Source organism: Pectobacterium brasiliense, from assembly GCF_016950255.1.
Taxonomy (GTDB): domain Bacteria; phylum Pseudomonadota; class Gammaproteobacteria; order Enterobacterales; family Enterobacteriaceae; genus Pectobacterium; species Pectobacterium brasiliense.
Genome location: NZ_JACGFN010000001.1, coordinates 1,955,984 through 2,013,654 on the forward strand (window position 1 = coordinate 1,955,984; position 57,671 = coordinate 2,013,654).

Below are 57,671 nucleotides of genomic sequence, written 5' to 3' on the forward strand. Positions count from 1 at the left end.
TTTCTCAATATTCAGAAAGCAGGCAGCATTACCGGTGGCGCAGCGGCGTCCAGCCTGACCGTGCAGGCCGCCAGTGAGCGAATCCGGGGTATGGAGGATGAGCTTGGCGTAGCGCTGCTACTGCGCTCAAAGGCGGGTGTCTCGCTCACCGACGCAGGATTTTCGCTGGCGCACCATGCCCACATTATCCTGCGTCAGGTAGACCATATGCGCAGCGAATTACACCAGTACAGCAAAGGGCTGCGCGGTCATATTCCGCTGCTGTGCAACTCTGCGGCGCTGAATGAATATTTGCCTGCCCTGCTGGGCCGCTACTTGGTGGTCTGTCCGCAGATATCCGTAGCGGTGAACGAAAAACTCAGTCGCGATATCGTCGATGCGATTCGCAATCAAACCGCCGACCTTGGCATTGTGGCCGATTCCGTGCCGCTCGACGGGCTGGAAACGCGCCCATTTCGTCAGGACGAACTGGTGGTTGTCGTTCCCCGTGACAGCATCTGGTCTGACGCACAACAGCTCACCTTTTCCGCCATTGCCGACGCCGAATTTATCGGGCTTAGCGAAGGCGCGGCTTTGCAGGAACACATCGACGAACATGCCAAAAGGCTAGGAAAACGCCTCAATTATCGCGTGCGTCTTGCCAGCTTCGACGCCGTCACGCAGGTGATTCACAGCGGTATCGGCATTGGTATTCTTCCGCGACATGCCGCACAGCGCATGATGGAACGGCTGGCGGTTCGTACGATCCCGCTGTCAGACGACTGGGCAACGCGTAATCTGGTGGTCTGCGCCCGCCAGTTTTCCGCACTGCCCGGCTATGTTCAGGATTTCGTGACGTTTATTACGACAGAGAACACAGCAGGTTAAAGCAGCCCGCGTGCGGCCATGTATCCGCCCAGTGCTATCAGCCCAATGAAGAAGCAGCGCCGGAAAACCGCTTCGCTAATCGCGTGGCGCAGGCGTTGCCCTATCATCATGCCCAGCAGCGCGGGAATCAGCGCTAGCATCGACTGCCAGAGATTGATGCCCTGTAGCCCCATCCCCTGCATCAGCTGTAGCGCCAACCCCAACGTGGAGACGGTAAACGCCAGCCCGAGCGCCTGCACCAGATCGTTTTTATTGAGCCGCAGGCATTGCAGGTAAGGCACGGCGGGAATGACGAAGACGCCCGTTGCCGCCGTGATAGCGCCAGTGATGTAGCCCACCAGCGGCGACAGCCAGACTTCGTGACGACCTGGCTGCGGCAACGTCGTCGCTACGATGCCCCACAGGCCATAAACCACTAAAATGCCGCCGAGTGCCGCGCTCGTCCATGACGATGATGAGGTTAGCGCCGGCAGACCGTTCCAGAACGTCCCAATAATGATCCCGGTAAACAGCGTCCAAAACCGTTTAATCAGGCTGAGAAAGGCGGGGCCGCACGCAAGTTGCCAGATGTTGGTTACCAGCGAAGGAACGATCAAGAGCCCCGCCGCGCTGGCCGCGGGCATCACCAATGTTAACAAGCCCATCGCGATGGTCGGCAATCCCAGACCAATCACGCCTTTCACCACGCCAGCCAGCAGAAACACCACCATCATCGTCGTCATTCATCGCCTCGGTTTGCAACGTCATAGTAGGAAGAACCCTACGCAGGAATAGTCCGATGAGGGCACTGCTGGTGTCTATGCGGATTGTATTGAGGGTGATTCAGGGAAAATTTGAGGCAAAAGGAGGATTAAGAGTCTTGGAGTCACATCTTTATGCCGGCTCAGAGACCGTTTCGTGCGCCACAATACCGCTATTCTCATTCTACCTCGTAGCACGCGCCCGACATAGGGGGCTACGCCAGCCCCCTATGAACCCCGGCTTTTGGCGGAAATTATGCCGCTAAAGCGGTGCCTTCGTCGGTATCAGGCTTAGAGGACCGCTTGCGACACGTTCCCGACGTGGCGCAAGCTTTCGCCGCATCCATGCGGCTCATCCTAAGCCTGCTATCTCCTCAGCATAATTTTTTACGCCAGATAACGGCCAACCCCACTTACGTCCCTGCATTAGGTAAGAGACAGACCCAGCGAATAGGGCTACCAACACCAAACAGCAGATATCTTAGTAATTCTGATTCTGTCGCACGCGGCCTACGGCCTCACCCAGTTGCCATACGGCCATCGCGTAATGCGTGCTGTGGTTGTAACGCGTGATGGTGTAGAAGTTCGGCAATCCATACCAGTATTGGTAACCCGTACCGATATCCAGCCGCAGCAGGCTGGCTTCACTGTATCCCGCCAACGAATGCTGTGGCGTTAATCCCGCGGCCTGAAGTTCCGTGAGCGAGTAGCGGGTATTGAAACCGTTCGGGAGCAGCGGAGCCTGACCGTTTGCCTGCACCGCCACAGGCGCGCCTTTCACCCACCCGTGCGCTTTGAAATAATTGGCTACGCTGCCAATCGCGTCCACCGGATCCCACAGGTTGGTATGTCCGTTACCGTCGAAATCTACCGCGTAGTTCTTGAAGGATGATGGCATAAACTGCCCATAGCCCATCGCGCCAGCGTAAGAGCCACGCAGACTGAGCGGATCGTTGCCTTCTTTACGCGCCATCAGCAGGAAGGTTTCCAGCTCGCCCGCAAAGTAATCGGCACGTCGTGGGTAATCAAACGCCAGCGTTGCCAGGGCATCAATGATGCGCGTTTTCCCCATGACCCTTCCCCAACGGGTTTCAACGCCAATAATGCCGACGATGATCTCAGGCGGGACGCCGTAAATGTTCTGAGCGCGCTGTAGCGCATCCTGATATTGATTCCAGAACGCCACGCCGTTCTGCACGTTGTCTGGCGTAATAAACTGATTGCGGTAACGGTTCCAGGCACCGTTCGGCCCCGAAGGTGGTCGCGATGTCGGGGCTTGTTTATCCATCAGACGGATCACCCAATCCAGACTTTTCGCCTGCACCAGCACATCATGCAGCTGCTGGCGGTTAAAACCGTGCTCCAGCACCATTTTATCGACAAACCGCGCGGTAGCCGGGTTAGTCGCAAAATCACCACCTAGTGGATGAACATTGTGTGCGGGTTCAAGCAGGAAGCCACCTTTAAAAGGATTACCTGAAGGCGCTTCTGCGGGAGGAGGGGCCGGCTGACTGCTACAGGCCGAGAGCAAAACGAGCAGAGGGAGAAAACGAGCCAAATGACGCATCAGATATCCGTATAGCCAGGTAAGAAATCAATACAGGCTATGGTAAAGGATTGTCTGATGTGAAAAAACCAGCCAGAGGTGAAAAAATGCCGCGCGCCGCTCAAATAGAAGACCGACGCGCGCATTATTACATCCGAATCAGTTTTTCTTCACAAACTCGGACTTCAGCTTCATCGGGCCGAAACCGTCGATTTTACAATCAATATTGTGATCGCCTTCGACCAGACGAATGCCCTTCACGCGGGTGCCGATTTTCAGCGGCGTTGAGCTGCCTTTGACTTTCAGGTCTTTAATGACCGTTACCGTATCGCCATCCGCCAGCAGATTACCGTTGGCATCTTTTACCACTAAAACGTCATCCTGCGCCGCCGCGTCGCCTGCTGCGGACCACTCATTTCCGCATTCAGGGCAGTTAAGCATTTCGCCCTCTTGCCAGGTGTATTCAGAACTGCATTTTGGACAATGAGGTAACTGTTGCATGATAAACTCCTGAAAAATTCACAATAAAAAAGTAATAAATATCATTAGGTAACTACCATATTTTCGACATTTTATCCTTTTATGCGTATTTTTGATAGTGAAGCCGCATTTATCGTGACTTTACGACGCATCCGACCCTGTTTCACCTTTTTCCGCCAGAAACGTAATCAATGCGTCTTGCGTTAGCGCTTTGGAATACAACCAGCCCTGCGCATAAGCGACGCCAAGGCTTTTCAGATAGGCTTCCTGAATCGGAGTCTCAATCCCTTCAGCAACAATATGCAGATTAAGGCAGTGTGCCATGCTGACAATATGAGACAGCACAATATCGGTCGGTGAATGGTCACTAATATTTCCAACAAAGGATTTGTCGATTTTAAGTTTATTGGCTTTTACCCGCTCAAGATACGACAGTCCGGAATAGCCGGTACCAAAATCATCAATGGCAACATCAATGCCTTGTTGTTGATACAGCTCCACCATCGGAGCCGCTTTCTGGGGTTCAATCATGGAGGACTCGGTTAATTCGACATTAACATTAGCACCATCAAGATCGTATACAGCAATCTGCTCCACGAGATAATTGAAAACGGACATATCTTCGAACTCTGCCGCCTCAAGATTGATAGAAACAAACATCTCAGGGTAACTATTTCTCAGCATGTTGGCCGTTTGTAGCGCCTCATTAATGACGAACAAAGTTAAATCTTTCATTAACCCAACCTGACGAATCATGGGAATAAAAGAGTCCGGCGTAATCAGGTGACCGTCCGAATGACGCCAGCGTATCAGCGCTTCACACCCCACGATCTGCGCGGTACCCAATTTAATAATCGGCTGGTAATGTAATTCAAACTCTTTTTGCCTCAGCGCATTATTTAATAGATGGTAAGGATTTTTAATTGCCTGCGCTGTTCTGGAGACAAGAACCGCGAGAAGTAGAGAAAGCACCATGAAAATGGGAATAAAATAGAGAAACAACATAAAAGCAAAACGATAGGATTTAGGTTCGTCAGCATTAACCACTAATAAAATATTACCATTTGGCATGGGTTTTAAAAGAAAATATTTATTGTCACTGTAAAATCGATTTGTAGCGGAAGATTCGCCAGAAAGAATTAAAGCGATATTAGAAATGTATACGTTCGATATAATTACCACGCCATTGTCTTTTTCAACAAAGGCATATTTTATATTATGGCTATAAGAGGGGATATTTATAAAGGAATTCGGATTGAGAACGATAAGATAATTTGACGATCCGACATAAATCATCTGGCGATATCTGTTAAGTGTATTATCGGCGTTATACCAGACCCGATACTTATTTTTATAGATAAGATCGGGCGAAAGCAGTGGAGAGCGGTTTATATTACTTAACATCAAAGAACAACGGGGCCGATTGTCCTCAATATAAATCACATCCTGTACATAATCATTGGAATAAGAGGTGCGCCTGAGTTGCTCCATATGTTCATTTGAACAAGAACGAAGCGTATTTTGATCAAACACATCCAGCACTCTGGTGGCTTGCGCCATTATTTCTTCTGCATGCCCGATAGCAACATCTGAAAAACTCACCACATCATGCTCAAACTGTTTTAACGTCACTGCCGCATATACCAGAAGCACCAGTGCACAGATGGCGGAAAAAAGACAAAAAAAAGCAGAAAAAATCAGGAAAAAACCGCGCTTAAAATAGAGCGTTTGAAAATAGGCTAGCAGGCTTTTTTTCATCGGAGTGACGTATCATCATTATGAGAAATCCAACATAGCACACAACCCCTATCGACAATGTATCGATATCTCAAATAATTCTTATTTTAAGATACCCGTAACCGTCGGACTCCGCAGCGACTCTCAGGCAAAGGCGACATGGCTATTTGCTTTTCTATTTTCCTTCCTATTTACCTTAAAAAACAGTCAGTTGCTTTCTATCACTTTTTTCTTATCGCTACCGCTCTGTGATTTAATTGTAATGAGAACCATTATCATATTAACATAGTACCCTATCATTGACCGTCGATACGTTTTTTCTATTTCTGCCCATGATATCTGACCACGCCACTCCCTCTGCTGAACTGACGCTTGAATCACTCTATGGTTCGCATCACGGCTGGCTGAAGCACTGGCTAACGGGCAAGCTCCAATCCTCTTTTGACGCCGATGATATTGCTCAGGACACCTTCCTGCGCGTGATGAACGGCGAGTCGCTGACCGCAATCCGCGATCCAAAATCCTTCCTGTGTACCGTCGCCAAGCGCGTGATGGTCGATCTCTTTCGCCGCAATGCGCTGGAGAAAGCCTATCTGGATAGGCTGGCGCAGTTGCCAGAGGCGCTTGCGCCCTCACCGGAGATCCAGCAACAGCAGCTTGAGACGCTCCAACAGGTGGATCTCATGCTCGATGGCCTGAAGCACAAAGCACGACAGGCGTTTTTACTTTCCCAGCTTGATGGCATGGCCTACGGCGAGATCGCCACACGGCTGAATGTCTCCGTCAGCTCCGTCAAAAAATACGTTGCCAAAGCTACGGAGCATTGCCTGCTGTTCCGTCTGGAGCACGGGCTGTGAGTCTCCCGCTGACCGATTCCCAGCGTCAGGCGCTGCGCGCTGCCTCACATTGGTACGCGGTACTAAGCGACGAACGCGTGAGCCCCCAGCAAACCGAGAAATGGCAGCAGTGGTATGAGCAAAATCGAGATCACCAGTGGGCCTGGTCGCAGGTAGAAACGCTGCGCAATCAGATGAACGTTGTGCCCGGCAACATCGCCCACCGCGCCCTTCAGGATACGCAGCTTGCACGCCGCCGAGTGATGAAAGGCCTTTTACTGCTGTTAGGCGTTGGTGGCGGGTGGCAGCTTTGGCGTTCCGACACAGGAACGGGCCTTCGCGCCGATTACACCACGGCGAAAGGGGCAATCCGTCAGCAGCGTCTGGAAGACGGAACGTTGCTTTCGCTGAACACCGACAGCGCCGTCGATGTTCGCTTCGATCTACAGCAGCGGCGTATTCACCTCTGGTACGGCGAAATCGCGATTACCACCGGGCAGGATGCCAGCAGTCGCCCTTTCTACGTGCAAACACGACACGGGCAATTGACCGCCCTCGGCACTGAATTTACGGTCCGTCAGGAAGCCGACAGCACGCTACTGAGCGTGCAACACCATGCGGTGAAAGTCGTACTGGCAAACGATCCGACCCAAGAGCGCATCGTGCGTCAGGGAGAAAGCCTGCGCTTCAGCGCGCGGTTTCTGGGTGAAATCCAATCCGCAGAGGAAGAAGACAGCCACTGGGCGCAGGGCATTCTCAGTTTCAGCAATAAGCCGCTCGGCGAGGTGATAGCGACGCTATCGCGCTATCGTCACGGCGTACTACGCTGTAGCCCAGAGGTCGTGACGCTGCGGTTAAGCGGCACCTTCCCGCTGAAAAATACCGATACGGTGTTACAGGTCATCGAGAAAACACTTCCTGTTAAAATTCAGTACATTACTCGCTACTGGGTCAATATCCTTCCCGCACACTAAACGATAACGAAAAAAATTATCATTCTTAATTGTCCTTTTTCTCCCTCTCATTCGACTTAGGTGTATAGAACAAAAATGATGATGGAGATGTTATGACGCTCTTACGCGCCTTTCATAAAGCAACCCCTTTAGCCATGGCGATACAGCTCAGCCTGCTGTCGACAGTCGGTCTCACGACAGGGATGGCCCACGCCGCGACAGTTCCCGCCACCGCACGCTACGATATTGCTGCTGGCGAGTTAGACAAAGCACTCAACCACTATGCCGCCCGCAGCGGGATTACGCTGTCGGTCGATGCCAGCCTGACGCAGGGTAAACGCAGCAACGGCCTGCACGGTGACTACACCATTGACGGCGGTCTAAAAGCCCTGCTAGCGGGTAGCGGTCTGCAACTGAAGGCGTTGGGCGATAACGCCTGGACGCTGGAACCGATCCCTGCGGCAGCGGAAGAAACGCTGACGGTCGTTGGCGACTGGTTGGGGGAGGCGCGTGAAAATGACGTCTTTGAACACGCCGGCGCACGCGATGTGATCCGTCGTGAGGACTTCGCCAAGACCGGTGCCACCACGATGCGCGATGTCTTAAACCGTATGCCAGGCGTGTATGCACCGGAAAATAACGGCACGGGCAGCCACGATCTAGCTATGAATTTTGGTATTCGCGGTCTCAGCCCGCGCCTTGCCAGCCGTTCCACCGTGCTGATGGACGGCATTCCGGTGCCGTTTGCCCCTTACGGTCAGCCACAGCTTTCCCTCGCGCCCATCTCGCTTGGCAATATGGACGCCATTGATGTCGTGCGCGGCGGCGGTGCCGTACGCTACGGGCCACAGAGCGTCGGCGGCGTCGTGAACTTCGTCACCCGGGCGATCCCAAAAGAATTTGGCATGAGCGCTGGCATAGAAGGTCAACACAGCCCGACGTCTTCACAGCACAACCCGAAAGAAACGCACAACCTGCTGGTTGGCGGCACGGCGGATAACGGTTTAGGTTCGGCGCTGCTCTATTCCGGCACCCGCGGCAGCGACTGGCGCGAACACAGCGCGACACGCATTGACGACGTGATGCTGAAAAGCCGCTACGCGCCAAACGACGTGCACACGTTTAACAGCCTGCTGCAATATTACGATGGCAGCGCCGATATGCCGGGCGGCCTGTCGCGTGCCGATTACAATGCGGACCGCTGGCAGTCAACGCGCCCGTACGATCGCTTCTGGGGGCGTCGTCAGCTTGCCAGTCTGGGCTATCAATACCAGCCGGATCAGCAGCACAAATTCAATATTCAGGGCTTCTACACGCGCACGCTGCGCAGTGGCTATCTGGAGCAGAATTCCATCATTACCCTGTCGCCACGCGAATATTGGGTACGTGGCATCGAACCGCGCTACAGCCAAAGTTTTACCCTCGGATCTTCCGCTCATGAAGTGGGCGTCGGCTATCGTTATGTCAGCGAATCCACCCATGAGGTGCGTTACTTCACCAGCACCGCCAGCAAGACGCTGCCAAGCGCCAGCAGCCCTATCGACCGCGAAACCCGTGCGGGTACAGAAGCGCACGCCTGGTACATCGACGACCGTGTTGATATCGGCAACTGGACGATTACGCCGGGAATGCGCTTTGAGCACATCAAATCTCATCAGGACAATACGCTGAAAGGCACGGGCGAAGCGGTCAGCTACAACGCACCGCTGCCTGCCTTGAACGTGCTCTACCACGTTAACGAGAGTTGGAATCTTTATGCAAACACCGAAGGATCATTCGGCACCGTACAGTACAGCCGAATTGGCAAGGCTGCTCAAAGCGGCAAAGTGGAACCAGAAAAAGCGCGCACCTGGGAAGTCGGTTCCCGCTACGACGACGGCGCGCTGACGGCAGAAATGGGCGTTTTTCTGGTTAACTTCAATAACCAGTATGACTCCAATCAGACCAACAACACCGTCACCACGCGGGGAAAAACCCGCCATTCCGGGCTGGAAACACAGGCACGCTATCACCTCGCCGAGCTGTCACCCCACTTAGACGCGGTGTCGGTTTATGCGCGCTATGCCTATGTGAATGCGGAAATTCGCGAAGCAGGTGATACCTACGGTAATCAGGTGCCCTTCTCTTCAAAACACCGGGGAGGATTTGGCGTCGATTATCAGCCGGGCAACTGGACGTTCAACCTGAACAGCGAGTTCCAATCCAGCCAGTTCGCCGATAACGCTAACACCGTTGCCGAAAGCGCCGATGGCAGCGCCGGACGACTCCCCGGCTTTATGCTGTGGGGCGCACGCGCAGCTTATGACTTTGGTCCGCAGTTCTCCGATCTCAATCTGGCCTTTGGTGTGAAAAACCTGTTCGACCACGATTACTACACTCGCTCGAACAGCGATGACAACAACAAAGGGATTTATGCCGGTCAGCCCCGCACCTTCTATATGCAGGGCTCACTGAAATTCTGATCGCCATACGCTCTCGCCGGGCAACTGCCCGGCCTGACTAACGATCATGACTTATTCGATCACGATAATGACCATTATGGGGTTACGCTATGTTTGCTCTAATTCGCGTTGCACTGATTACCACGCTTTGTCTGTTCGGACTGGGCCGCGCCAATGCGGTAACCGTACAGGATGAACAAGGTTCCTTTACGCTCGACACGCCGCCTCAGCGTATTGTGGTGCTGGAACTGTCTTTTGCCGATGCGCTGGCAGCGATAGACGTCAGCCCGGTCGGCATCGCCGATGACAACGATCCCGATCGGATTCTGGCAGAAGTCCGCGAACATCTTAGCCCTTGGCATTCCGTAGGCACGCGCGCGCAGCCGAGCCTGGAAGCCATCAGCGCATTGAAGCCGGATTTGATTATCGCCGACAGCAGCCGTCATAGCGGCATTTACACGGCGCTGAAAGCGATTGCACCGGTGCTGCTGCTGAAGTCGCGCAACGAAACCTATGAAGAGAACCTGCACTCAGCGGAGATCATCGGCAAGGTGTTGGGGAAAGACAGCGTGATGCAGGCTCGTCTGGCCCAGCATCGCGAGGTGATGAAAGCCTACGCAGCCCAGCTTCCCCAAGGCACCAATGTAGTCTTCGGCACCTCACGCGAGCAGCAGTTTAACCTGTACTCCAGCGATGCCTACACCGGCAGCGTGCTGGCCGCACTTGGCCTGAACGTCCCGAAACCGATTAACAATGCCCCGATGGCTTCCATCAATCTGGAACAGCTGCTGGCGATTAACCCACAGTGGCTGATCGTGACGCACTATCGCGAAGAAAGTATTGTGAAACGTTGGCAGCAGGATGCGCTCTGGAACCTGCTGGAAGCGCAGCAAAAACAGCAGATTGCCGCCGTTGACAGCAATGCCTGGGCGCGGATGCGCGGTATTTTTGCGGCGGAACGCATCGGCAGCGATACGGTGAAGATTTTTAAGCATCAGCCCGTTAGCGTCAGCAGCGAGCAATGAGGCAAAGTTTTCATCCATTCTGGCGTTGGGGATTGCCAATAGCGGCACTGCTGGGCGTGTTCTGGCTTAGCCTGTTCTGTTATTCCGCGATCCCCATCCCCGCCTTGAGTGCCCTCAAGGCGCTGGTAACGGGATCGTCCTCTTCGCTACCCGAGGCGCTGGTGCTCAACCTGCGCCTGCCACGCAGTCTGGTTGCCGTTCTGATCGGCACCAGTCTGGCATTGTCCGGTGCCCTGCTTCAGACCTTGACCCATAATCCTCTGGCTTCTCCTTCTCTGCTCGGCATCAACAGCGGCGCGGCGCTAGCGATGGCACTGACCAACGCATTCAGTTCTTCACTCTCCGGTTACCCAATCGCCTTTGTTGCCGCCTGCGGCGGCGGACTGTGCTGGCTGCTGGTGATGGCCGCAGGCGGCGGCTGGCGACAAACGCTCGATCGCAATCGACTGATTCTGGCAGGCGTCGCGCTTTCTGCGCTGTGCATGGCCTTAACGCGGATTACGCTTCTGCTGGCGGAAGATCACGCCTATGGCATTTTTTACTGGCTGGCGGGTGGCGTATCGCACGCGCGCTGGGTCGAATTCTGGCAACTCTTCCCGTTTGTTATCACCGTCACCCCGGTTGTCCTGCTGCTGTCTAACCAGCTTAATCTGCTGAACATCGGTGACGTGAGCGCCCATACGCTGGGCGTCAACTTAGGTCGTCTGCGCCTAATCCTCAATCTGGCCGTGCTGATTCTGGTGGGTGCCTGCGTGAGCGTCGCCGGTCCGGTCGCATTTATCGGTCTGTTAATACCGCATCTGGCGCGTTTCTGGATCGGTTACGACCAAAGAAAGCTGCTCCCCATGAGCATGCTGATGGGTGCGGCGTTTATGTTACTGGCCGATCTGCTTGCCCGTGCGCTCGCCTGGCCGGGCGAACTGCCTGCTGGTGCAGTACTGGCACTGATCGGCGCGCCCTGTTTCGTCTGGCTGGCAAGGAGGCGAGGATAATGCGCCCCATTATTGTGTTCATCTCGATTACGCTGCTGCTACTCGCCACCAGCATTCTGTCGCTGCGCATGGGCGCGATTCCGCTGCCGTGGTCGGCGTTGATGAGCGGCTGGCACAGCACCAGCGAACATCATTATGTACTGACCCAATACCGTTTGCCCCGCGTGCTGCTGGCACTGTTCGTCGGCGCGGCACTGGCTATTTCCGGCGTACTGGTACAAGGAATTGTGCGTAACCCGCTGGCATCGCCGGATATTCTCGGCGTGAACCACGCGGCGAGTCTGGCAACCGTCGGCGCACTGATGCTGGTGCCCGCGCTGCCCGTGATCTGGCTACCGCTGATCGCGTTTATCGGAGGCATCGCCGGGCTGCTGCTCCTGAGACTCATCGCGGGAACATCATCCCCAATGCGGCTGGCACTCATCGGCGTCGCACTGTCCGCGACCTGGGCAAGCGTCACCGACTATCTGATTATCTCCCGCCCGCAGGATATCAACAACGCGCTTCTGTGGTTGACGGGTAGCCTGTGGGGGCGCGACTGGTCATTCGTGATGGTCGCGCTGCCCGTCCTCTGCGTATTGATTCCGCTCAGCCTGCGCTTTTGCCGCGATCTGGATTTGCTCGCGCTGGGCGACGACCGTGCCAGCACGCTGGGCGTGAATATCGGGCGCATTCAGTTTTGGGGGTTAACGCTCGCCGTCGCACTCGCCGCAACCAGCGTGGCCGTGTGCGGGCCTATCGGCTTTATCAGCCTCGTGGTGCCGCATCTGATCCGCTATCTGCTGGGAGGACGGCATCGCTGGCTCCTCCCAACTTCTGCCGTTGCTGGTGCATTGGTACTGCTGCTTGCCGATCTGCTGGCGCGCACGCTGAACCCACCGATGGAATTACCCGCAGGGGTGCTCACTGCCATTATCGGCGCGCCCTGGTTTTTTTGGTTTCTCGTGAGAATGCGCTAAATGGAACTGACAACACAAAACCTGACGGCGGGCTATGGCGACAAGCGTATTCTTGACGGATTGTCGCTGTCGCTGCCCGCCGGAAAAATTACTGCCCTGCTCGGCCCCAACGGCTGCGGCAAGTCAACGCTGCTGAAGTGCTTTGCCAAGCTGCTTACCCCGGAATCCGGCGTTATTCAGCTCGACGGCAAGCCGCTCTCTGCGTTCTCCGCCCGCCAGCTCTCGCGCCATCTGGCGCTGTTACCGCAGCAGCATTTGACGCCAGAGGGGATCACCGTACGTGACATGGTGGCCTACGGGCGCAGCCCTTGGCTATCACTGTGGGGACGGTTATCGCAGGACGATCGACAACGCGTGCAGCTCGCAATGGAGAAAACGCACATCGTCGACCTCGCCGACAAACGGTTAACCGATTTGTCCGGTGGGCAGCGTCAGCGGGCGTTTCTGGCGATGCTGCTGGCGCAGGATACGCCCGTCGTCCTGCTCGATGAGCCGACAACCTATCTCGATATCAATCATCAGGTCGAGTTAATGAAGCTGCTACGTGAACTGAATCAGGCGGGTAAAACGGTGGTGACCGTCCTGCACGATCTGAATCAGGCCAGCCGCTACTGCGATCATCTGGTGATGCTGGCAGGTGGACGCGTGATGGCGCAGGGTTCACCGCACGAGGTAATGAAACCGGCATTACTACAGCAGGTGTTCAGCATTGATGCGGAGATCCACGCCGAACCCGTCTCAGGGCAGCCGATGTGTGTGGTGCGGTGAGCGCAGACCATGTTTTTTATCCAGCATTCGTGGGCATAACTACCTCATAAAAATATTTATGCTCCTCAAGAATAGCCTTGTTAGCCGTGAGACAGCAGAACCGCTACTCTGCCTGTGTGACAGGGAACCAATAGACATAGCGGGAACACCACTATGGCGAGTAGCTCAAACCATCAGGCGCTAAATAATTTATATGGACATCGACCCAGTGCAAACACGAGAAATCTTTTTCTGACAAAGCAGTCACACGCATATATCCGGCGTCGTGAGTTCATTTTCCGCGTCTTCTCTCCCTGATGATATCTCACTTATGTGCTGATATTACCCAGACTCGTCATTTATTTCGGTAACGTGACCCTTAATAACAACCAAAATTGGATAATCATTCCAATTGAATTAAATAACATGAGAACTATATCGGTACATGTTAGATAGACTGAAATACATGGAATATAATCATCATCCTAATTAATTAGTGGTGCTAAAAAAATTATTTCTTTGGGACGGAAATTGATTAACAAGAGAGCCCCCCAGACATCTTCGGAGGTAAAGCATTAAGGAATAAAAACATCCTCCAACAGTCAATAGCTTCTCTATTGAAGCGTTTATGCCGTTTAAAAGTAAGTCCTGAGCGTGTAAAAAACCGCATGATCATGTACATGCATCATTACGTATTCCTTGTAGAGTAAATGCTTGTAACTTATTGTAATGCATAGTCTTAATTAAGGTTAATTAGAATATTCAGTATAGCATATCGTCGGCCATAATTTACCGTCATAAAAATGTAAAAAATGTGACTCAAGCAGTTTTAATGCTGTAGCAGGGCGCTATAAAATCAGCATAGTTTTTTAGGAGAATGAAAACAAACAAGGAGAAAAACACGAAGTTCAGGTTGCTGTTCCTGCCAACGTATTCGCCGTGGCTGAACCCGATAGAACTGCTGTGGTTGTCGTTACATGAAACAATAACGCGAAACCACCAAAATCGATACATGTGGCAGTTACTGGAACGTGTAAAACAATTTATGAACGCCGCTTCACCGTTCCCCGCTAATCAACATGGACCGGCAAAAGTGGAGCGCTAATATGAGAAGTTATTTAGAAAATCAACATCCTAAATATGATTTCAGCCTTAATAAGGCATGGTCAAATGTACTATCATTCGCTTCTGGGAACGTTCAAAAAAATAATATCTATGCCCTAAAGGAGAAAATAGAATCAGGAGATGTAGCTGGATGGGAGGACGTCTATAATCTTTTATCCTCAATGGGATGTAATATATATGATATTTTATCTATTGCATCGTGTGCGATTAAGCAGGATGTTGATTATGAGTTTCACCTGATAGATGGTGATGCACTGAGAGGATGGGATTCTTCTTTTTTTCAAAAAATTTAAATTATAATTATATAAAATAAAAAGGTATATCATGAATAATATTTTTGGTTTCTTTATTGGGAGTTCTGCTCTTTCATTATTAGGTATTGAGGTTTTTCATATAACTCTACCTTTATTAGTGCTTGCACTAGGGTTTTCTCCTATTGAGGTTAGTTGGTGTATTTTTTCTTTTTTTCTTCCTGTTATCATCGTTAAAGTAGCATCATCAACGTTTATTGAAAAAGGAAGTAAAATTAAAACATTAAAAATAGGTGAATTTGGAAGGTTATTTATTGCATTTTCCCTCGCTTTAATTTTATTTCTATCAAAAGAATTAAATTTAGTATTTATAGTTTCTATTTCATTTTTCTTTGGAGTATTTACGGTATTTACTGAAGTGGCTGAACCTGTTGTACTTAAGTCATTATTGAATAACAAACAATCAACTAGTGCATTATCTACATATGAAATACGCACGAGATCGGTACAATTACTGGCACCTGTGTTATGTGGATTTTTAATTTCAATAAATTTATTCACTCCTTATTTAATAGTTGGTATTATTTCTATCTTTTCACTTTTCTTACTGTCAAAAATAAAAATTCAAGAATCTCTATCTAAAGATAAAAATAAAGTTTATTTAAAGGATGATGTTTCTTATGCGATTAAATGGCTAAAAAATAATAAATTATTTTCCTTAATGATAATGCTAACCTCAATTAATAACCTTCTTCACCCTGTATTATACTTGTCAGTTATTTTCTCATTGAGTGAGAAGAATGCTGGTTTCGAAGTTACTGGGCTGATACTTTCAGGTCTTGGCGTGGGAGGGATTGTTGGTAGTCTGATGTCTAAAAAACTGATAGACAACATTCCATTACGGACTATTGTGTTATATGTAAATATTTTTAGAGTTGCTATTTTTTCTGGCTTTATTATTATCGATTCTCCTATTGGAATTTTCTCCCTATTTGTTCTCAAGGCGATTTTGGGCGGAGTGTGGAATGTTAGTTATAATATTTTCACTATAAAAGAAATGCCCTTAGAATTAGCAGCAAGAATATCAGCAATAAGTGGGACTTTAATTAAGTTAAGTGCAGGCGCAGGTAGTCTAGGTGCTGGATATATGCTAAGTTTAATGGGTATTGAAGCCACAATCATTGTTCTTGTTATTTTTACTTTATTTATGTTACTTTGTTCATTTATGTATAAGGATGAGTATACTCGGTTTGAGCGTGAATGTTTAAAGTAAATATTCATATGGACTTTTTGCTTTTCAACTTCCTTAAGACTCTAATTATTTTTAACAAGGCTATAGACAGGTCTTTTTTCTTGCAAGCAATATTAATTCTTATAAATCCGTTTCCACTTTCTCCATATAGAGATCCACTGTTTACAACTACACCAGCTTCTGTACGAAGTATTTTGCAAATAGTATCGCTACTTAAACTTAAGAACGAACAGTCGATCCAACATAGAAATGTTGCTTGCAGATTAGTGACAGTACAACATGGAAGGTATTTGTTAAACATCGTAGTTAGTAAAATATAATTATTATGAATGTAAAGTTTTAAAAATTCTAGCCACTGTTCTGATTCATTATATGCAGCAATAAGAGCATCAATTGCGAATACATTAATATCACTAACATCATTTATTCTAAGCTGTTTCTCTATGCAGGATCTAATTGTGATGTTTTTAATAATTATATTAGCTATTTTCAGGCCGGAAAGGTTGAATGCTTTACTCGGTGAAACGCATATGATTGAGAGACAATTGGCATTTTCAGGTATGCTATCAAAAGGAACATGACTTATTTCCTTGTAAACTAAATCACAATGAACCTCATCGGAAATGACTATTACACCATGCCTGTAACAAATATCCCCTATTCTAATTAATTCGTCTCTCGACCATGCTCTCCCTGTCGGATTATGTGGATTGCAAAGCAAAAGCACTTTGGTCGACGTATCAGCTGCACATCGTTCAAGATCGTTGAAGTCGATGGTGTATTTACCTTTCGAATATTTTAATACAGTGGAAATTTTGTGGCATCCAGCATTTGTTATGCTGCTAAAGAATCGGTTGTATGCTGGTTCCATAACAATGATTTTATCATCAGGATGGGTTATTGCCTTAAGCGTTGCTGATATTGCGGGTAAAATACCCGTTGTGTATAGTATCCATTCTTTTTTAATGTGATAGTGATAACGTCTTTCAAACCAACTTATAATTGATTGATAATATATATCTGGAACCTGATAATAACCAAAAACCCCATGTTTAACTTTATTTGATAGTGCATTCAATATAGCAGGTGACGCCATAAAATCCATGTCCGCTAATGATAACGGAAACGCATTATGTGTGGCCTCATCAGCCCATTTATGTGAATTACTCTCTCGTCTATCAATAGAAATATCGAAATCATAAAACATATACAATATCCTTTTTAAAAGGAATGTTATTAGTTTCCATAAAATAACGCACTGATTTAATTTATTTTAATCCATTGCTCTCTCGTTATTCTATAGAGCGTATGACGTTCAAGGTCACGACGTTTTTCAAAGCTAGGATGAATAAATTCTTCTCCAGTTTTTTTCATTCCAATCCTAATCATAACTTTCTGTGATTGTTTATTAGCTAATGTTGTATAAGAATAAACCTCCGAAAGTTGAAGCTCATCGAAAGAAAATTTTAGGGCTCTTTTTGCTGCCTCAGTCGCATAACCTTCCCCCCAATACTGGGACAATAAACGCCAACCGATTTCAATCAATGGCGCGTGGGGAATACCACTCTGAGCATCTTGTTCATGTAGGCCAACAAAACCGATAAACTCACCGGAATATTTTAACTCTACAGCCCATGAGCCCCATCCCCTAACAGCAATAATATTCTTTAGTCTTTCGATTTGACTATAGCACTCCTGTTCAGAAAGCATTGCTGGAAAATATTTCATAACGTCAGGATCTGAAACCAGTTTTTTATAAATAGGATAATCATCATCACGCCATTGTCGCAAAATCAATCTGTTTGTTTCTAACATTATTTTACCTGGATTTTTTAGGTGACATTGAAGATAAAACAAGAATACAGTTAAATTTAATACTGACAAATATTAATAATTAAATATGTGATAACACGCGTTTTAGTTCCACATGCTTGTTAATACCTCCTGATTATTGGCTATATTAAAAAACCAATACAAGGCTAACCTAAATAGCTTCGCATATTGCCGCTTCACTTTAGCCTGACCATGTTGATTGCCGGGGAAGGATGAGGCTGTATTCATAAATTGAGTTACCCGCTCCAGTAACTGCCACATATATCGGCACTGATGGCTACGCGTTATGGCTTCGTATCACGACAGCCAGAACAATTCGATTGTATTCAGCCTTCACTTTATTGAATGAATACATTAGGCAAACTTGCGAGCCGCCTCGCGCGCCTGAACAATAGAGGAAAAATCGCATACGCATCCCGGTCCCAGTCTGGTAACGTCGTCTGACGCCAAATAACGGCCACCAGTGGTAAGATAGCGCATTCGCGGGTGATGTTTTTCATCCGTCAGTCAGTATACTTCTGGCATTCCATTTCAATGCTCAGGTGACGTGCCATCAGCAAGGTTTTTCATCAAACCCAGCGCCATCACCTGAACGAACAAAAGCGTTAAGACTGAGTAAAATCACTATGAAAGATTCTACCGACAAGGATTTCACTGCCCACACTCCCATGATGCAGCAGTACTTTAGGTTAAAGGCTGAACATCCGGAAATCCTGCTGTTTTACCGCATGGGCGATTTTTACGAGCTGTTCTATGACGATGCCAAGCGGGCTTCTCAACTGCTGGATATCTCGCTGACGAAGCGCGGCGCCTCCGCAGGAGAACCGATACCGATGGCGGGCGTTCCTCACCATGCCGTTGAAAACTACCTTGCCAGACTGGTGCAAATGGGCGAATCCGTCGCTATCTGCGAACAGGTTGGCGATCCCGCTACCAGCAAAGGTCCGGTAGAACGCAAAGTTGTACGTATCGTCACGCCAGGAACCATCAGTGACGAAGCGCTATTGCAGGAAAAGCAGGATAACCTGCTGGCCGCAATCTGGCAGGACGGTCGGGGGTTTGGTTATGCCACCCTGGATATCAGCTCAGGACGTTTTCGCGTGAGCGAACCGGACGATCGGGAAACCATGGCGGCTGAGTTACAGCGCACCAATCCGGCGGAGTTACTCTATCCTGAATCCTTTGAGTCCATGGATTTGATCGAAAATCGCCACGGACTGCGCCGCCGTCCGCTGTGGGAGTTTGAACCAGATACCGCACGCCAGCAGCTTAATCTGCAATTTGGCACCCGCGATCTGACCGGTTTCGGCGTAGAGCAGGCCAAGCTCGCACTGCGGGCCGCTGGCTGCCTGCTGCAATACGCAAAAGACACCCAGCGCACCTCACTGCCGCATATCCGCGGGATTACCATGGAGCGCCAACAAGACGGCATCATCATGGATGCGGCCACCCGCCGTAACCTTGAACTGACGCAGAATCTGTCCGGCGGCGTGGAAAATACACTGGCGGCCGTACTGGACTGCACCGTGACGGCCATGGGCAGCCGAATGCTGAAGCGCTGGATTCATATGCCCAGCCGCGATATTGATGCGCTCAAACAGCGCCAGCAGGCCATCAGTGCATTGCAGGACATTACGCCCGATCTGCAACCCTATCTGCGACAGGTCGGCGATCTGGAGCGTATTCTGGCACGGCTCGCGTTGCGCACGGCACGCCCACGCGATCTGGCACGTATGCGCCACGCTTTCCAGCAGTTTCCCGATATTCGTGAGCAGCTTGCGCCACTGGATACCGATTCCGTTCGTCGTCTGGTCAGCCTAATTGGGCAATTTGATGAGCTACGTGATTTGCTGGAACGCGCCGTTGTCGAAGCACCGCCCGTACTGGTACGTGACGGCGGTGTCATCGCGCCGGGCTACCATGCAGAGCTGGATGAGTGGCGAGCGCTGGCTGACGGTGCAAGCGATTATCTGGATCGTCTGGAAATTCGCGAACGCGAAAAACTGGGGCTTGATACGCTGAAAGTCGGCTTCAATGGCGTACACGGCTATTACATTCAGGTCAGCCGTGGCCAAAGCCATCTGGTACCGATCCACTATGTCCGCCGCCAGACGCTAAAAAATGCTGAACGCTATATCATCCCCGAACTGAAAGAGTACGAAGACAAGGTTCTGACCTCGAAAGGCAAAGCGCTGGCGCTGGAAAAAGCGCTCTATGATGAGCTTTTCGATCTGCTATTGCCCCATCTGGCCGAACTTCAGCAAAGCGCCGCCGCGTTGGCAGAATTGGACGTTCTAACGAATCTGGCCGAACGTGCCGATACGCTGAATTACGTCTGCCCGACGCTGAGCGATAAGCCCGGCATCAAAATTACGGGCGGTCGTCATCCCGTTGTCGAGCAGGTGCTTCGTGAGCCGTTTATTTCGAACCCCCTATCGCTAGCACCACAGCGTCGTATGCTGATTATCACTGGCCCTAACATGGGCGGGAAAAGTACCTATATGCGTCAGGCCGCACTGATTGTGCTGATGGCGCATATCGGCTGCTTTGTGCCTGCGGATCAGGCGGTCATTGGCCCCGTCGATCGTATTTTCACTCGTGTGGGTGCCGCCGACGATCTGGCTTCCGGCCGCTCTACCTTCATGGTCGAAATGACAGAAACAGCGAATATTCTACACAATGCCACGGAAAACAGTCTGGTATTGATGGACGAAATCGGTCGCGGAACCTCCACCTATGACGGCCTGTCGCTGGCCTGGGCCTGTGCCGAAAATCTGGCGAACCGCATCAAAGCGATGACGCTGTTTGCAACGCACTACTTTGAACTGACCACTCTGCCGGAAAAAATGGAAGGCGTGGTGAATGTGCATTTAGATGCGCTCGAACACGGTGATACCATCGCCTTCATGCACAGCGTACAAGATGGCGCAGCCAGCAAAAGTTATGGTCTTGCCGTCGCCGCACTGGCTGGCGTACCGAAAGAAGTGATTAAGCGCGCACGCCAGAAGCTGAAGGAGCTGGAAACGCTATCGAATAATGCGTCATCCAGCCATATCGATGGCGCACAGCTAGCGCTGCTGAGTAATGACGAACCGTCACCAGCAATGGAAGCGCTGGAAGCCATCGATCCTGATGCGCTCACGCCACGTCAGGCATTGGATTGGCTTTACCAGCTAAAGAAAATGCTCTAGCGCGTAATCGATACGAAAAAGGCACTGGAATCAGTGCCTTTTCTTTTTAACGCTGCGTTAGTCTATCTGTGTATCGCAGTTTGCCCTCGCGTTCATGCGGGCGTTATCACTGCTGTTAGGGACCACCGCTTTCACCATCTGACCTTCTTCCATTGATGGAATCACGGCGAAATGCGCGGTAAAGGAAACCAGCACTGGTTCCCCCGCCGTCGCCGTCGTACTAAGGTACAACCTTTCCAGCACGGCATTATTCGCCACCACAAACGTTTTTCCGGTTGCGCAGTCAGAGAACGTCGCTGCATCCGCCAGATAGCGGTACATGCCCTTCATCGACATCGGCGTATCCGGCAATGCCTGCTCGGTTGCCGTCAGTTGGCGAGGAAGCGAAGAATTGATAGGCAGCCCTTGCTGATCCAGCATTTCAAGAGAGTTATCAACCGGGCGGAAGTAACGTTTTTCGCCCGAACTATCCGTCAACACCAGCTTGTCCGCGGTACGTCGCCATTGCCCATAGGAAGCGAACGTGTTGTTGTCCTCTCGGGTCGTTTGATACTGTTCGCGAAGAACAAAAGTCCCGTCTTTTTCCAAAAATAGTGACGTATCAATCCCTCCGCAGTCCGCGCAGGGTAAAACGCCACGATAACTTTGTGCCATTGGTTTAAGGGGTTCTTCCTGAACTTGCGAGCGGGTATGACACCCGATCAACCCAGAAATCCCTGCAATCAACAGCACACCGATAGCCAGTTTTTTCATCATTATTTTCCTGCCGTCTCTGCCCTGTTTTTATCGTTCTTACTCAACGATCTGGAATATATCCAATCTGTTATCATCCCTGACTCTGAGGAATTTTCCACTCAGAAAATGCTATTTCCAGACTATTCTTATCGTCAGACAACCAGATCGTGCCGTCCTGTATCGTTGCCTGCAATGACATAGTGCGTTGAACCAGTCCGGCAAGTTGAGCCAGCTGATTATCATCCAGAAAACGGATAGCCAGATTCTTGTACCCAGAGACCTTACTCGATATCGCACTCCACCAAACCTGTGCCGCACGTTCACTATAGGCGTACAACACCACAGAACGGGACTGATTGCAGGCTTTCTTGAGCCGTTTTTCATCCGGCAGGCCTAGCTCAATCCACAGTTCCAGCTCCATCGTATCGTTACGTCGCCAGATTTCCGGCTCATCATCTGCGCTGAGCCCTTTGGTAAAACGCAGGTTTTCATCAGCATGGCAAATCCATGCTAAAAGCCGCAGCATCATACGCTGCTCGGTTTCAGACGGATGCTGCGCTATTGTCAGGTTCGCGTCGTGAAAAAAATTCCGATCCATATCGGCAATATTGATTGCTGCTTTGTAAACCGTTGCTTTTAATGCCATCAGTAACCTCGTCTTTATTCCCTCCTAGTTTACTTGAGTTAGCGCCATCCTCACAGTAAAGGTGATATCTGCCACGTAACCGATAGATTAGGCCTCTAAGGACTACTGATATCCTGTTAGTGCCTATGCTATAGTCGGTTTGATAAATAGAGTTTATCTTCGTAGGCTTACAACATCGCGCACCGTAGCTAGTGATGATGCATGAATATCTACCGAGCTAAGCTTTCAAGGGAGGATATAGTGCAAGAATACTGTGAATTAGTACGTCGCTTATACGCAGAGATCGCCAGTGGCGATCTGGGCTATATACCCGATTCGCTGGGTTGTGTTTTAAAAACCCTGGATGGCATTGCCGCGAATGATGCGTTGCCATCCTCCGTCAGGGAACAGGCCGCTTTTGCCGCCGCTAACTTATTGGTGAGTGATTATGTCAATGAGTAATGAATATCAACCCATCAACTGTGATGATTACGACAGCCTGGAAGCCACCTGTCAGCAGAGTTTGACGCTGACGCTGGAACTACGCAATGGTGAAGTTGTGACCGGTAAAGCCAGTGATATGATCTCACGTAAGCAGGTCGAATATCTGGTGATTGAAGCCTCAGGCACAACGCGCGAGCTACGTCTCGACCACATCGTCAGTTTCAGTCATCCTGAAATCGGTAAGGTCGTCGTCAGCGAATCCTGACAGACTTCTCCTTTCATTCAGCGGCAAACGCTGAATCAATGCTTCCGAAACGGACAACACAGGTTGTCCGTTTTTATTTCAGCGCTTGCCTCAGCGTCAGGCTTTTCCCTCAGTTTTTGTCCTCAGGCTTATTTTTTCCAAACTTATTTTCCCAAACAATGCGCCATACCGGCTGATTTTCTCTCGCCTGCCCTTCTCGCGTGACGAATCGTCCCACTGCCGCAATCAGTTGCTCGTTGTAGAACACCAGCGGCGTACGGTCACGCCACCAGGGCGGAACGCCCAGCTCCTGCCAGAGTTTCTTGATTTGTCGCCCGTGGGCTCTGCCGACAATATGCACAGTTCCACTAGTCGAAAAACGGATACTCACCGACTCATCGTTTTCCGGCGCGCGAACCGCCACGCCGCTATCGGCCAGTGACAGTGTGCCCAGATTATCGGGTAGCGACAACGGGCATGACGGCGACTGCCACGGGATAATAGGGTCTTTGAGTGACGGCATCAGCGGCAGCAGATAGAGATGCTGACGAAAACGACGAACCTGCATCTGATTCAGTTGCAATACCGGTTCCGCATCCTGACGGCTCGTTGCGACTTCATCCCAGAGTCGCTGTAGCTGTTCACGCGCGGGCATCATCGCCCCTTGCTGCGCCAGCCAGCGACGCAGGAGTGCAAAACGACGCACTGGGCTTAGCGTTACCAGACCGTCAATACTCAGCGCGCCATCCGGCTGGCATAACGCCTGCAATGACGCCTCCAGTAGCTCATCTAGCAGCTGTTCCTGTTCGGCACAAAGCTGGGCGCTACGCGCTACGGCGGAGGAGAAATGCGGCCAGCGCTGCGTCAATCGCGGCAAGATCTGACGACGTAGAAAATTGCGGTCGAAACGTTCATCCTGATTGCTGTCGTCTTCAATCCAGTCAAGCTGATTCCGCTGCGCATAGGCTTCCAGTTGCAAGCGAGAAATGCCTAACAGCGGACGCACAAGACGATGATGACCGAGCGTACTTTGAGCCGCCATCGCAGATAATCCGGCAGGCCCGCTGCCGCGTTTAAGCGCCAGTAAAAACGTTTCGCTCTGATCATCAAGATGCTGCGCCGTCAGCAAGGTTTCCCCATCTTGCAGATGCGCTCGCAGCGCCTGATACCGTGCCGTTCGGGCCGCGGCTTCGATACCGCCGTTTTGCGCTTCAACCGTCACCGACAGCGAGGTAAACGGCACCTGCCAGCGTTCACACTGCTGACGACAATGTTCAGCCCAGCTATCGGCCAGCGGATTTAAACCATGATGGATATAAGCCGCACGAATGGGTAGCTCAGAGCGCTGACGCAGAGCCACCAGCAGATGCAATAGCACGCTAGAATCCAGACCACCGCTGTAGGCCAGCAGGATCGATCCGCATCCGGCTGTTTGCGTCGCGATCGTCTGGAGCAATCGATCATCAGGTTCGGTGCAGTCCACGGTATCAGATCTCATACAGTTCTAAAGGCAAGCCGTCAGGATCGGAGAAAAAGGTGAAGCGCTGCTGCGTTTCAGGATCGATCCGGACAGGTTCACAAATAACGCCAGCCTGTTCCAGCAAGGCAACAGCCTGTTCAATGTCAGCTACCGCAAAAGCCAGATGGCGCAGGCCGCAGGCTTCCGGGCGGCTCACGCGCGCAGGTGGGTGGGGGAAAGAAAATAGCTCAATGATATAACGCCCATTCAGCGAGAGATCCCCTTTCCACGACTGCCGCGCTTCACGGTAGATTTCGTTGTTCAACGTAAACCCTAGCACACCACAGTAAAACGCCTTGCTGCGTTCATAGTTAGAGGCAATAACCGCAATGTGATGGACATCAAGCAGCTTCAGCATGCTTCAAACCCTCATAGCAAAAAATCCGCTGTCATTTCTGACAACGGATTTTCAAACTAACGCCAGAATCGCCTGATTGATAACACATCAATCAGACAATCACCTTATCAGCAGTAACCACTGTACTTAACAGTAACCATAGTTCATCAAACGCTGATAGCGGCGGTTCAACAGCTCTTCTTCTGTCAGGCCGTCGAGGTCGAGCAGGTCGGCCAGCAGCTGTGCTTTCAGAGACTCTGCCATCGCTGGGACGTTACGGTGCGCCGAACCTAACGGCTCAGGAATCACGGTATCGATCAGTTTCAGCTCTTTCAGACGCGGCGCAATAATGCCCATGGCTTCGGCAGCCAGCGGCGCTTTATCTGCGCTCTTCCACAGGATAGACGCACAACCTTCCGGTGAAATCACCGAGTAGGTGCTGTACTGCAACATATTGACCTTGTCGCCAACGCCGATAGCCAATGCACCACCGGAACCCCCTTCGCCGATAACGGTACAGATGATTGGTACACGCAGCGTCGACATTTCACGCAGGTTGCGCGCGATAGCCTCAGACTGACCGCGTTCTTCTGCGCCCACGCCCGGATAAGCTCCCGGCGTGTCGATGAAGGTGATGATCGGCATCTTGAAGCGATCGGCCATTTCCATCAGGCGCAGCGCTTTGCGATAGCCTTCTGGTGCAGGCATGCCGAAATTACGGCGAATCTTTTCTTTGGTCTCACGCCCTTTCTGATGACCAATGATCATCACCGGACGCCCATCCAAACGAGCAATCCCACCAACAATGGCTTTATCATCGGCATAGGCACGATCGCCAGCCAATTCATCAAAGTCGGTAAAGATATGCTTAATATAATCAAGCGTATAAGGACGTTGTGGATGGCGCGCTAATTGCGCAACCTGCCAGGCACCCAAATCGGCGAAGATTTTGCGCGTCAGTTCAACGCTCTTCTCACGCAGGCGCTGGACTTCTTCGTCCAGATTAATATCTAATTTTTCGTCTTGACGGCTGACTGCGGTCAGCGAGTCAATTTTCGCTTCCAACTCTGCAATCGGCTGCTCAAAATCAAGAAAATTCAGACTCATAGTATTCCTATATTAGTCAAATTCCAGTTCCACCTGCTCATTACCCACTAATGTGCGCAGCTCGTTCAGTAGCGCATCGGCAGGCGTTACACGCCATGCTGCGCCGAAACGTAGTCGGGCGCGCGCATCTTCACGCTGGTAATAGAGATGCACTGGGATCGTCCCCGATCGGTGGGGTTCCAACGATTGGCGGAGACGGTTTAATAGCTGGTCATCAATTTGCCTGTCAGTCAGCGAGATAGCAAGCCCGCGCGCGTATTTTTCCCGCGCTTCACTGATATCCATTAACTCTCGGACGGTCATTTTAAGCCCGCCGCTGAAGTCATCAAAGCTGACCTGTCCACTGGCGATAAGGATACGGTCTTTCTCAAGTAAATGCTGATATTTTTCCAATGCATCGGTAAACAGCATTATCTCAAGGCGACCGGAACGATCGTCCAATGTACAGACACCAATACGGTTACCCCGCTTGGTGACCATGACGCGGGCCGCCAACACCAGCCCAACGGCAGTGGTCATTTTACCCCGATCCGTCGGGTGCATATCTTTCAAACGTACGCCACTGGCATAGCGTTCAATTTCCTTAATATATTGCGTGATCGGGTGGCCGGTCAGGTACAGCCCCAGCGTTTCCCGTTCACCATCCAGCACCACCTGCTCCGGCCACGGTGGCACCGTACTGTAGGATTGCTCAACCTGTTCAGGGGCATCAGCCAACACGCCGAACATATCCACCTGACCAATCGCTTCTGCTTTCGCATGCTGATCGGCAGCCTTCAGCGCGTCAGGCAATGAATTCATCAACGCAGCGCGATGCGGCCCCAGACGGTCAAACGCCCCAGACATAATCAGCTTTTCCAGCACGCGGCGGTTCAGCTTTTTAATGTCGGTACGTGCGCAGAGATCAAACAGCTCTCTAAAATAGCCGCCCTGATTACGCGCTTCGATAATCGCCTCAATCGGACCTTCACCCACGCCTTTAATCGCACCGATGCCGTAAACAATCTCGCCATCGTCATTAACGTGGAAGTGATACAGCCCGCTGTTGATGTCCGGAGGCAGGATTTTTAACCCCATCCGCCAGCATTCATCAACCAGACCGACCACTTTATCCGTGTTATCCATATCGGCCGTCATTACGGCCGCCATGAATTCTGCCGGATAGTGCGCCTTCAGCCATAGTGTTTGGTAAGACACCAGCGCATAGGCCGCGGAGTGAGATTTATTAAAGCCATAACCAGCGAATTTTTCCACCAGGTCGAAAATCTTAACCGCCAATTCGCCGTTCACACCGCGAGATTTGGCACCATCTTCGAAGCCACCACGCTGCTTCGCCATTTCGACCGGGTTCTTTTTCCCCATCGCACGACGCAGCATATCCGCGCCGCCCAGCGTATAGCCCGCCAGAACCTGCGCAATCTGCATGACCTGTTCCTGATACAGGATAATGCCGTAGGTCGGCTCCAGAACAGGCTTGAGTGACTCGTGTTGCCATTCGATATCAGGATACGAGATCGCTTCACGGCCATGCTTACGGTCGATGAAGTTATCTACCATGCCGGATTGCAGCGGACCAGGGCGGAACAGCGCCACCAGTGCGATCATATCTTCAAAGCAGTCGGGCTTAAGACGTTTGATCAGATCTTTCATGCCGCGCGATTCAAGCTGGAATACCGCTGTGGTTTCCGAGCGTTGCAGCATGTCGAAGCTTTTCTTATCTTCGAGCGGAATCGCCGCAATATCAATCGGTTCCAACCCTTGCTTCGCGCGACGGGCGTTAATCATCCCCAGCGCCCAGTCGATGATGGTCAGCGTACGCAGACCAAGGAAGTCGAACTTCACCAGCCCGGCATATTCCACGTCGTTCTTATCGAACTGGGTAACCGGATGGTTGCCTTCCGCATCGCAATATAGCGGCGCGAAATCGGTAATCTTGGTGGGGGATATCACCACCCCACCCGCATGTTTACCGGCGTTACGCGTTACGCCTTCGAGCTTACGTGCCATATCGATGAGGGCCTTAACTTCCTCATCGGCTTCATAAATTTCCGGCAGTTGCGGTTCAGCAGCAAACGCTTTTTCCAGTGTCATGCCCGGATCGGGCGGCACCAGCTTTGAAATACGATCGACAAACCCATAAGGGTGCCCAAGCACGCGCCCTACGTCACGAATAACCGCTTTCGCCGCCATCGTACCGAAGGTGATAATCTGCGATACCGCATCACGCCCGTACATTTCCGCGACATGATCGATGACTTTGTCGCGTTTTTCCATACAGAAATCGACGTCAAAGTCAGGCATGGAAACACGTTCAGGATTGAGGAAGCGTTCGAACAGCAGGTCGAATTCCAGCGGATCCAGATCGGTGATTTTCAGCGCATAGGCCACTAACGAACCCGCACCGGAACCACGTCCCGGTCCAACAGGCACATCGTTATCCTTCGACCACTGAATAAATTCCATTACGATCAGGAAGTAGCCAGGGAATCCCATCTGGTTGATAACGCCCAGTTCAATATCCAGACGCTCATCATATTCAGGCCGACGCTCAGCGCGCACTTCCGGATCGGGGAACAGGAATTCAAGACGCTCCTCCAGCCCCTTTTTCGAGCACTGAACCAGAAAATCTTCCGTACTCATGTCGCCCGTTGGGAACTGCGGCAGGAAATATTCACCCAGACGAATCGTTACGTTACAGCGCTTGGCAATTTCAACGCTATTCGCCAGTGCTTCAGGGATATCCGCAAACAGCTCGCACATTTCTTCTTCGGAACGCATGTACTGCTGTGGGCTGTAATTACGTGGACGTTTGGGATCGTCAAGCGTGTAGCCATCGTGAATAGCCACGCGGATTTCGTGAGCGTCAAAATCATCGGTGCTGATAAAACACACTTCATTGGTTGCCACCACGGGCACCCCGTGCTTCGTCGCTAGTTCGACGGCGGCGTGCAAATAGCTTTCTTCATCGGGGCGGGACGTGCGGATCAGTTCCAAATAGTAACGCTGAGGGAAGTGTTCCTGATAGAAGGCCAGACACTGCTCGGCCTGCGTCTGGTTACCACGCAGCAAAAACCGACCGACATCACCCCGGCGGCCGCCAGACAGTAAAATCAGCCCTTCCTGATGTTCAACAAGCCAATCCCGGTCAATCGTCGGCCCGGCAGCGCCATAACCTCGTTGATAAGCGTGGGAAATCAGCAGCGTAAGATTCTGGTAGCCAGCATTATTCATGGCTAGGACGGTGAGATGCGCGAGCTCATCCCCCAACTCGTCGCTTTCGACACAGAAATCTGCGCCGATAATGGGCTTGATTCCCGCGCCATGCGCGCCGCCATAGAATTTAACCAGCCCACACAGGTTGGTAAAATCAGTAATCGCCAGCGCTGGCATGCCGAGTGCCGCCGCTTTTTTTACCAGCGGACCGACTTTGGCCAGCCCATCGATCATGGAATAGTCACTGTGAACACGCAGGTGAACAAAACGTGGTTCGGCCATCTCCAGATCCCAGAATTTATCGATTAGTCAGCATGGCAACGGCACGCTTGCGTGCCCACGCCATACCGAGAGTTAATGATGATGTTTACGCCAGACCTAATGCACGTCTGACTGGCGCGAAGCTCCGACGATGAAACTCAGTGGCACCCAGTGCGGCCAGTTTCTCCAGATGAAAAGCCGTTGGATAACCTTTGTGTTGGGCAAAACCATAAGCAGGGAAGCGTTGATCCAACTCGACCATCTCACGATCGCGAGTCACTTTCGCCATAATCGAGGCCGCGCTGATTTCTGCCACACGGCTATCCCCTTTCACGACCGCCTGAGCGGGCATCGGCAAAGCCGGGCAACGATTGCCGTCAATGAGAACAAAATCAGGCACGACAGCCAAGCCAGCAACCGCACGCTGCATTGCCAGCATGGTAGCATGCAGGATATTCAATTGGTCAATCTCTTCCGGCTCCGCACGGCCAAGGCTCCACGCCAATGCCTTCTCTTTGATTTCATCATAGAGCGACAGTCGACGTTTTTCACTCAGCTTTTTGGAGTCCGCCAGCCCGACAATTGGCCTAGTCGGGTCAAGAATCACCGCAGCCGTCACGACCGCACCAACCAAAGGGCCGCGGCCTACTTCATCAACGCCAGCGATACAACTCGCCTGCGGATAGACAAATATTTCACTCATGGTCTTATTAACACGGCTTCACTAATTCCAATACCGCCTGAGCCGCTTGCTCATCGGCGTTACAGCGGATCTGCTGGTGCAAATCCACAAACGTCGCGCGTAACTCAGCCATTTTTTCCGTATTGGCAAACAGCGGCAGCAGCGCAGCAGCCAGCTTGTCCGGCGTACAGTCAGTCTGTAGCTGTTCGGCCACCAGTTCACGTCCCGCCAGTAAATTCGGCAGAGACACCCACGGCGTTTTGACCAGGCGCTGCGCCAGCCAGAAGGTAAAGGGCTTCATGCGATACCCTACAACCATCGGACATTTAGCCAGCATGCACTCCAGCGCTGCCGTACCCGATGCCAACAAAGCGGCATCACTGGCAATCATGGCTTCTCGCGCTTGCCCATCCAGCAGATGTACGTGTACATCGGGCGCCACGCTACTTTTTATCCGCTCGAACTGTTCACGGCGCTTGCTGTTGACCAGCGGAACCACGATTTCCAGATCCGGAAAATGCTGTCGTAGTAACACTGCCGTATTGAGAAAATCTTCGCTAAGCATTTCAACTTCTGCACCGCGACTGCCCGGCAGCAGCGCCAGACAAGGCACATCGGGCGCAATACCCAGCGTCGCACGTGCAGCCAGCTTATCGGGATGCAACGGCATAGCATCGGCCATCGTATGACCGATAAAGCGACAAGGTACATTGAAACGATCGTAAAACGCTTTTTCAAAAGGCAAGAAAGCTAGCACCAGATTGGTCGCTTTACCTATTTTGAAAACGCGTTTTTGACGCCATGCCCATACGGAAGGGCTGACGTAGTGAATGGTATTAATACCGCGCTTTTTGAGGTTGCCCTCTAGCGTGATATTGAAATCAGGTGCATCAATGCCGACGAAAACATCGGGTTGAAGCTCGCTAAAGCGCTGGGTTAAATCTCGCCGAATTTTCAGCAGGCGGGGAAGTCGTCCAAGCACCTCAACAATGCCCATGACAGCCAGCTCTTCCATCTCGTACCAGGCTTCACAGCCTTCGGCCTGCATACGTGGCCCGGCAACGCCGACAAACCGCGCATCAGGCACCTTTTCTTTAAGCGCCCGGATCAGACCTGCGCCAAGGATGTCGCCGGAAGTTTCTCCGGCGACCAGCCCAATAGTCAAAGGACGTGATGACATGGATTAACGAATGATGCCGCGAGTCGAACGGGCAAAGAAATCGGTAAACGCCTGCACAGCCGGGTGTTCAGCCGCCAGCGCTTCAATTTCCGGTTTCACTTCGTCCAGTGTTCTACCGCTGCGGTAGAGGAGCTTGTACGCGTTACGAATCGCGTGCAGGGTGTCTTTTTCGAATCCACGACGTTTCAGACCTTCAATATTCAGGCCAAACGGCGTGGCGTGGTTACCCTGCGCGATCACATACGGCGGCACGTCTTGTGCCACACCGGAACATCCGCCAACCATGACGTGGGCACCGATGATGCAGAACTGGTGCACAGCCGTCATCCCACCGATAATCGCAAAATCATCGACGGAAACGTGGCCACCCAGCGTCGCGTTATTCGCCAGAATACAACGATTGCCCACTACGCAGTCATGTGCGATATGCGTGTTGATCATCAACAGGTTATCGCTACCGACTTTAGTCAACCCGCCGCCCTGTGTCGTGCCACGATGAATCGTGACGCTTTCACGGATGCGGTTACGATCGCCGATCTCAACACGGGTCGGTTCCCCGGCATATTTGAGATCCTGGTTCACTTCACCAATTGACGTGAACTGATAAATTTCGTTGTCGCGACCAATTTTAGTGACGCCATTGACGACGACATGTGATTTCAGCACCGTCCCCGCACCGATCTCAACCTGAGAACCGATATAGCAGAACGGGCCAATATGAACGCCAGCACCAATAATGGCACCGTCTTCAACAATCGAACTAGGGTGAATAAAGGCGGTTTGATCAATCACGTTATCAGGACTCCCGACGTCGAGCACACATCATTGACGCTTCACAGGCCACTTCGCCATCAACTTTGGCAACACCTTTAAAGCGCGCAACGCCGCGACGCTCTTTGATGAATTCAACTTCAAGGATCATTTGATCGCCAGGCTGCACGGGGCGCTTAAAGCGCGCTTCGTCTACAGCGGCGAAATAGTACAGCTCACCCGGCTCCAGTTTACCTACGCTTTTAAACGCAAGAATACCAGTGGCCTGAGCCATGGCTTCCAGAATCAGCACGCCGGGAAAAATCGGTTTGCCCGGGAAATGGCCCTGGAAGAAGGGTTCGTTGAAAGAGACGTTTTTTACCGCCCGCAGAAACTTCCCTTCTTCAAAATCCAGTACCCGATCAACCAGCAAAAACGGGAAACGGTGCGGTAATAATTCTAAAATCTCTTCAATATGCAGAGTATGAGTGTCAGTAGTCAAAATACTCTTCCTGTCCATAAAAACTGATGCCATCAACAACACGGCCTGCGCAGACCCTAAATTAGGTGTCTTCAGGCAGGCCGCAAATAAAACGCGAGTGATTAAACGTTATCGACTTTTCGTTCAACGGCTTTCAACCGTTTGCTTATCTCATCAATATTCATCACCAGCGCTGCAGTTTTGCGCCACACTTTGTTGGGTTGCAAAGGAATGCCCGAAGAGTATACCCCAGGTTCTGTGATTGGTCGCATGACCATCCCCATTCCCGTTACCGTCACTTTATCGCAGATCTCCATGTGCCCGTTAATCACGCTGGCACCGCCGATCATGCAATAACGACCAATTTTCAAGCTCCCCGCCATAATGACGCCACCCGCTACCGCGGTATTGTCGCCAATCACAACGTTGTGCGCAATCTGACATTGGTTATCAATGATAACACCATTACCAATGACCGTATCATCCAACGCACCACGATCGATGGTTGTGCTCGCACCGATCTCAACCCGATCGCCAATTCTGACCGTGCCCAACTGTGGAATCTTCACCCAGTTGCCGCGATCGTTGGCATAGCCAAAGCCGTCAGAACCGATCACGGTTCCCGACTGGATCAGGCAATGCTCACCCAGCTCAACGCGGTGATAAATCGTTACATTTGCCCATAAACGCGTACCGGCACCAATGCGGGCATCTTTGCCGATAAAACAGCCAGGGCCAATGACAACACAGTCACCCAGCTGTGCGCCAGATTCGATGACGGCATTTGCACCAATGGACACGTTCTGGCCCAGCGTCGCGTCTGGAGCAATAACCGCACTCGGCGCAATATCGGTTGCTGGTTGCGGTGTCGTATCGAGCAGTTGCGCCATACGCGCATAGGTAAGATAGGGATTCTTCACTACCAGCGCCGCAACCTGACAGTAAGGTAAATCCGCTTCCGTCAGCACGACCGCTGACGCTTGCGTCCCGGCCAGTTGCTCACGGTAACGACTGTCGGAAAGAAACGTAATTTGCCCAGTTTTTGCTGAATGCATAGAAGCAACACCGGTGATGACGATATCGCCATCACCGTGTAATTGTGCATCCAACTGTTGAGCTAACGCGTCCAGTCGAATTGAATACATGTATTATTTAACCTGTTTCAGCACATCGGCAGTAATGTCTTTCGCATTGGCGACATACGCAACAGCGTTAGCGTCAATCACAACATCATAACCTTCTTTGGTTGCAACGGCTTTCACCGCATCCTGAATACGGCTCAGGATTTTGTTACGTTCTTCAGTCTGACGGCGACGGTTGTCCTGCTCAAAAGCCTGCGCTTTAGTCGAGAACTGCTCGCGCTGCGCCATGACGTCTTTTTCCATTTTGCTGCGATCGCTCGCTTTCATGGTAGAACCATCACGCTGCAACTTCTGCATCTTGGTCTGTAAGGCGTTTTCCATCGTTTGCAGTTCAGAAGCACGGCCTTTGAACTCGTTTTCCAGCTGTTTGCCAACGGTTTCACGCTGCGGCAGCTGTTGGAAAATGCTGGAAACGTTAACAACGGCAATCTTGTCGGCAGCCTGAACGCTGGCTGAAGCAGCCAATGCTAAACCGAGGCCTGCGGCACATAACCACTTTTTCACTATAAACTCCTCAACCTAACCTAAATTTGTGTCTTAACACTTTAATGATGTGCATCGCGCCATGGCATCAGCTGTTTCCAGCATTCATGCCAGTGAGCAACGATGCGACATTCCCTGCATACGACCTACGGACGTCACACTACCAGGTTTTACCAATGTTAAACTGGAATTGTTCCGACTTGTCTCCATCGTACTTTTTAACCGGCTGGGCATAGGAGAAGACCAATGGCCCAAGCGGAGACATCCACTGCAACGCGATACCGCTGGAAACACGGAAGTTGCTCGCCTTGCTGTAATCCGGCACGCCTGCGGCAATGGTTGCAGGTGTATTTTTCCAGTTGGTATCCCATACCGTACCGCCATCCACAAAGAAGGACGTACGTACGGAACTCGCGTATTTATCACTGATAAACGGTGTTGGCACGATCAGTTCCGCACTCAATACCGCCATCGCGTTACCGCCAACGGCATCATCCAGATTGGTCGAATCAATCGGGCAATTGGAATAAGACGTCGCTCCCGCAGCACACTTGTAGTACGCCGCTTTAGGACCAATCGTATTCGACTGGAAGCCACGTACCGTACTAGAACCACCCGCATAGAAGTTGTCGTAGAACGGCACTTCTTTGCCACCGATACCATCCGCAAAACCTGCGCGCGTACGGCCCATCACCACCCAGTTACCGCTGTCGCTTAATGGGTAGTAGCTCGCCGAATCAAACGTCAGTTTGTAGTATTCGTTGTCCGAACCCGGCACCGCAATCTTGGCATTCGCAGACGCACGTGTGCCTTTCGTCGGGAAGTAGCCGCGATCCAGATTGTTATACGACCATCCGGTATTCAGGAAGAAATCGTTCGCTTTGAAGTCAGCGCTAGATTTATTCCCTTCCTGAACCACGGATGGATTAACGCCCACCGAGTCCAGATAACGCCACATCGCCACCTGCGGTCTCATATCCGACAGATCGTTATGTACATAATCCAGACCGACACGCAGTGAGTTATTCTCGTTAATCGGGAAGCCCAAGGTGCTGCCAACGCCATAACTCACGTTGGTGTAGTCGGACAGATCGGCGTCTGACGCCTCAAATTTGTTATAGAATATGCGCCCACCGAGGCTAACGCCATCGACGGTAAAGTACGGGTCGGTCAGTGACAGCTCAACATACGTCTGGTAGTCGTTTTTAGTCCCGCTGATACCAACGGAGTTACCCGTTCCCAGCCAGTTGTCCTGCTGGACCCCAGCCTGGAAGCTCACGCCACTTTCTGTACCGAAACCTACACCAAAGTTGAATGTCCCGGTATTACGCTCTTTGACTTTATACGTGACATCAACCTGATCGGCTACGCCAGGAACGCGCTGCGTTTCTACATCAACGCTTTCAAAGTATCCCAGTCGATTTAAACGCTCTTTGCCCTGCTCAACCAGATCGTTGCCTAACCAGGCACCTTCCATCTGACGCATTTCACGGCGCAGAACGGAGTCTTTAGACGTATCGTTACCGTCAAAGCGGATATGACGCACATAGAAACGGTTACCAGCATCAACGTTGATGTTTAATTTCACCGTCTTGTCTGCGTCATTAATTTCCGGCTGCGTGACTACACGCGGATAGGCATAGCCATAACGACCCAGCAGCTTCTTGATGTCCTCTTCCATCCGGGTCACTTTCGTCCCGTTGTAGAGTTCACCTGGTTCAATCTTCGTCAATCCTTCGATTTCCGCAGAGTGACCAGCCAAATTGCCTTTCACCGCTACGCCGGACAGCTTGTACTGCTCGCCTTCCGTCATATTGATGGTGATGTAGATACCTTTTTTATCTGGCGTCAGGCTCACCTGTGTGGAATCGATGTTGAAACGCGCATAGCCGCGATCCAGATAGAAACTCCGTAAAGTTTCCAGATCGCCAGACAGTTTTTGTTTCTGGTATTTACGATCGCCGACCACGTTCCACCACGGCACTTCATCACGCAGTTGGAAACGAGAGATCAATTCGTCGGAGCTGAACGCTTTGTTACCGACAATATTAATCTGCTGGATCTTGGCGGAAACACCTTCCGTGAAGACCAGCTTCAGGTCTACGCGGTTACGCGGGAGTGGCGTGACAACGGCTTTAACCGACGCACTGTACTTGCCCACGCTGTAGTAGAAATCTTCCAGTCCTTTTTCGATGCTGGTGAGCGCTGTGCGGTCTAACGCTTCACCGACGCGCACGCCAGAGGCTTCCAGGTTTTCTTTCAGCATGTCGTCTTTGACTGACTTATTGCCGGAAAACGTGACGCTGGCGATGGTTGGGCGTTCTTTCACCTGCACAATCAGCGTTTCGCCATCGCGCAGGACACGAACATCTTCAAAATTTCCGGTCGCAAACAAGGCACGGATGGTATTACCGATATCATCGTCACCGATGGTATCACCAACGCGGACTGGCATACTGAGTAATGCCGCCCCGACGGCAACCCTTTGCAGGCCCTCGAAATGAATGTCCTTCACTACGAACCCGTCTGCACCGTATACGGTTGCGCTGCTAAACAGCAGCGACGCTATGAGCAACTTTTTGATCGCCATCGTTGTTATGCGTTTTTCCTAACCTAATCCCGCGCCTAGAGACGAGAGAAATCATTGAAAAGTGCGAGTCCCATTAACAACATCAGCAACACTGTACCAATGCGATAGCTAACGTCCTGCACACGCTCAGAAACCGGCCTGCCCTTCAACTTTTCAACCGCAAGAAAGAGCAGGTGTCCACCATCCAATACCGGCAGAGGGAACAGATTGATGATCCCCAAATTGACGCTGATTAAGGCCAAAAACATCAGGTAATAAATCAATCCATAATCTGCTGACATTCCTGCGCCCTGAGCAATCGAAATGGGACCACTCAGGTTGTTCAGCTTAACATCCCCCATAACCAGTTTCCCTAACATACTGACGGTCAATTTCATCAGTTGCCAGGTTTTATCTGTTGCCTGGTAGATCGCACTGAACGGCCCATACTGGCGCACAGTCCTGTATTCTTCAGGCAGCGGCGTCACACTTGGCATAACGCCTGCCAGCCCTTCAACTCTGCCACTTCCCACAGATTTGCTGTCTGGCGTTAACGTCAACGGGACGGTTGAGCCATTGCGCTCCACCTCCAGAGCAATAGATTGTCCGGGGTTGTCACGCACAGCGATAACAAAATCACGCCATTGCGCTAGCGCCTGCCCGTCGACTTTAACGATCCTATCTCCGACTTGCAAACCTGCTTTTTCCGCCGCCGACCCAGCCTGCACCTGATGCAGTACCGGCTCAATTTGCGGACCACGCGGAATAATCCCGAGCGAGGCGGCAGGATCTTGCTTATCAGGCTCAAACTGCCATTCGCGTAAATCCAGCGTTTTCTGAACGACACGGTCAGAGCCTAAAGGTGCGGTTCCGATCACAACATCGCTATCGCCGATTTTACCGATCAGGGCCAGACGTGCAGTATCCCAATCAGGCGTTTCGATACCGTCAACGGACTTTAGTTCCGTTCCCGCCGACATTTCCGCCTGCGCAGCAATGGAGTTGGGTAGTATTTCACCCACTACTGGACGCACGCCCGGTACGCCGAGAATAAACACCAGCCAGTACGCCACAATGGCAAACAGGAAATTGGCAATCGGACCCGCGCTAACGATAGCCGCACGCTGCCAGACCGTTTTGCTATTAAATGATTGGTGACGAAATTCTGGCGCAACGGTGTCGACGCGCTCATCCAGCATCTTCACGTAACCGCCAAGTGGGATCAGCGCAATCACGAATTCTGTACCGGTACGATCGCGACGACGCCATAGCGCACGTCCGAAACCGACGGAGAAGCGTTCGACCTTCACACCACAGCGGCGCGCTACCCAGAAATGCCCAAATTCATGGACAGTGACTAGCACACCCAGTGCAATGATAAACGCGGCAAGATTCCAGAGAAAACTCAGCATAAATAGCTCTACCGCTTCATTCTAAGCCACTTTAAACAGCAGCAGCATCAGGCAAGAGAACACAGGAACCGCAGCAGTCAGGCTGTCGATACGATCGAGCACGCCACCGTGCCCCGGAATCAAATGGCTACTGTCTTTGATGCCCGCCTCGCGTTTGAACATACTTTCCGTCAAATCACCCAACACCGAGGCCAGCGCAGCGGCAATAGAACAAATCAACAACGTCGATGGCGCTACCGTTAATGGCGCATACAGGCTAAACAGCACAGAGATGAGCGCCGAGGTTGCCAGGCCACCGAGAAAGCCTTCCCAAGTTTTGCCCGGCGAAACTTTTGGTGCGAGTTTACGCTTACCAAACAGTTTACCGAACATGTAGGCACCGCTGTCCGCGCCCCATACCAGCAGCATGACGTACAGCAGCCACCATGCCCCAGCAAATGGGTTAATCGCGTAATTGTAATGACGAAGCGCGACCATGCCCCAGAAAAACGGCACGATCGTCATGATACCGAACACCAACCGCAATGTACGCGAATGACGCCAGAATGAAGCGGAAGCCGGATAGAACAGCACCAACAGCAGCGCAATACCCCACCACACCAGTGATGACCAGAGCGCAATACTGATTTGCGGAATATGGACGGAATAATGATAGGCCGGGAGTGATAACAGCATCAGCGCCAGCAAGAAACCACACAGGATCGCGAGCCACAGGCGTTGACCATAAGAGGCAAACCCTGCCAACTGACCCCATTCCCATGCCGCCAGCATACAGACAGCCAGCGTAACAAGCGTGAATCCCAGAGGAGGCAGCAAGAACAGTGCTGCAATAACAATCGGGATCAAAATAAAAGCAGTAATCAGGCGATACTTCAGCAAAAGTTCCCCCTAGGATGCATCAGCATCGATAGGTGTTGTTCCCCCGAAGCGGCGCTCGCGTTGTGCAAAAGCATTCAGCGCACCTTCAAAGACTTGTTCATCGAAATCAGGCCAGAGGACATCAGTAAAGTAAAGTTCAGCATAAGCGATTTGCCACAGAAGAAAATTACTGATGCGGTGTTCTCCACCGGTTCTGATCACCAAATCAACCGGAGCCAGATCATGCAGACAGATGTACTGACATAATGACGCTTCATTAATGCTATCAGGGCGCAGAATGCCTTCCTGCACCTGCTCTGCAAGTTGCCGTACTCCCTGAATAATATCCCAACGGCCGCCATAATTCGCGGCAATATTCAGTGTGAGCCCCTGATTCTTTTCCGTCAGTGCTTCTGAACGGCGGATTCGCTCTTGTAAACGCGGACTGAAGCGGCCGATGTCGCCAATCACCCGCAAGCGAACATTGTGCTTGTGCAGGCTTTTCACTTCGCTGTCCAACGCTCTAACAAACAGTTCCATGAGTGCGGAAACTTCCTGCGCCGGACGGTTCCAGTTTTCACTGCTAAATGCGTAAAGTGTCAGTGCGTCCAGCCCTTGGCTCACTGCAAAACTGACCGAACGCCGCACAGCCTTTACACCAGCCTGATGGCCAAAAATCCGCATTTTCCCCCGGCTTTTTGCCCAGCGACCATTGCCATCCATGATAATGGCAACATGCCGCGGCCCGGCGGATGGCAGATCGTTAGTATTTTTTTGATTATCGGACGGCATAACGCGTACTTATTTCCTCAAGCAAGAAATACAACAGTCCTTCCGTAACATCAGACCCCGTTAGCGCAAAAAAAGCCGTGAACGATCACGGCTTAGCTTCACGGTCGATTAAACAACTTTCGCATAATCAACCATTGAGTGGCGCAGACTATACCACCTCCACCGCACATGAACAAATTGTGCCACGGCGCTATCCCGCTATCGCGCGTAATGTGTCAGGGCCTGTGTTGCGACCTGTCTGGCCCAGCGGTCGATAAACAGAACATCATCAACGCTGCTGGGTTCTGGTAATGTAAGTTGTTCAATAACATGGCGATTTACCGCGGCAATATCCGTAAAACGAATCTGCGACTGCAAAAATGCCGCTACCGCAATTTCATTTGCGGCGTTTAATGCCGTGGTGGCCGACTGACCATGATTACAAGCATCAATAGCGAGCTGTAAACAAGGATAGCGTGCATAGTCCGGTGCCAAAAATGTCAGCGCGCCAATCTGGCAAAAATCTAACGCTTTTGCACCTGATGCCACACGTTCAGGATAAGCCATTGCATGGGCAATCGGCGTACGCATATCGGGCGATCCCAACTGCGCCAGAACGCTGCCATCACGGTAACGCACCATCGAGTGAATCACGGACTGCGGATGAATAATGACTTCCATCTGTTCGGCAGAAGCATTAAACAGCCAGCGCGCTTCGATATACTCCAGCCCTTTGTTCATCATCGTGGCAGAATCAACCGAAATTTTTCGCCCCATTGACCAGTTTGGATGCGCACACGCCTGATCTGGCGTCATGTCTGCCAGCGCCGACACCGGAGTTTCACGAAACGGCCCACCAGAACCGGTCAGAACAATACGTTCGACCCCATGCTGCGACAATGAAGCGTAGCCTAATTGACGCTGAATTTGCTCAGGTAAACTCTGAAAAATCGCATTATGTTCGCTATCAATCGGTAAAAGCTGTGCGCCACTTTGCGCCACGGCGTCCATAAAGAGACGTCCGCAGGTAACCAGTGATTCTTTGTTCGCCAACAACACCTGTTTTCCGGCATGAATTGCCGCTAGTGTTGGTAATAACCCCGCCGCACCCACAATCGCGGCCATGACCTGATCGACCCCCTCTAATGCAGCAAGGTCACACGCGGCCTGCTCGCCAGCCAGCACCTCCGTTTTGCAACCATATTCCGCCAACTGCTGGCGCAGGGCAGTTGCTGAGGCTTCATCAGCCATTGAGGCATAGGCGGGTTGGAAAGTGAGGCACTGCTCCAGCATCAACTTGACGTTGTACCCGGCGGATAACGCGCGTACGGCAAATTTATCGGGATTGGCTTTAATGACGGCCAGCGAACTGACGCCAATAGAGCCAGTGGAACCAAGAATTGTCAGTTGCTTCATTAAAAATGCTCTGAATAACCGGATTTGATGACAGGAAGGTACACGAGTCTGAGACGATTACCATGATATATCTCTGCTATCGATCACAGTCACGACAGCCGCAGGCACATACACAGCAAAAAATTGTTTACTACCCAGAGGGGCTAGCCTTCACCCATTCCTTGTATAACCATAAAATAAAGCGCCGCCGGAAAAAAGAGGGCAAGCCCACAGATTCCCTGCGACGCACTATTCAACAGGCTGATTAGAACTCCATCAGCTCCGCTTCTTTCTCTGCCAGAGCAACGTCAACTTTCTTAATGAAGTTGTCAGTCAGCTTCTGCACGTCGTCCTGAGCGCGACGTTCTTCGTCTTCACTGATCGCTTTGTCTTTCAACAGTGCTTTAAACTTGTCGTTAGCATCACGGCGCACGTTACGTACGGAGATACGACCCTGCTCTGCTTCGCCACGAACCACTTTGATCAGGTCTTTACGGCGCTCTTCCGTCAGCGGTGGCAACGGAACACGGATTACGGTACCAGCAGAAGACGGGTTCAGGCCGAGGTCGGAAGCCATGATCGCTTTCTCAACTGCCGGACCAAGCGAACGATCGAATACCGAAATCGCCAGCGTACGGGAGTCTTCTACCACGATGTTAGCGAGTTGGCGCAGTGGCGTTGCGCTGCCATAGTATTCAACCTGAATGCCATCAAGAATACTCGGTGATGCACGGCCGGTGCGGATTCTGTTGATCTGGTTTTTAAACGCTTCAACACATTTGTCCATGCGCGTTTCAGCATCTTTTCTGATTTCATTAGTCACGTTGTGAACCCTTGAAAACTGGTTGCCTGGCAGGCCATGTCAATACATGACCCGGTGAATAATTAATGCCAGCGCGCGGCTGGCGTATGGCGCAATACTGGGGAGTATAGTACCCCATAATTGGCGTGAGCCGTTATTACTGACTAATCAACGTCCCTTCTTTTTCACCCATGACAACGCGACGCAGTGCGCCAGGCTTGTTCATGTTGAAAACACGGATTGGTAAATTATGGTCGCGTGCCAGCGTGAACGCCGCAAGATCCATGACTTTCAGCTCACGTTCTAACACGTCTTGATAGGTTAGCGTTTCGTACATCGTCGCTGAAGGATCTTTCACTGGATCGGCAGAATAGACGCCATCGACTTTTGTCGCTTTCAATACGACATCCGCTTCAATCTCAATGCCGCGCAGACAAGCCGCAGAATCCGTGGTGAAGAAAGGGTTGCCTGTTCCGGCGGAGAAGATCACTACGCGGTTATTACGCAGCAGGCTAATCGCCTCTGCCCAGCTGTAGTTGTCACAGACGCCATTCAGCGGAATAGCAGACATCAGGCGAGCGTTCACATAGGCACGGTGCAACGCATCACGCATTGCCAGACCATTCATGACGGTCGCCAGCATTCCCATGTGGTCGCCCACAACGCGGTTCATACCCGCTTTAGCCAGACCCGCGCCACGAAACAGGTTACCACCGCCGATAACCACACCGACCTGAATGCCTAACTCAACCAGTTCTTTCACTTCCTGAGCCATGCGATCCAGAATGCTCGCATCGATACCAAAACCTTCAGTTCCCTGTAAAGCTTCGCCACTGAGCTTCAGCAGGATTCGTTGATAGACGGGTTTTGCATTGGTTGCCATGGTGTTCTTATCCTACAGGCTGTCGTCGTATTGGGGGATTGTAAAAATCAAAACTGTTCCACTCGGCTCCTATCTGAATGCAGGAAACCAAGCAAACGAAAACTCTTTGGGCTGGATAAAAAGGAACCGCCAACTGGCGGCTCTTTTTTTTGCTATTAAGACTGCTTACTCATTGCTGCAACTTCAGCAGCAAAGTCAGTCTCAACTTTCTCAATACCTTCACCCACTTCGAAACGGATGAAGTTAGTCACGTCAGCGTTGTGCTCTTTCAGCAGTTGACCAACAGACTTAGCTGGATCCATAACGAAAGGCTGACCCGTCAGAGAAACTTCACCGGTGAATTTCTTCATACGGCCTTCAACCATTTTCTCTGCGATTTCTTTCGGCTTGCCAGACTGCATCGCGATTTCTAACTGAACCTGGTACTCTTTCTCTACCACTTCAGCAGACACGTCTTCTGGCTTAACAAATTCTGGTTTGCTTGCTGCAACGTGCATAGCCAGGTGTTTAACCAGCTCTTCGTCAGCGCCTTTAGCGGCAACCAGAACACCGATGCGCGCACCGTGTTGGTAGTTACCCAGAACTTCGCCTTCCAGAGCGGAAACGCGACGAATGTTGATGTTCTCACCAATTTTCGCAACCAGTGCAACACGCTCTTCTTCGAACTGTGCTTTCAACACGTCAACGTCAGTGATTTTGCCTGCAACCGCAGCGTCCAGCACTTTGTCAGCAAATGCCTGGAAACCAGCATCTTTAGCAACGAAGTCGGTCTGGCAGTTAACTTCCAGGATCACAGCGTAGTTACCGTCGATCTTAGTTTTGATCACGCCATCAGCAGCAACGTTACCTGCTTTCTTCGCTGCTTTAATTGCGCCAGATTTACGCATGTTTTCGATTGCCAGCTCGATGTCGCCGTTAGCTTCAACCAGCGCTTTCTTACATTCCATCATGCCCGCAGCGGTACGCTCACGCAGCTCTTTTACCAGGGATGCGGTAATTTCAGCCATTCTAAAATCCTCGGAAGATTTGTTCTGCCTGGTCGTCACGACCAAACAGCTTTAAAAGTGAAAAAGGGGCCATAAAAAGGCCCCTAACCAAACTAGTACTACCTGGTTAATAAGGGCTCAACGAGCCAGACTTATTATTCAGCTTCTACTAAGCCTTCTTCTGCCTGCACAGCCAGATCTTGAGAACGGCCTTCGCGGACAGCAGTAGCAACAGCGCTCAGGTACAGGCTAACTGCACGGATTGCGTCATCGTTACCAGGGATGATGTAGTCAACGCCATCTGGATCGGAGTTGGTATCAACCACTGCGAATACCGGAATACCCAGGTTGTTAGCTTCTTTGATTGCGATGTGCTCGTGATCGGCGTCGATAACGAACAGCGCGTCTGGCAGACCGCCCATATCTTTGATACCGCCCAGGCTGTTTTCCAGCTTGTCCAGTTCACGAGTGCGCATCAGCGCCTCTTTTTTGGTCAGCTTGTCGAACGTGCCGTCTTGAGATTGGGTTTCCAGATCTTTCAAACGTTTGATGGACTGACGAACGGTTTTCCAGTTAGTCAGCATACCGCCCAACCAACGATGGTTCACGAAGAACTGATCGCAGTTGTTGGCTGCATCTTTTACCGCTTCGCTTGCTGCGCGCTTAGTACCAACGAACAGAATTTTGCCTTTGCGAGAAGCAATTTTGCTCAGCTCAGCCAGAGCGTCGTTGAACATTGGTACAGTTTTTTCAAGGTTGATGATGTGAACTTTGTTACGTGCACCGAAGATGAATGGCTTCATTTTCGGGTTCCAGTAACGGGTCTGGTGACCAAAGTGTACGCCAGCCTTGAGCATATCGCGCATGGAAACAGTTGCCATGATTACCTCTATTAATTAAGTATGGGGTTATGCCTCCACATGTCCCATTGCGCCGACCCCATCCGGTGAAACACCTCAGGAGCACCCCGGCGAACGTGCCGACATGTGTGTGTTATTTACACAAAGTGAGTTTAGTCGATGTGGTTGAATACCGTATAACCGATATCCAGCCGGATCATCGGCGCGCTTTATACCATAAATCCCTCAGCGACACCAACATTTGTTATTCAATCGTCCACAAATCAGAATGATAGTTTGGCAAGCCAGCGGCATGGCTGGTAACATAAGTTATTAGTTATCGCTCTTAATTTTTGTGCTTAACAGGCACCTGCGGACAATCATCAATGGCAATTTCAATTAAAACTCCTGAAGACATCGAAAAAATGCGCGTAGCTGGCCGTCTGGCTGCCGAAGTCCTGGAAATCATCGAACCTCATGTGGTACCGGGCGTGAGCACTGCTGAATTAGACAGAATCTGTCACGATCACATCACCAACAAGCAGCAGGCCATTTCTGCTTGTCTGGGCTACCACGGTTTCCCGAAATCCGTCTGCATTTCCATCAACGAAGTGGTGTGTCACGGCATTCCTAGCGAAGAACGCATTTTGAAAGACGGCGATATCGTCAACATCGACGTCACCGTAATCAAAGACGATTTCCATGGCGATACCTCAAAAATGTTTATCGTCGGCAAACCCACCATTCTGGGTGAGCGCCTCTGCCGTATCACGCAGGAAAGCCTCTATCTGGCACTGAAAATGGTTAAGCCGGGCATTCGCCTGCGTTCGTTGGGCAAAGCGATCCAGCAGTTTGCGGAAGGGAATAACTTCTCCGTAGTGCGTGAGTATTGCGGTCACGGCATCGGAAAGGGCTTCCACGAAGAGCCACAGGTTCTGCACTACGATGCGGACGACGGTGGCGTAGTGCTGCAAGCGGGTATGGCATTTACGATCGAGCCTATGCTCAATGCCGGTGATTACCGTATCCGTACGATGAAAGACGGCTGGACGGTAAAAACCAAAGATCGCAGCTTGTCGGCACAGTACGAGCATACTATTGTGGTAACCGATAACGGCTGCGAAATAATGACGTTGCGAAAGGATGAAACCATCCCCAACATCATCACGCATGAACAGTAAACACTAAGCCGGCAGATGCCGGCTTTTTTTATGGCGTGCAGAAAGCACGCCCCCCTTCGGGCCGCCGCAAGCGACGTTGAAAAACGCGCTCTGCGTTTTTTTATGGGCTGCGCTATGACAGATAACCGCTTTTCGCCAGACAGTACACCACCTGACGCTGCCTCATCAAACAGCCCTATAGACCCCATTGCACCCGCACAGTTGCCCGCTTCACCGCTGACCTACGCGGATGACATGATCGATTGTCAGACGTTAAAACAGCAGTTGGAACTGTTTCAGCTTTGGCTCGGTTCAGAATTCCGTTCCGGCGTCAGCGCAGAAAAGCTGATTGATGCCAGAACCTTGTTCATCGATCGTCTGTTGCAGCGGCTATGGTATTTCTACGGCTTTGAAAATATCGCGCAAACTTCACTGGTCGCCGTAGGCGGATATGGCCGCGGTGAATTACACCCGCTTTCCGATATCGACGTGCTGGTATTGAGCCAGACAGCGCTGAGTGAAGAACATTCCCAGCGCGTCGGCCAATTCATCACCCTACTGTGGGATTTGAAGCTGGAAGTCGGCCATAGCGTCAGAACGCTGGAAGAGTGCTTACAGGAAGGACGCGCAGATATTTCCGTTGCCACCAACCTGATCGAATCCCGCATGATATGCGGCGACGTCGCCCTATTTCTCTCGCTGCAAAAAAACGTATTCAGTGATGAATTTTGGCCGTCAGACACGTTTTTCCCGGCAAAAATCGCCGAACAGCAGGAACGCCATCAGCGCTACCACAGCACCAGCTACAATCTGGAGCCCGACATCAAAAGCAGTCCGGGCGGGTTACGCGACATTCACACACTGTTGTGGGTCGCGAGACGTCACTTTGGCGCGACGTCGCTCAATGAAATGGTCGGTTTCGGCTTTCTCACCGAGGCGGAACGTAAAGAGCTGAACGAGTGCCAAAGCTTTTTGTGGCGCATCCGCTTCGCCCTGCATCTGATCCTACCGCGTTACGACAACCGGCTGCTGTTCGACAGGCAGTTGAACGTCGCACAGCTGCTGCAATATCAGGGGGAAGGCAACACGCCAGTCGAGCGCATGATGAAGGATTTCTACCGTATGACGCGTCGCGTCAGCGAGTTGAACCAGATGCTGTTGCAGCTCTTTGACGAAGCGATTCTGGCGCTGGACGCGAGTGAAAAGCCCCGCCCGATTGACGATGAATTTCAGCTACGCGGCAATCTGCTGGACCTGCGCGATGAAAACCTGTTTATCAAAAAACCGGAAGCCATCATGCGCATGTTCTACCTGATGGTACGCAACCGTGACATCAGCGGTATTTACTCCACCACATTGCGCCAGTTGCGCCATGCTCGTCGCCATCTCGCCAGCCCGCTTTGCACCATCCCAGAAGCGCGCCAGCTGTTCATGAATATTCTGCGCCACCCGCATGCAGTAAGCCGTGCGCTGCTGCCAATGCATCGCCACAGCGTGCTGTGGGCATATATGCCGCTGTGGGGGAACATCGTCGGCCAGATGCAGTTCGATCTGTTTCACGCTTATACGGTGGATGAGCACACGATCCGCGTTCTGCTCAAGCTGGAAAGCTTCGCGGACGAGGATACGCGGCCACAGCATCCGCTGTGCGTCGAGCTCTACCCTCGCCTGCCGCAACCCGAATTATTGCTGCTGGCCGCGCTGTTCCACGATATCGCGAAAGGCCGCGGGGGCGATCACTCTGAGTTGGGTGCGCAGGATGTGCTGGAGTTTGCCGCGCTACACGGGCTGAATTCGCGTGAAGCTCAGCTGGTTTCCTGGCTGGTGCGCTGCCACCTGCTGATGTCCGTCACCGCACAGCGTCGCGACATTCAGGATCCCACCGTCATTCAGCAATTTGCTACGGAAGTACAGAGCGAAACCCGTCTGCGCTATCTGGTGAGCCTGACGGTTGCGGATATCTGCGCCACCAATGAAACGCTGTGGAACAGCTGGAAACAGAGCCTGTTGCGTGAACTCTATTTCGCGACGGAAAAACAGCTGCGCCGCGGCATGCAAAATACACCAGATTTACGCGAACGCGTCCGGCATCACCGCTTGCAGGCGCTGGCGCTGCTGCGTATGGACAATATTGACGAAGAAGCGCTGCACCACATCTGGAGCCGCTGTCGGGCCGATTATTTCCTGCGCCATTCGCCAAACCAGCTTGCCTGGCACGCGCGCCACTTGCTGGAGCATGATGTCAACAAACCGCTGGTGCTGATCAGCCATCAGGCCAGCCGTGGCGGTACAGAGATCTTTATATGGAGTCCGGACAGGCCTTATCTTTTCGCGGCGGTCGCCGGTGAACTGGATAGACGCAACCTCAGCGTGCACGATGCACAGATTTTTACCAGCCGCGACGGCATGGCGATGGATACGTTCATCGTGCTGGAACCGGACGGCAGCCCACTGGCGCAGGATCGGCATGAAATGATACGCCACGCGCTGGAACAGGCGCTGACACATCGGCACTATCAACATCCGCGTGTGCGCCGACCGTCACCCAAGTTGCGCCACTTCAGCGTACCAACGGAAGTCAACTTCCTGCCGACACATACGGACCGACGCAGCTACATGGAGCTCAGCGCGCTTGACCAACCGGGACTGCTAGCGCGTATCGGTGAGATTTTTGCCGATCTCAACCTGTCGCTGCACGGCGCACGCATTTCCACGATCGGCGAACGGGTAGAGGATCTTTTCATTCTGGCCGACAGCGACAGGCGGGCATTAAAGCCGGATTTACGCCTTAAATTGCAAGAACGGTTGACAGAAGCCCTTAACCCAAACGATAAAGTACCATTGAGTTAATTTTTACAATCAGGAAAGAGAAATCAGGATGCACCAACAATTACAGAACATCATTGAGACGGCTTTCGAGCGCCGTGCTGAAATCACTCCGGCAAACACAGACACCGTCACGCGTGAAGCCGTCAATCAGGCTATCAACCTGCTGGATAGCGGCGCTCTGCGCGTTGCAGAGAAAATCGATGGCCAGTGGGTTACCCATCAGTGGCTGAAGAAAGCCGTACTGCTCTCTTTCCGTATTAACGATAACCAACTTATCGAAGGCGGAGAAACACGCTTTTTCGACAAAGTACCTATGAAATTCGCTGACTATGATGAAGCGCGTTTCCAGCGTGAAGGCGTGCGCGTTGCACCACCAGCCAGCGTACGTCGCGGTGCTTATATCGCACGTAACACCGTGCTGATGCCGTCTTACGTCAACATCGGCGCTTACGTTGATGAAGGCACTATGGTCGATACGTGGGTAACCGTAGGTTCCTGTGCTCAGATCGGTAAAAATGTTCACCTGTCCGGCGGCGTCGGCATCGGTGGTGTTCTGGAGCCATTACAGGCTAACCCAACCATCATCGAAGATAACTGCTTCATCGGTGCGCGTTCTGAAGTTGTGGAAGGCGTTGTCGTTGAGGAAGGTTCCGTCATCTCCATGGGCGTGTTCATCAGCCAAAGCACCCGTATTTACGATCGTGAAACCGGTGAAATCCACTATGGCCGCGTCCCAGCTGGCTCCGTTGTGGTTTCCGGCAACCTGCCGTCCAAAGATGGCAGCCACAGCCTGTACTGTGCAATCATTGTGAAGAAAGTGGATGCGAAAACCCGCGCTAAAGTGGGAATCAATGAGTTATTACGCTCCATCGACTAAACTAGAAACGGCGGGTTAATCACCCGCCGTTTTTTTATGCTCGAACGATAAGTTATTTATATGTTCCCTAAATACTTCGGTATGGCGGGTATAAACAGCGTAGGTTCTCGCTGGCATGATAATCAGGACTATCTAAAAAACCGAGAAGGTGACGCTATGTATGACAATCTAAAAAGCCTGGGCATTACCAATCCCGATGATATCGATCGCTATAGCCTACGTCAGGAAGCAAACAACGACATCCTGAAGATCTATTTTCGTAAAGATAAGGGCGAGTTTTTCGCTAAAAGCGTGAAGTTCAAGTATCCGCGTCAGCGCAAAACCATCGTCGCAGATAACTCTGGACAGGGCTACAAAGAGATCAACGAGATCAGCCCAAATCTGCGCTATGTGATTGATGAATTAGACAAGATTTGCCAGCAGGAACAGGTTGAAGTCGATCTGAAACGCAAAATCCTTGACGATCTGCGTCATCTGGAAAGCGTCGTTTCCAACAAAATTACCGAAATCGAAGCGGATTTAGAGAAGCTGACCAAGAATCGCTAAGGCGATGATCTCCACAGGCCGCAAACGAAAACGGGAGCACACAGGCTCCCGTTTGTCATTTCAGCACGGCATCACTGTGCGTCAACTAAATCCGCCCATGCTTCAACCCACGGGCATGAAATCACTTCCGGTTCTGGATGCTCGACGGCATCAACCTCCAAAACATCACCCAGGCGCTTAGCACCAATTTCCTGCAACAGCGCATCGAACAGATGACCACCCGCGCAGAAATTCGGGTAACTGCTGTCACCCAGCGCAATCACGCCATAGCGCAGCGCAGGCTGGTAACCACCTTTGTCACGCAGTGCGGCGTAAAGCGGAACAATAGAATCAGGCAACTGGCCTTGTCCCGTCGTCGACGTGACAACTAAAACCGTCTGCTCGCGGTAGTCCAGCCAGGATTCCAGCGTCGCATCTTCAAAGACCTTAACCTCGTGCCCACGATCTCTGAGAATATTTTCGGCTTCTTCGGCCACCAGCAATGCATTCCCGTAGACCGTACCAACAAAAATACCAATCTGCGCCATGCTTCTGACTCCCTTTTTAATTCGATATATGTAATACAAAAATAAGACGGTGGTAATAAGACCGCTATTACTCGACGAAATGCTCGCTATCCTGACCTGAGTCGGCAGGAAACTCAACCCCTTCAAACTCAGGGAGAATCCCCTGCCAGCCAAACTGAGTCATCACCCCCTGCCACGGCGCATCCCAACGCGCCTGCAACGTCAATGGCTGCCCGCTCACCGGATGATTCAGCTGCAACTCGCTGGCATGCAGCATGAGCCTGCCGCAGGAGAAATGCGATTCCATACCGCGATTGTGTCGCAAGTCGCCGTGCGCGGTATCGCCGATAATCGGATGGTGGATATGTGACATATGGCGGCGGAGCTGGTGTTTGCGCCCGGTCTGCGGCTTCAGCTCCATCAGACTGTAGCGTGCCGTTGGGTAACGGCCGATGGCAACCGGCATCTCGACCTGCGCCAAGGAACGGTAATGCGTGACAGCAGGCTGCGGGGCCTTATCAGGATTGGTAAACTTGTCGGCGATCTTGTCCAACTCTTCGGTGAGCGCATAATCGATCACGCCATCGTCCAGCACATAGCCCCGCACAACGGCATGATACATTTTCTGCATCTGATGCGATTCAAACTGCTGGGATAACGCACGCGCGACCTCACTGGACAACGCGAGCAGCAACACGCCGGATGTCGGCCTGTCGAGACGATGAACGGTATACACGTGCTGGCCGATCTGATCGCGCACGGTCTGCATCACCACGACTTTTTCTTTGCGATCCAGCCAGCTACGATGAACTAACCAGCCGCTGGGTTTATTGACGGCAACCAGATGCTCATCCTGATAAATAATCTCAAGCATCGTGCGCGGCGCCATCCTGTGCATCCGGGCGGAACAGCTCATCAAGCAGCCCGATACGCAACAGAACCGCCGCCGTCTCTTCTGGTAACCCTTCCAGCGCTTCTTCAAAATAAGGCAGCAAAACCAGCTCAGCGGGCAGTGCTAGCTCGCTGTCCAATAAGGCATGCATGCGCGGCAAAAAGACCCACTGCAACCACTCTTCGGGTTTCATGGTATCGAGGCTGAAGGGCTCCGTGCTGTTAAACGCTTCCTCTTCCGGCGGAACAACCTGCCAGAAAGGGCTTTCCCGCAACGCGCGCTCAATATCGAATAATGACTGACGAACCTGGTTCTCTCTACTCATGCGGTTTCTCGCCCTTGACGCCAACAGTAATGGCGGCAAAGCATAGCACTGATATCAACCTGACCCAATCGCCAGTGAAAAGACACCTCGGCTACTCACTCCCCCCAGGCACATTCTACATCTCTTGCTCAAACAGCGTGCAAAATCCCTCTAAATTGGAGAAAAGTTGCTGCGTTCGTTCCTGACCCAGCGCTCCAAAAGCCCGCTCACTTAATATCTGCGATTGCGTCAAAATCGGTTGAGTGCGCTTTTTCCCCAGCTCCGTCAGCGTCAAGATCTTTTCCCGCTTGTCATGTTCGCTTTCGGTGATATCAATCAGCCCTTGTTCTTTGAATAACTTGCAGATGCTAAACACGGTTTGTTTAGGCAGGCTCCATCGCTCACAAATATATTTTTGCGTGCATTTTCCATCTGGAGATACCGCCAAAGAGTGCAGCACCGCAAAGGCGTTTTGATTAAAGCCTAACTTCTTCATCCACTGCTGAAACAAGTTATCAAGGTGATTGAGTTGTCTGCCTAACTCATCTAATCGATGCATATGAAATATCCTACAAATGGGCTAATCGCTTAAAATCGCCAGGGTAATAAAATCCACTCACTGCATTATCTACCCAACATATTTCGGGTGACAGAGGCATTGATAGAATTACCCGTCCCATCCATAGGCTTTGCGCTATTGGGAACGACAACCGCTCGACTCAGCGTTGCCACTTCCCCAGTCACTGATACTTGCCAGCTTCCGAGGAAGTCATTCGGCGACGGCCTTCCATGCCGCCGCACTATAGTGGATACAAATTGTATTGGATACGAACTGTATTGGGTGCGATGTACGTTAGTACACTTTTTCCCCTTTGAAATAGGTTGCCAACACCTTGGTATCTTTCAGTTTTTCCAGCCCTGCGCTGCCAACATCGGTATCCACGATAATAAAGTCGGCATTTTTCCCTTCCTCAAGACTGCCGGTTATCTCGCTAATACCAAGCTGCTTCGCGCCATTAATCGTGTAAGCCTGCAAGCTTTGGCTGAACGTCATTGCCGCCTCGGTTGGGGGGAGATAGCCAGCATTTGGCTGGCTGCGTTTGGTGGCATGATACATTTGACTGAACGGGTTCACTGCATCAAAGGTATTCGCAGGATAGTCAGAGCCGAACGTTACCGCTACGCCCTCCCGTGCCGCTTGTCCAAGCAGATATTGATGATTGTAGGCATCCTGACCAATTTTGGTTTTGGTCTCATCTTTTTCATTGACCACCGTCCAGTTTGGCGTCGTTTGCAGGAATAGATTGTCTTTCATGGCGGCAAACTTCTGTACGCCCTGCGGCTCAAACACCTGATTGTGGGCAATCACGCGAGCCAGTTGCGGATTAATTTTTTTGTTAGCCTCAAAGGCGTCTAAAATCGACTGCTGGGCTTTATCGCCTATCGCGTGTACATGCACAGAGAAGCCCGCTTTCAACGCCGCAGCGACATTGTCGTTAATCTGCTGCTGGCTTAAAAATGGCTCGACGACGTTACCGTTGGGATAAGGCTGGTACATCGCTCCAGAATCCATTTCAATCGTGCCATCCATGAATAATTTATACAGATTCATGGACAAATTACCCTGATGATATTTTTCACGCAGAGCTTTAAGGCTGGCAATATTTTGTTCAGTCGATTTGGCCGCATCATAAAAATAACCGCGCTGATAATATACCTTCAACTTTCCCTGATCGTTTAAGCGGGCAATGGCAGCCACTGTCGTGCTAAACGTATCGCCGACATCGGTAATCGCCGTAAAACCCAGCGAGTGGTAGGTCTTTAAAATCGGTTGGAGTTTCTCGGCAACGTTTTCTACCGCGTTAAATTGCTGTGCATCGACAACATTGTGCATCGCACTTTCGTGCATAAAACCGGTAGGATTGCCTTTGTTATCGCGCTCAAAATAATGCTTACCCGGAATAGGATCGGGCGTGCTTGCATCGACGTGGGCGACCTTCAGCGCAGCGCTATTCGCCCACCCCGCATGCATACCGCTGTCATAGACCACGATCGGAACGCTCTCAGACACCGAGTCTAAATCAGCGGCAGTCGGTACCCCCCCTGACGGCAACCCCAGCGAGGCAACATTAAATCCTTGCGCCAACAAATAATTAGCTTTCGGGTGTGCAACCAAATACGCTTTTAATTGGCTAAGAATCTGTGGCAGGGTTGCTGCGCCGTCAACATACACAAAATCACCCGCTTCCATCACGGCGACCGTTGCTGGATGGGCGTGACTTTCAATAAAGCCAGGCAGTACCGTTTTTCCTTCTAAATCAACCAACTCGGTAGCCGTTGCTTTGAATGGCTTTGCCCCATCATTTCCACCGACGTAGACAATTTTGCCCTGATCCACCACCAGAACGGACGCCGTTGGCTGCCGATCGTTAACGGTATAAATCCGTGCATTTTCATAGACGGTGTGTGCGAAAGCGTGGCTGGTAAACAGGCCAAGTGTGACTGACAGCATTTTTACATTGAATTTCATCACTGCGTTTTCCTTTGCTAAATAGTCCGATAATTTACTAAAAAGCTAATTTAGTAAATTTTCAGACTAAGTGCAAATTATGAACGCTGATTCAACGTCAATATTCAGCGATGACTTAGGTATTACGTTTTGCGCATTGCTGATTCGCTAGCGCGACATCCCTGCGTTCAGGGGAAAGGCGCTTGTAGTACAGGAAAAAATAATACAGGCAAAAAATTGGGGGTACTGATTGCTCAGTACCCCCGGTTCGTTTTATAGCTATCCCGCTACACATTTGCATCCCTGCTCATCCGTGAAAACTTTTCCTTTTTGGTCGTCCTAACCCACAATCCTTGCTGGCGTCCCACTTTCTTCCTGACGTTTCCATCCTGTATCTTCCGTGATTCAATCCCTTTAGGCTCCTGCCCCACCGATATTCCTAATCGGCTCTCGGTCTCCTTCCTGGAGGTGTCCCTGATTTCATCCTGAAACCATGTTTCTTCCTGAAAACTGTTCTTCTTCCTGAAAACAACGCTTCTTCCTGAAGCGACTGTTTCTTCCTAAAACAGTGTTTATCCTTAAAACAGCGTTTCTTCCTAAAACAATGCCTCTTCCTGAAACAATGTTTCTTCCTGAAAATAACCCGAGTGCAGTAACGTTATTTTGTTACCTATAGTAACGGTTACACACACTGTAACCGGTTACTAACTTAAGTAATAAGATGTATTAATTGTCAGCTTTCAGCAAGGGGTAATTGACAGTGTTTCTCAACGCCCCTTAAGTGACCCTACAGATTTTTGTTATAATTAACTAATTAATAATGAAAAAATAAAAATGAAACATATTTTCAACATTAAAGATAAGACATTTCTTACAGAGAATGTAAGAGATCTCTCACAAGGCAGAAAGTGAAATTCGATTAACCATTAGACCGCTAATGGATTAAGGCCAGAAAGAAACGCCGCTAGCGTTGGTGCTAAGGTCTGACGTTTTTTGGTGCCGAATTCTTCCAGGATGATTTCCCCGGAAACATTACACAGCGACACCATTGTCAGCTCTGAATCGGTCGTTGCTAAAAACAGCGTCGGCGTGAGCTTAAGGCGCTTCTGCGTTAATAAATGACCAATCAGATTCTCCTGCATCCGGGTGAAATCCTCTTCGCTCCACACCTGCAACAGCTGGCACGATAGCGAATCAAACTGCGCCGTCATATCCCCGGCATACTGCGCGGTGTAAAAAGCATGAATATCAGGATGCAGGCTGATTTCCAGCGCACGTTCCACACCATCCAATGCGGCTGAAGGCACAAAAGGCTGCGGCAACCAGTAAACCGTATCGTCATGATTTTCGATAATACACGGGGAAGGTATACCGTAAAGTGCTTCACTGGCGGGCAAATTCCCCTTTTCCTGCTGCCAGCAGGCAACATAGCGCTGGGTAAACGCCGTCAGCGCTGAAACAACCTCATGCTCCATAATTTTTCTCATCACTCTTTTAGTCAGGTTACACTATTCGCTATCACGCTTATCACATCAAGGTAACAGCATGTCCGTCTATGACAAGCATCAGGCCCTAAGCGGGCTGACACTGGGCAAACCCACCCCCTATCATGACCGCTATGATGCCGCACTTCTGCAACCCGTGCCACGTAGCCTGAACCGCGATCCACTCGGCATTTATCCTGACAGCCTGCCTTTTCATGGCGCGGATATCTGGACGCTCTATGAGCTTTCCTGGCTGAACAATCGCGGCGTGCCTCAGGTGGCCGTTGGTGAAATGCATCTCAATGCGGAAAGCCTGAATCTGATTGAATCAAAAAGTTTTAAGCTGTATCTGAACAGCTTTAATCAGACGGCATTCGACAGTTGGGAAAGCGTACGCGCAACGTTAGCCAAGGATCTGGCGCATTGCGCACAGGGGGATGTCAGCATCACGCTTTTCAAACTCAGCGAGCTTGAAGGCCAGCCGATAGCGGGATTCACAGGTGAGTGCATCGACGACCAGGACATTCAGATCGACAGCTACGACTTCAACGCCGACTATCTGGCGCACAACGAACAGGACGCGCCTGTCGTTGAAGAAACGCTGGTCAGCCACCTGCTGAAATCCAACTGTTTGATCACCCATCAGCCTGACTGGGGCTCGGTACAGATTCAGTACTGCGGCAAGCGCATCAACCGTGAAGCGCTGCTGCGCTACATTGTCTCGTTTCGTCATCATAACGAATTTCACGAACAGTGTGTGGAACGAATTTTTAACGACATCATGCGCTACTACCAGCCGGAAAAACTCAGCGTGTATGCCCGCTATACCCGCCGCGGCGGGCTGGACATCAATCCATGGCGCAGCAATACCCCGTTTAACGCGCCAAATGGACGCCTGCCGCGCCAGTAACCGACCGATAAATCGCAGGCTTGCACGGTAATATGCGTAGCGTCACGCAAGTTAGGCAGCAGACTTCTGCCAACATTGGAAAAAATGATGGCAGCGCGTTAAGGTGGTGTGCCAGACAACAAAAGATCCATAACGTCTGAACGGTGCTCAAGTAGGTTTCATTTAGGCCGCGATATTTAACGCATGCGCGTTCCGTATGGTGTCTAAAATGAATGACATTCGTGCCGTGCTGCTGAAACGTCGAGCGTGTAACAACGGAACGTGCTCTCGGCAGCCAGCATGGCATCGCGAATTATATTGCGTTTCAAGGAGCAAAATTGATTACACATATCAGCCCATTGGGATCGATGGATTTGTTATCGCAGTTGGAAGTGGACATGCTGAAAAGCACAGCCAGCAGCGATCTCTACCGTTTGTTTCGCAACTGTTCCCTCGCCGTACTGAATTCCGGTAGCCAGACAGATAACAGCAAAGAGCTGCTGTCTCGTTATGAAGATTTTGATATCAACGTGCTGCGCCGCGAGCGCGGCGTCAAACTGGAGTTGGTGAACCCGCCGGAAGACGCCTTCGTCGACGGCAACATCATTCGAGCCTTGCAGGCTAACCTGTTCGCCGTATTGCGCGACATTCTGTTCGTCAATGGCCAAATTGCCAGCGCGGGCCGCTATCAGAACCTGAATCTGGAAAATTCCGCCCATATTACCAATCTGGTGTTCTCTATCCTGCGTAATGCCAGAGCGCTCCACGTCGGGGAAGAGCCAAACATGGTGGTTTGCTGGGGCGGTCACTCGATTAATGAAATCGAATACCAGTACGGCCGCAAGGTAGGCAGTCAGCTCGGCCTGCGTGAACTGAATATCTGTACGGGCTGCGGTCCGGGCGCGATGGAAGCGCCAATGAAAGGTGCCGCCGTCGGTCACGCGCAGCAGCGCTATAAAGAAGGACGCTTCATCGGTATGAC

Annotated in this window: 52 protein-coding genes and 2 pseudogenes (2 of these 54 running past the window's edge); 20 read left to right on the plus strand and 34 right to left on the minus strand. The window is 51.2% G+C overall.

Annotated elements, in window-relative coordinates:
* Nucleotides 1–867, plus strand: the 3' portion of a protein-coding gene (locus tag H4F65_RS08720) for a LysR family transcriptional regulator (protein WP_010285780.1). It extends 30 nt beyond the left edge of the window; 867 of the gene's 897 nt are visible here — the last part of the coding sequence; the start codon falls outside the window, past its left edge; it ends in the stop codon at nucleotides 865–867.
* Here H4F65_RS08720 and H4F65_RS08725 read toward each other — a convergent pair.
* From H4F65_RS08725 to H4F65_RS08740, 4 genes are all read right to left on the minus strand, one after another.
* Complete coding sequence (locus tag H4F65_RS08725) at nucleotides 864–1,589, minus strand: sulfite exporter TauE/SafE family protein (protein WP_199559770.1); 726 nt, start codon at nucleotides 1,587–1,589, stop codon at nucleotides 864–866. The two genes, H4F65_RS08720 and H4F65_RS08725, sit on opposite strands and share 4 nt — an antisense overlap.
* 499 nt (nucleotides 1,590–2,088) lie before the next feature.
* Nucleotides 2,089–3,174, minus strand: a complete 1,086-nt coding sequence (gene mltB / locus H4F65_RS08730; protein ID WP_010285778.1) for a lytic murein transglycosylase B — start codon at nucleotides 3,172–3,174, stop codon at nucleotides 2,089–2,091.
* 138 nt (nucleotides 3,175–3,312) lie between these two features.
* Nucleotides 3,313–3,654: a zinc ribbon domain-containing protein YjdM gene (locus H4F65_RS08735; RefSeq protein WP_010285776.1), complete on the minus strand. Its 342-nt coding sequence runs from the start codon at nucleotides 3,652–3,654 to the stop codon at nucleotides 3,313–3,315.
* A gap of 120 nt (nucleotides 3,655–3,774) precedes the next feature.
* Nucleotides 3,775–5,391, minus strand: coding sequence for an EAL domain-containing protein (locus tag H4F65_RS08740; RefSeq protein WP_010285775.1), 1,617 nt, complete (start codon nucleotides 5,389–5,391; stop codon nucleotides 3,775–3,777).
* A 314-nt stretch (nucleotides 5,392–5,705) separates the two neighbouring features.
* On the opposite strand from H4F65_RS08740, the gene fecI reads away from it, so the two are divergent.
* The 10 genes and pseudogenes from fecI (at nucleotide 5,706) to H4F65_RS08790 (ending at nucleotide 15,972) form a co-directional block, all read left to right on the plus strand.
* The gene (gene fecI, locus H4F65_RS08745; protein WP_039319453.1) at nucleotides 5,706–6,227 is read left to right on the plus strand and encodes a ferric citrate uptake sigma factor FecI; all 522 of its coding nucleotides are present in this window, start codon (nucleotides 5,706–5,708) and stop codon (nucleotides 6,225–6,227) included.
* Nucleotides 6,224–7,180 (plus strand): ferric citrate uptake sigma factor regulator FecR, encoded by a 957-nt coding sequence (gene fecR / locus H4F65_RS08750; protein ID WP_010285766.1) that lies wholly within the window; start codon nucleotides 6,224–6,226, stop codon nucleotides 7,178–7,180. The genes fecI and fecR overlap by 4 nt, the downstream gene beginning before the upstream one ends.
* A 92-nt stretch (nucleotides 7,181–7,272) precedes the next feature.
* The gene (gene fecA, locus H4F65_RS08755; RefSeq protein WP_010285765.1) at nucleotides 7,273–9,621 is read left to right on the plus strand and encodes a TonB-dependent Fe(3+) dicitrate receptor FecA; all 2,349 of its coding nucleotides are present in this window, start codon (nucleotides 7,273–7,275) and stop codon (nucleotides 9,619–9,621) included.
* Nucleotides 9,622–9,710: 89 nt separating this feature from the next.
* Complete coding sequence (locus H4F65_RS08760) at nucleotides 9,711–10,625, plus strand: Fe(3+) dicitrate ABC transporter substrate-binding protein FecB (protein ID WP_010285764.1); 915 nt, start codon at nucleotides 9,711–9,713, stop codon at nucleotides 10,623–10,625.
* Nucleotides 10,622–11,617 (plus strand): iron-dicitrate ABC transporter permease FecC, encoded by a 996-nt coding sequence (gene fecC, locus H4F65_RS08765; protein ID WP_010285763.1) that lies wholly within the window; start codon nucleotides 10,622–10,624, stop codon nucleotides 11,615–11,617. Before H4F65_RS08760 ends, fecC begins: the two co-directional genes overlap by 4 nt.
* Nucleotides 11,617–12,576 (plus strand): Fe(3+) dicitrate ABC transporter permease subunit FecD, encoded by a 960-nt coding sequence (gene fecD, locus H4F65_RS08770; protein ID WP_010285762.1) that lies wholly within the window; start codon nucleotides 11,617–11,619, stop codon nucleotides 12,574–12,576. The genes fecC and fecD overlap by 1 nt, the downstream gene beginning before the upstream one ends.
* The gene (fecE, locus tag H4F65_RS08775; RefSeq protein ID WP_010285761.1) at nucleotides 12,577–13,344 is read left to right on the plus strand and encodes a Fe(3+) dicitrate ABC transporter ATP-binding protein FecE; all 768 of its coding nucleotides are present in this window, start codon (nucleotides 12,577–12,579) and stop codon (nucleotides 13,342–13,344) included.
* An 877-nt stretch (nucleotides 13,345–14,221) separates the two neighbouring features.
* Nucleotides 14,222–14,428 (plus strand): annotated as a pseudogene (locus tag H4F65_RS08780) (transposase); the annotation flags it as partial.
* Between the two features lies 1 nt (nucleotide 14,429).
* Nucleotides 14,430–14,741 (plus strand): hypothetical protein, encoded by a 312-nt coding sequence (locus H4F65_RS08785; RefSeq protein ID WP_010285759.1) that lies wholly within the window; start codon nucleotides 14,430–14,432, stop codon nucleotides 14,739–14,741.
* 31 nt (nucleotides 14,742–14,772) lie between these two features.
* Nucleotides 14,773–15,972: an MFS transporter gene (locus H4F65_RS08790; RefSeq protein WP_010285758.1), complete on the plus strand. Its 1,200-nt coding sequence runs from the start codon at nucleotides 14,773–14,775 to the stop codon at nucleotides 15,970–15,972.
* 4 nt (nucleotides 15,973–15,976) lie between these two features.
* Here H4F65_RS08790 and H4F65_RS08795 read toward each other — a convergent pair whose 3' ends face one another.
* From H4F65_RS08795 to H4F65_RS21870, 3 genes and pseudogenes are all read right to left on the minus strand, one after another.
* Complete coding sequence (locus H4F65_RS08795) at nucleotides 15,977–17,158, minus strand: MalY/PatB family protein (RefSeq protein ID WP_010285757.1); 1,182 nt, start codon at nucleotides 17,156–17,158, stop codon at nucleotides 15,977–15,979.
* A gap of 56 nt (nucleotides 17,159–17,214) precedes the next feature.
* Nucleotides 17,215–17,766: a GNAT family N-acetyltransferase gene (locus H4F65_RS08800; protein ID WP_010285754.1), complete on the minus strand. Its 552-nt coding sequence runs from the start codon at nucleotides 17,764–17,766 to the stop codon at nucleotides 17,215–17,217.
* Between the two features lie 195 nt (nucleotides 17,767–17,961).
* Nucleotides 17,962–18,081: pseudogene (locus H4F65_RS21870) on the minus strand (IS630 family transposase); the annotation flags it as partial.
* A gap of 329 nt (nucleotides 18,082–18,410) precedes the next feature.
* On the opposite strand from H4F65_RS21870, the gene mutS reads away from it, so the two are divergent.
* On the plus strand, nucleotides 18,411–20,975 hold the full coding sequence (mutS, locus tag H4F65_RS08805) for a DNA mismatch repair protein MutS (protein WP_039319346.1): 2,565 nt from the start codon (nucleotides 18,411–18,413) through the stop codon (nucleotides 20,973–20,975).
* Between the two features lie 57 nt (nucleotides 20,976–21,032).
* On the opposite strand, the gene nlpE is transcribed toward mutS, so the two are convergent.
* Both nlpE and H4F65_RS08815 read right to left on the minus strand, forming a co-directional pair.
* Complete coding sequence (gene nlpE, locus H4F65_RS08810; protein ID WP_010285750.1) at nucleotides 21,033–21,728, minus strand: envelope stress response activation lipoprotein NlpE; 696 nt, start codon at nucleotides 21,726–21,728, stop codon at nucleotides 21,033–21,035.
* Between the two features lie 73 nt (nucleotides 21,729–21,801).
* Nucleotides 21,802–22,356, minus strand: a complete 555-nt coding sequence (locus H4F65_RS08815) for a YaeQ family protein (protein ID WP_010285749.1) — start codon at nucleotides 22,354–22,356, stop codon at nucleotides 21,802–21,804.
* A gap of 240 nt (nucleotides 22,357–22,596) precedes the next feature.
* Here H4F65_RS08815 and H4F65_RS08820 point away from each other — a divergent pair, with 240 nt between their 5' ends.
* The gene (locus H4F65_RS08820; RefSeq protein ID WP_010285748.1) at nucleotides 22,597–22,797 is read left to right on the plus strand and encodes a YaeP family protein; all 201 of its coding nucleotides are present in this window, start codon (nucleotides 22,597–22,599) and stop codon (nucleotides 22,795–22,797) included.
* Nucleotides 22,784–23,044 carry a Rho-binding antiterminator gene (gene rof / locus H4F65_RS08825; protein ID WP_039312412.1) on the plus strand — a complete coding sequence of 87 codons (261 nt, stop codon included), beginning with the start codon at nucleotides 22,784–22,786 and terminating at the stop codon, nucleotides 23,042–23,044. The genes H4F65_RS08820 and rof overlap by 14 nt, the downstream gene beginning before the upstream one ends.
* Nucleotides 23,045–23,153: 109 nt before the next feature.
* On the opposite strand, the gene tilS is transcribed toward rof, so the two are convergent.
* The 19 genes from tilS to rpsB form a co-directional block, all read right to left on the minus strand.
* Complete coding sequence (tilS, locus tag H4F65_RS08830) at nucleotides 23,154–24,521, minus strand: tRNA lysidine(34) synthetase TilS (RefSeq protein WP_010285743.1); 1,368 nt, start codon at nucleotides 24,519–24,521, stop codon at nucleotides 23,154–23,156.
* Nucleotides 24,511–24,900 carry a VOC family protein gene (locus tag H4F65_RS08835; protein ID WP_010285742.1) on the minus strand — a complete coding sequence of 130 codons (390 nt, stop codon included), beginning with the start codon at nucleotides 24,898–24,900 and terminating at the stop codon, nucleotides 24,511–24,513. Before H4F65_RS08835 ends, tilS begins: the two co-directional genes overlap by 11 nt.
* 126 nt (nucleotides 24,901–25,026) lie before the next feature.
* On the minus strand, nucleotides 25,027–25,986 hold the full coding sequence (gene accA / locus H4F65_RS08840; RefSeq protein ID WP_010296434.1) for an acetyl-CoA carboxylase carboxyl transferase subunit alpha: 960 nt from the start codon (nucleotides 25,984–25,986) through the stop codon (nucleotides 25,027–25,029).
* A gap of 12 nt (nucleotides 25,987–25,998) precedes the next feature.
* Complete coding sequence (gene dnaE, locus H4F65_RS08845) at nucleotides 25,999–29,481, minus strand: DNA polymerase III subunit alpha (RefSeq protein ID WP_010284852.1); 3,483 nt, start codon at nucleotides 29,479–29,481, stop codon at nucleotides 25,999–26,001.
* Nucleotides 29,482–29,566: 85 nt separating this feature from the next.
* Complete coding sequence (gene rnhB / locus H4F65_RS08850; protein ID WP_010284848.1) at nucleotides 29,567–30,163, minus strand: ribonuclease HII; 597 nt, start codon at nucleotides 30,161–30,163, stop codon at nucleotides 29,567–29,569.
* Nucleotides 30,164–30,170: 7 nt separating this feature from the next.
* Complete coding sequence (gene lpxB / locus H4F65_RS08855; RefSeq protein WP_010284846.1) at nucleotides 30,171–31,322, minus strand: lipid-A-disaccharide synthase; 1,152 nt, start codon at nucleotides 31,320–31,322, stop codon at nucleotides 30,171–30,173.
* Between the two features lie 3 nt (nucleotides 31,323–31,325).
* Nucleotides 31,326–32,114 carry an acyl-ACP--UDP-N-acetylglucosamine O-acyltransferase gene (gene lpxA, locus H4F65_RS08860; protein WP_010284845.1) on the minus strand — a complete coding sequence of 263 codons (789 nt, stop codon included), beginning with the start codon at nucleotides 32,112–32,114 and terminating at the stop codon, nucleotides 31,326–31,328.
* Between the two features lie 4 nt (nucleotides 32,115–32,118).
* Nucleotides 32,119–32,574, minus strand: coding sequence for a 3-hydroxyacyl-ACP dehydratase FabZ (gene fabZ, locus H4F65_RS08865; protein WP_010284842.1), 456 nt, complete (start codon nucleotides 32,572–32,574; stop codon nucleotides 32,119–32,121).
* Nucleotides 32,575–32,675: 101 nt separating this feature from the next.
* Entirely contained in the window at nucleotides 32,676–33,698 is a 1,023-nt protein-coding gene (gene lpxD / locus H4F65_RS08870; RefSeq protein WP_010284841.1) for a UDP-3-O-(3-hydroxymyristoyl)glucosamine N-acyltransferase, read from the minus strand.
* Between the two features lie 3 nt (nucleotides 33,699–33,701).
* A complete protein-coding gene (gene skp / locus H4F65_RS08875) occupies nucleotides 33,702–34,199 on the minus strand; it encodes a molecular chaperone Skp (protein ID WP_010284840.1) in 498 nt (165 codons plus the stop codon).
* A gap of 139 nt (nucleotides 34,200–34,338) precedes the next feature.
* A complete protein-coding gene (gene bamA, locus H4F65_RS08880) occupies nucleotides 34,339–36,768 on the minus strand; it encodes an outer membrane protein assembly factor BamA (protein ID WP_010284836.1) in 2,430 nt (809 codons plus the stop codon).
* A 35-nt stretch (nucleotides 36,769–36,803) separates the two neighbouring features.
* Complete coding sequence (rseP, locus tag H4F65_RS08885; protein WP_010284833.1) at nucleotides 36,804–38,159, minus strand: sigma E protease regulator RseP; 1,356 nt, start codon at nucleotides 38,157–38,159, stop codon at nucleotides 36,804–36,806.
* 21 nt (nucleotides 38,160–38,180) lie between these two features.
* Complete coding sequence (gene cdsA, locus H4F65_RS08890; RefSeq protein WP_010284829.1) at nucleotides 38,181–39,038, minus strand: phosphatidate cytidylyltransferase; 858 nt, start codon at nucleotides 39,036–39,038, stop codon at nucleotides 38,181–38,183.
* A 9-nt stretch (nucleotides 39,039–39,047) separates the two neighbouring features.
* A complete protein-coding gene (gene ispU, locus H4F65_RS08895; RefSeq protein WP_010284825.1) occupies nucleotides 39,048–39,809 on the minus strand; it encodes a (2E,6E)-farnesyl-diphosphate-specific ditrans,polycis-undecaprenyl-diphosphate synthase in 762 nt (253 codons plus the stop codon).
* Between the two features lie 198 nt (nucleotides 39,810–40,007).
* On the minus strand, nucleotides 40,008–41,204 hold the full coding sequence (gene ispC / locus H4F65_RS08900; RefSeq protein WP_010284823.1) for a 1-deoxy-D-xylulose-5-phosphate reductoisomerase: 1,197 nt from the start codon (nucleotides 41,202–41,204) through the stop codon (nucleotides 40,008–40,010).
* Between the two features lie 244 nt (nucleotides 41,205–41,448).
* Complete coding sequence (gene frr / locus H4F65_RS08905; RefSeq protein WP_010284822.1) at nucleotides 41,449–42,006, minus strand: ribosome recycling factor; 558 nt, start codon at nucleotides 42,004–42,006, stop codon at nucleotides 41,449–41,451.
* 136 nt (nucleotides 42,007–42,142) lie between these two features.
* Entirely contained in the window at nucleotides 42,143–42,868 is a 726-nt protein-coding gene (gene pyrH / locus H4F65_RS08910) for a UMP kinase (RefSeq protein WP_010284821.1), read from the minus strand.
* A 155-nt stretch (nucleotides 42,869–43,023) separates the two neighbouring features.
* Nucleotides 43,024–43,875: a translation elongation factor Ts gene (gene tsf, locus H4F65_RS08915; RefSeq protein ID WP_010284820.1), complete on the minus strand. Its 852-nt coding sequence runs from the start codon at nucleotides 43,873–43,875 to the stop codon at nucleotides 43,024–43,026.
* 134 nt (nucleotides 43,876–44,009) lie between these two features.
* Complete coding sequence (gene rpsB, locus H4F65_RS08920) at nucleotides 44,010–44,735, minus strand: 30S ribosomal protein S2 (protein ID WP_010284816.1); 726 nt, start codon at nucleotides 44,733–44,735, stop codon at nucleotides 44,010–44,012.
* A gap of 344 nt (nucleotides 44,736–45,079) precedes the next feature.
* Here rpsB and map point away from each other — a divergent pair, with 344 nt between their 5' ends.
* The 4 genes from map to H4F65_RS08940 all read left to right on the plus strand — a co-directional run bounded on the left by map (nucleotide 45,080) and on the right by H4F65_RS08940 (nucleotide 50,105).
* Complete coding sequence (gene map, locus H4F65_RS08925) at nucleotides 45,080–45,874, plus strand: type I methionyl aminopeptidase (protein ID WP_010284814.1); 795 nt, start codon at nucleotides 45,080–45,082, stop codon at nucleotides 45,872–45,874.
* Between the two features lie 114 nt (nucleotides 45,875–45,988).
* Nucleotides 45,989–48,703, plus strand: coding sequence for a bifunctional uridylyltransferase/uridylyl-removing protein GlnD (gene glnD / locus H4F65_RS08930; RefSeq protein ID WP_039313939.1), 2,715 nt, complete (start codon nucleotides 45,989–45,991; stop codon nucleotides 48,701–48,703).
* A gap of 28 nt (nucleotides 48,704–48,731) precedes the next feature.
* Nucleotides 48,732–49,559: a 2,3,4,5-tetrahydropyridine-2,6-dicarboxylate N-succinyltransferase gene (dapD, locus tag H4F65_RS08935; protein ID WP_010284812.1), complete on the plus strand. Its 828-nt coding sequence runs from the start codon at nucleotides 48,732–48,734 to the stop codon at nucleotides 49,557–49,559.
* Nucleotides 49,560–49,715: 156 nt separating this feature from the next.
* Entirely contained in the window at nucleotides 49,716–50,105 is a 390-nt protein-coding gene (locus H4F65_RS08940; protein WP_010284811.1) for a DUF3461 family protein, read from the plus strand.
* Nucleotides 50,106–50,176: 71 nt separating this feature from the next.
* On the opposite strand, the gene H4F65_RS08945 is transcribed toward H4F65_RS08940, so the two are convergent.
* The 6 genes from H4F65_RS08945 to syd all read right to left on the minus strand — a co-directional run bounded on the left by H4F65_RS08945 (nucleotide 50,177) and on the right by syd (nucleotide 55,791).
* A complete protein-coding gene (locus tag H4F65_RS08945) occupies nucleotides 50,177–50,632 on the minus strand; it encodes a flavodoxin (protein WP_010284810.1) in 456 nt (151 codons plus the stop codon).
* A 67-nt stretch (nucleotides 50,633–50,699) separates the two neighbouring features.
* Nucleotides 50,700–51,485 (minus strand): tRNA pseudouridine(65) synthase TruC, encoded by a 786-nt coding sequence (gene truC / locus H4F65_RS08950; protein ID WP_010284807.1) that lies wholly within the window; start codon nucleotides 51,483–51,485, stop codon nucleotides 50,700–50,702.
* A complete protein-coding gene (locus H4F65_RS08955) occupies nucleotides 51,478–51,828 on the minus strand; it encodes a YqcC family protein (RefSeq protein WP_010284803.1) in 351 nt (116 codons plus the stop codon). Before H4F65_RS08955 ends, truC begins: the two co-directional genes overlap by 8 nt.
* A gap of 115 nt (nucleotides 51,829–51,943) precedes the next feature.
* Nucleotides 51,944–52,366: a MarR family winged helix-turn-helix transcriptional regulator gene (locus H4F65_RS08960; protein WP_010284800.1), complete on the minus strand. Its 423-nt coding sequence runs from the start codon at nucleotides 52,364–52,366 to the stop codon at nucleotides 51,944–51,946.
* Between the two features lie 294 nt (nucleotides 52,367–52,660).
* Nucleotides 52,661–54,337, minus strand: coding sequence for an amidohydrolase (locus tag H4F65_RS08965; RefSeq protein ID WP_010284798.1), 1,677 nt, complete (start codon nucleotides 54,335–54,337; stop codon nucleotides 52,661–52,663).
* 905 nt (nucleotides 54,338–55,242) lie between these two features.
* Entirely contained in the window at nucleotides 55,243–55,791 is a 549-nt protein-coding gene (gene syd, locus H4F65_RS08970) for a SecY-interacting protein (protein WP_010284794.1), read from the minus strand.
* Between the two features lie 70 nt (nucleotides 55,792–55,861).
* Between syd and queF the strand changes: the two genes are divergently transcribed.
* Together queF and ppnN are read left to right on the plus strand one after the other, a co-directional pair.
* Nucleotides 55,862–56,710: an NADPH-dependent 7-cyano-7-deazaguanine reductase QueF gene (gene queF, locus H4F65_RS08975; RefSeq protein WP_010284791.1), complete on the plus strand. Its 849-nt coding sequence runs from the start codon at nucleotides 55,862–55,864 to the stop codon at nucleotides 56,708–56,710.
* 317 nt (nucleotides 56,711–57,027) lie between these two features.
* Nucleotides 57,028–57,671, plus strand: partial view of a nucleotide 5'-monophosphate nucleosidase PpnN gene (ppnN, locus tag H4F65_RS08980; protein WP_010284789.1) — the 5' portion only. The gene runs 721 nt beyond the window's last position; only the first 644 of its 1,365 coding nucleotides appear in the window; the start codon lies at nucleotides 57,028–57,030; its stop codon lies off the right edge, out of view.

Excerpts from the sequence above, each read along its gene's own strand:
- H4F65_RS08725 (WP_199559770.1), bottom strand. The coding sequence starts at position 1,589 with ATGACGACGATGATGGTGGTGTTTCTGCTGGCTGGCGTGGTGAAAGGC.
- mltB (WP_010285778.1), bottom strand. The coding sequence starts at position 3,174 with ATGCGTCATTTGGCTCGTTTTCTCCCTCTGCTCGTTTTGCTCTCGGCC.
- H4F65_RS08735 (WP_010285776.1), bottom strand. The coding sequence starts at position 3,654 with ATGCAACAGTTACCTCATTGTCCAAAATGCAGTTCTGAATACACCTGG.
- H4F65_RS08740 (WP_010285775.1), bottom strand. The coding sequence starts at position 5,391 with ATGAAAAAAAGCCTGCTAGCCTATTTTCAAACGCTCTATTTTAAGCGC.
- fecA (WP_010285765.1), top strand. The coding sequence starts at position 7,273 with ATGACGCTCTTACGCGCCTTTCATAAAGCAACCCCTTTAGCCATGGCG.
- H4F65_RS08760 (WP_010285764.1), top strand. The coding sequence starts at position 9,711 with ATGTTTGCTCTAATTCGCGTTGCACTGATTACCACGCTTTGTCTGTTC.
- fecC (WP_010285763.1), top strand. The coding sequence starts at position 10,622 with ATGAGGCAAAGTTTTCATCCATTCTGGCGTTGGGGATTGCCAATAGCG.
- fecD (WP_010285762.1), top strand. The coding sequence starts at position 11,617 with ATGCGCCCCATTATTGTGTTCATCTCGATTACGCTGCTGCTACTCGCC.
- fecE (WP_010285761.1), top strand. The coding sequence starts at position 12,577 with ATGGAACTGACAACACAAAACCTGACGGCGGGCTATGGCGACAAGCGT.
- H4F65_RS08785 (WP_010285759.1), top strand. The coding sequence starts at position 14,430 with ATGAGAAGTTATTTAGAAAATCAACATCCTAAATATGATTTCAGCCTT.
- H4F65_RS08790 (WP_010285758.1), top strand. The coding sequence starts at position 14,773 with ATGAATAATATTTTTGGTTTCTTTATTGGGAGTTCTGCTCTTTCATTA.
- H4F65_RS08795 (WP_010285757.1), bottom strand. The coding sequence starts at position 17,158 with ATGTTTTATGATTTCGATATTTCTATTGATAGACGAGAGAGTAATTCA.
- H4F65_RS08800 (WP_010285754.1), bottom strand. The coding sequence starts at position 17,766 with ATGTTAGAAACAAACAGATTGATTTTGCGACAATGGCGTGATGATGAT.
- mutS (WP_039319346.1), top strand. The coding sequence starts at position 18,411 with ATGAAAGATTCTACCGACAAGGATTTCACTGCCCACACTCCCATGATG.
- nlpE (WP_010285750.1), bottom strand. The coding sequence starts at position 21,728 with ATGAAAAAACTGGCTATCGGTGTGCTGTTGATTGCAGGGATTTCTGGG.
- H4F65_RS08815 (WP_010285749.1), bottom strand. The coding sequence starts at position 22,356 with ATGGCATTAAAAGCAACGGTTTACAAAGCAGCAATCAATATTGCCGAT.
- rof (WP_039312412.1), top strand. The coding sequence starts at position 22,784 with ATGTCAATGAGTAATGAATATCAACCCATCAACTGTGATGATTACGAC.
- tilS (WP_010285743.1), bottom strand. The coding sequence starts at position 24,521 with ATGAGATCTGATACCGTGGACTGCACCGAACCTGATGATCGATTGCTC.
- H4F65_RS08835 (WP_010285742.1), bottom strand. The coding sequence starts at position 24,900 with ATGCTGAAGCTGCTTGATGTCCATCACATTGCGGTTATTGCCTCTAAC.
- accA (WP_010296434.1), bottom strand. The coding sequence starts at position 25,986 with ATGAGTCTGAATTTTCTTGATTTTGAGCAGCCGATTGCAGAGTTGGAA.
- dnaE (WP_010284852.1), bottom strand. The coding sequence starts at position 29,481 with ATGGCCGAACCACGTTTTGTTCACCTGCGTGTTCACAGTGACTATTCC.
- rnhB (WP_010284848.1), bottom strand. The coding sequence starts at position 30,163 with ATGAGTGAAATATTTGTCTATCCGCAGGCGAGTTGTATCGCTGGCGTT.
- lpxB (WP_010284846.1), bottom strand. The coding sequence starts at position 31,322 with ATGTCATCACGTCCTTTGACTATTGGGCTGGTCGCCGGAGAAACTTCC.
- lpxD (WP_010284841.1), bottom strand. The coding sequence starts at position 33,698 with ATGTATTCAATTCGACTGGACGCGTTAGCTCAACAGTTGGATGCACAA.
- bamA (WP_010284836.1), bottom strand. The coding sequence starts at position 36,768 with ATGGCGATCAAAAAGTTGCTCATAGCGTCGCTGCTGTTTAGCAGCGCA.
- rseP (WP_010284833.1), bottom strand. The coding sequence starts at position 38,159 with ATGCTGAGTTTTCTCTGGAATCTTGCCGCGTTTATCATTGCACTGGGT.
- ispU (WP_010284825.1), bottom strand. The coding sequence starts at position 39,809 with ATGCCGTCCGATAATCAAAAAAATACTAACGATCTGCCATCCGCCGGG.
- ispC (WP_010284823.1), bottom strand. The coding sequence starts at position 41,204 with ATGAAGCAACTGACAATTCTTGGTTCCACTGGCTCTATTGGCGTCAGT.
- pyrH (WP_010284821.1), bottom strand. The coding sequence starts at position 42,868 with ATGGCAACCAATGCAAAACCCGTCTATCAACGAATCCTGCTGAAGCTC.
- tsf (WP_010284820.1), bottom strand. The coding sequence starts at position 43,875 with ATGGCTGAAATTACCGCATCCCTGGTAAAAGAGCTGCGTGAGCGTACC.
- rpsB (WP_010284816.1), bottom strand. The coding sequence starts at position 44,735 with ATGGCAACTGTTTCCATGCGCGATATGCTCAAGGCTGGCGTACACTTT.
- map (WP_010284814.1), top strand. The coding sequence starts at position 45,080 with ATGGCAATTTCAATTAAAACTCCTGAAGACATCGAAAAAATGCGCGTA.
- glnD (WP_039313939.1), top strand. The coding sequence starts at position 45,989 with ATGACAGATAACCGCTTTTCGCCAGACAGTACACCACCTGACGCTGCC.
- dapD (WP_010284812.1), top strand. The coding sequence starts at position 48,732 with ATGCACCAACAATTACAGAACATCATTGAGACGGCTTTCGAGCGCCGT.
- H4F65_RS08940 (WP_010284811.1), top strand. The coding sequence starts at position 49,716 with ATGTATGACAATCTAAAAAGCCTGGGCATTACCAATCCCGATGATATC.
- H4F65_RS08945 (WP_010284810.1), bottom strand. The coding sequence starts at position 50,632 with ATGGCGCAGATTGGTATTTTTGTTGGTACGGTCTACGGGAATGCATTG.
- truC (WP_010284807.1), bottom strand. The coding sequence starts at position 51,485 with ATGCTTGAGATTATTTATCAGGATGAGCATCTGGTTGCCGTCAATAAA.
- H4F65_RS08955 (WP_010284803.1), bottom strand. The coding sequence starts at position 51,828 with ATGAGTAGAGAGAACCAGGTTCGTCAGTCATTATTCGATATTGAGCGC.
- H4F65_RS08960 (WP_010284800.1), bottom strand. The coding sequence starts at position 52,366 with ATGCATCGATTAGATGAGTTAGGCAGACAACTCAATCACCTTGATAAC.
- H4F65_RS08965 (WP_010284798.1), bottom strand. The coding sequence starts at position 54,337 with ATGAAATTCAATGTAAAAATGCTGTCAGTCACACTTGGCCTGTTTACC.
- syd (WP_010284794.1), bottom strand. The coding sequence starts at position 55,791 with ATGGAGCATGAGGTTGTTTCAGCGCTGACGGCGTTTACCCAGCGCTAT.
- queF (WP_010284791.1), top strand. The coding sequence starts at position 55,862 with ATGTCCGTCTATGACAAGCATCAGGCCCTAAGCGGGCTGACACTGGGC.